49 protein-coding genes (2 of these 49 only partly in view) are annotated in these 55,944 nt (G+C 70.4%); 27 read left to right on the forward strand and 22 right to left on the reverse strand.

The features are described 5' to 3' along the window. The 3 genes from WFI16_RS01280 to WFI16_RS01290 all read right to left on the reverse strand — a co-directional run. A protein-coding gene (locus tag WFI16_RS01280) for a branched-chain amino acid ABC transporter ATP-binding protein/permease (RefSeq protein ID WP_419895976.1) crosses the window boundary here: on the reverse strand, positions 1 to 965 show its beginning. The gene continues 1,543 nt to the left of window position 1, outside the view; 965 of the gene's 2,508 nt are visible here — the first part of the coding sequence; the start codon lies at positions 963 to 965; the stop codon falls past the left edge of the window. Positions 966 to 977: 12 nt separating this feature from the next. Further along, on the reverse strand, positions 978 to 1,853 hold the full coding sequence (locus tag WFI16_RS01285; protein ID WP_419895977.1) for a branched-chain amino acid ABC transporter permease: 876 nt from the start codon (positions 1,851 to 1,853) through the stop codon (positions 978 to 980). 61 nt (positions 1,854 to 1,914) lie between these two features. Next, entirely contained in the window at positions 1,915 to 3,153 is a 1,239-nt protein-coding gene (locus WFI16_RS01290) for an ABC transporter substrate-binding protein (RefSeq protein ID WP_419895978.1), read from the reverse strand. A 135-nt stretch (positions 3,154 to 3,288) separates the two neighbouring features. On the opposite strand from WFI16_RS01290, the gene WFI16_RS01295 reads away from it, so the two are divergent. Both WFI16_RS01295 and WFI16_RS01300 read left to right on the forward strand, forming a co-directional pair. After that, complete coding sequence (locus WFI16_RS01295) at positions 3,289 to 3,978, forward strand: GntR family transcriptional regulator (protein WP_419895979.1); 690 nt, start codon at positions 3,289 to 3,291, stop codon at positions 3,976 to 3,978. Positions 3,979 to 4,014: 36 nt separating this feature from the next. Beyond that, positions 4,015 to 4,782, forward strand: a complete 768-nt coding sequence (locus WFI16_RS01300) for an SDR family oxidoreductase (RefSeq protein WP_419895980.1) — start codon at positions 4,015 to 4,017, stop codon at positions 4,780 to 4,782. Between the two features lie 4 nt (positions 4,783 to 4,786). Here WFI16_RS01300 and WFI16_RS01305 read toward each other — a convergent pair whose 3' ends face one another. The 5 genes from WFI16_RS01305 to WFI16_RS01325 form a co-directional block, all read right to left on the reverse strand. Further along, the gene (locus WFI16_RS01305) at positions 4,787 to 5,701 is read right to left on the reverse strand and encodes a hypothetical protein (protein ID WP_419895981.1); all 915 of its coding nucleotides are present in this window, start codon (positions 5,699 to 5,701) and stop codon (positions 4,787 to 4,789) included. Between the two features lie 72 nt (positions 5,702 to 5,773). Further along, complete coding sequence (locus tag WFI16_RS01310; RefSeq protein ID WP_419895982.1) at positions 5,774 to 7,159, reverse strand: NAD(P)/FAD-dependent oxidoreductase; 1,386 nt, start codon at positions 7,157 to 7,159, stop codon at positions 5,774 to 5,776. Then, on the reverse strand, positions 7,156 to 7,473 hold the full coding sequence (locus WFI16_RS01315; protein ID WP_419895983.1) for a (2Fe-2S)-binding protein: 318 nt from the start codon (positions 7,471 to 7,473) through the stop codon (positions 7,156 to 7,158). Before WFI16_RS01315 ends, WFI16_RS01310 begins: the two co-directional genes overlap by 4 nt. Further along, positions 7,454 to 8,575: an NAD(P)/FAD-dependent oxidoreductase gene (locus WFI16_RS01320; RefSeq protein ID WP_419895984.1), complete on the reverse strand. Its 1,122-nt coding sequence runs from the start codon at positions 8,573 to 8,575 to the stop codon at positions 7,454 to 7,456. The genes WFI16_RS01315 and WFI16_RS01320 overlap by 20 nt, the downstream gene beginning before the upstream one ends. After that, complete coding sequence (locus WFI16_RS01325) at positions 8,572 to 8,694, reverse strand: hypothetical protein (RefSeq protein ID WP_419895985.1); 123 nt, start codon at positions 8,692 to 8,694, stop codon at positions 8,572 to 8,574. Before WFI16_RS01325 ends, WFI16_RS01320 begins: the two co-directional genes overlap by 4 nt. A 160-nt stretch (positions 8,695 to 8,854) precedes the next feature. Here WFI16_RS01325 and WFI16_RS01330 point away from each other — a divergent pair, with 160 nt between their 5' ends. The 9 genes from WFI16_RS01330 to WFI16_RS01370 all read left to right on the forward strand — a co-directional run bounded on the left by WFI16_RS01330 (position 8,855) and on the right by WFI16_RS01370 (position 24,357). After that, on the forward strand, positions 8,855 to 10,222 hold the full coding sequence (locus tag WFI16_RS01330; protein ID WP_419895986.1) for a hypothetical protein: 1,368 nt from the start codon (positions 8,855 to 8,857) through the stop codon (positions 10,220 to 10,222). A 299-nt stretch (positions 10,223 to 10,521) separates the two neighbouring features. Beyond that, positions 10,522 to 18,024 carry a hypothetical protein gene (locus WFI16_RS01335; RefSeq protein ID WP_419895987.1) on the forward strand — a complete coding sequence of 2,501 codons (7,503 nt, stop codon included), beginning with the start codon at positions 10,522 to 10,524 and terminating at the stop codon, positions 18,022 to 18,024. A gap of 127 nt (positions 18,025 to 18,151) precedes the next feature. After that, complete coding sequence (gene thrC / locus WFI16_RS01340; RefSeq protein WP_419895988.1) at positions 18,152 to 19,378, forward strand: threonine synthase; 1,227 nt, start codon at positions 18,152 to 18,154, stop codon at positions 19,376 to 19,378. Positions 19,379 to 19,384: 6 nt separating this feature from the next. Further along, a complete protein-coding gene (locus tag WFI16_RS01345; RefSeq protein WP_419895989.1) occupies positions 19,385 to 20,629 on the forward strand; it encodes a D-amino acid dehydrogenase in 1,245 nt (414 codons plus the stop codon). 127 nt (positions 20,630 to 20,756) lie between these two features. Further along, positions 20,757 to 21,653, forward strand: coding sequence for a transporter substrate-binding domain-containing protein (locus WFI16_RS01350; protein ID WP_419895990.1), 897 nt, complete (start codon positions 20,757 to 20,759; stop codon positions 21,651 to 21,653). Positions 21,654 to 21,720: 67 nt separating this feature from the next. Next, positions 21,721 to 22,389: an amino acid ABC transporter permease gene (locus WFI16_RS01355; RefSeq protein WP_419895991.1), complete on the forward strand. Its 669-nt coding sequence runs from the start codon at positions 21,721 to 21,723 to the stop codon at positions 22,387 to 22,389. A gap of 13 nt (positions 22,390 to 22,402) precedes the next feature. Beyond that, entirely contained in the window at positions 22,403 to 23,080 is a 678-nt protein-coding gene (locus WFI16_RS01360) for an amino acid ABC transporter permease (RefSeq protein ID WP_419895992.1), read from the forward strand. Positions 23,081 to 23,094: 14 nt separating this feature from the next. Then, complete coding sequence (locus WFI16_RS01365) at positions 23,095 to 23,874, forward strand: amino acid ABC transporter ATP-binding protein (RefSeq protein ID WP_419895993.1); 780 nt, start codon at positions 23,095 to 23,097, stop codon at positions 23,872 to 23,874. Between the two features lie 96 nt (positions 23,875 to 23,970). Further along, positions 23,971 to 24,357: a hypothetical protein gene (locus tag WFI16_RS01370; RefSeq protein ID WP_419895994.1), complete on the forward strand. Its 387-nt coding sequence runs from the start codon at positions 23,971 to 23,973 to the stop codon at positions 24,355 to 24,357. On the opposite strand, the gene WFI16_RS01375 is transcribed toward WFI16_RS01370, so the two are convergent. Together WFI16_RS01375 and WFI16_RS01380 are read right to left on the reverse strand one after the other, a co-directional pair. Beyond that, a complete protein-coding gene (locus WFI16_RS01375; protein WP_419895995.1) occupies positions 24,354 to 24,701 on the reverse strand; it encodes a hypothetical protein in 348 nt (115 codons plus the stop codon). The two genes, WFI16_RS01370 and WFI16_RS01375, sit on opposite strands and share 4 nt — an antisense overlap. A gap of 94 nt (positions 24,702 to 24,795) precedes the next feature. After that, the gene (locus tag WFI16_RS01380) at positions 24,796 to 26,397 is read right to left on the reverse strand and encodes an ABC transporter substrate-binding protein (RefSeq protein WP_419895996.1); all 1,602 of its coding nucleotides are present in this window, start codon (positions 26,395 to 26,397) and stop codon (positions 24,796 to 24,798) included. Between the two features lie 171 nt (positions 26,398 to 26,568). Here WFI16_RS01380 and WFI16_RS01385 point away from each other — a divergent pair, with 171 nt between their 5' ends. Next, entirely contained in the window at positions 26,569 to 27,159 is a 591-nt protein-coding gene (locus WFI16_RS01385) for a deoxycytidylate deaminase (RefSeq protein ID WP_419895997.1), read from the forward strand. A 96-nt stretch (positions 27,160 to 27,255) separates the two neighbouring features. Continuing rightward, on the forward strand, positions 27,256 to 28,848 hold the full coding sequence (locus WFI16_RS01390; protein ID WP_442970650.1) for a peptide chain release factor 3: 1,593 nt from the start codon (positions 27,256 to 27,258) through the stop codon (positions 28,846 to 28,848). 269 nt (positions 28,849 to 29,117) lie between these two features. Here the strand turns inward: WFI16_RS01390 and WFI16_RS01395 are convergent, their stop codons facing one another. Further along, on the reverse strand, positions 29,118 to 30,722 hold the full coding sequence (locus WFI16_RS01395) for an ABC transporter substrate-binding protein (RefSeq protein ID WP_419895999.1): 1,605 nt from the start codon (positions 30,720 to 30,722) through the stop codon (positions 29,118 to 29,120). A 119-nt stretch (positions 30,723 to 30,841) separates the two neighbouring features. Here WFI16_RS01395 and WFI16_RS01400 point away from each other — a divergent pair, with 119 nt between their 5' ends. Continuing rightward, positions 30,842 to 31,897, forward strand: coding sequence for a ketopantoate reductase family protein (locus WFI16_RS01400; protein WP_419896000.1), 1,056 nt, complete (start codon positions 30,842 to 30,844; stop codon positions 31,895 to 31,897). Continuing rightward, positions 31,894 to 32,649, forward strand: a complete 756-nt coding sequence (locus WFI16_RS01405) for an SDR family NAD(P)-dependent oxidoreductase (RefSeq protein WP_419896001.1) — start codon at positions 31,894 to 31,896, stop codon at positions 32,647 to 32,649. The genes WFI16_RS01400 and WFI16_RS01405 overlap by 4 nt, the downstream gene beginning before the upstream one ends. Before the next feature lie 49 nt (positions 32,650 to 32,698). On the opposite strand, the gene WFI16_RS01410 is transcribed toward WFI16_RS01405, so the two are convergent. Together WFI16_RS01410 and WFI16_RS01415 are read right to left on the reverse strand one after the other, a co-directional pair. Then, positions 32,699 to 33,097: a nuclear transport factor 2 family protein gene (locus WFI16_RS01410; RefSeq protein ID WP_419896002.1), complete on the reverse strand. Its 399-nt coding sequence runs from the start codon at positions 33,095 to 33,097 to the stop codon at positions 32,699 to 32,701. A 2-nt stretch (positions 33,098 to 33,099) separates the two neighbouring features. Then, positions 33,100 to 33,975, reverse strand: coding sequence for an MBL fold metallo-hydrolase (locus tag WFI16_RS01415; RefSeq protein WP_419896003.1), 876 nt, complete (start codon positions 33,973 to 33,975; stop codon positions 33,100 to 33,102). Between the two features lie 227 nt (positions 33,976 to 34,202). Here WFI16_RS01415 and WFI16_RS01420 point away from each other — a divergent pair, with 227 nt between their 5' ends. Beyond that, positions 34,203 to 35,129, forward strand: coding sequence for a LysR family transcriptional regulator (locus WFI16_RS01420; RefSeq protein ID WP_419896004.1), 927 nt, complete (start codon positions 34,203 to 34,205; stop codon positions 35,127 to 35,129). A gap of 24 nt (positions 35,130 to 35,153) precedes the next feature. On the opposite strand, the gene aidB is transcribed toward WFI16_RS01420, so the two are convergent. Further along, positions 35,154 to 35,969 carry an AidB family quorum-quenching N-acyl homoserine lactonase gene (gene aidB, locus WFI16_RS01425; protein WP_419896005.1) on the reverse strand — a complete coding sequence of 272 codons (816 nt, stop codon included), beginning with the start codon at positions 35,967 to 35,969 and terminating at the stop codon, positions 35,154 to 35,156. 123 nt (positions 35,970 to 36,092) lie between these two features. On the opposite strand from aidB, the gene WFI16_RS01430 reads away from it, so the two are divergent. After that, entirely contained in the window at positions 36,093 to 36,797 is a 705-nt protein-coding gene (locus tag WFI16_RS01430; RefSeq protein WP_419896006.1) for an SDR family oxidoreductase, read from the forward strand. Positions 36,798 to 36,800: 3 nt separating this feature from the next. Here WFI16_RS01430 and WFI16_RS01435 read toward each other — a convergent pair whose 3' ends face one another. Continuing rightward, on the reverse strand, positions 36,801 to 37,814 hold the full coding sequence (locus WFI16_RS01435; protein ID WP_419896007.1) for a DUF2891 domain-containing protein: 1,014 nt from the start codon (positions 37,812 to 37,814) through the stop codon (positions 36,801 to 36,803). A 170-nt stretch (positions 37,815 to 37,984) separates the two neighbouring features. Further along, on the reverse strand, positions 37,985 to 39,151 hold the full coding sequence (locus tag WFI16_RS01440) for a M20/M25/M40 family metallo-hydrolase (RefSeq protein ID WP_419896008.1): 1,167 nt from the start codon (positions 39,149 to 39,151) through the stop codon (positions 37,985 to 37,987). A gap of 179 nt (positions 39,152 to 39,330) precedes the next feature. Between WFI16_RS01440 and WFI16_RS01445 the strand changes: the two genes are divergently transcribed. The 3 genes from WFI16_RS01445 to WFI16_RS01455 are packed head-to-tail and all read left to right on the forward strand — an operon-like array spanning position 39,331 to position 42,292. Continuing rightward, positions 39,331 to 40,092 carry a hypothetical protein gene (locus WFI16_RS01445; RefSeq protein ID WP_419896009.1) on the forward strand — a complete coding sequence of 254 codons (762 nt, stop codon included), beginning with the start codon at positions 39,331 to 39,333 and terminating at the stop codon, positions 40,090 to 40,092. A gap of 5 nt (positions 40,093 to 40,097) precedes the next feature. Continuing rightward, positions 40,098 to 40,832 (forward strand): aspartate/glutamate racemase family protein, encoded by a 735-nt coding sequence (locus WFI16_RS01450; protein ID WP_419896010.1) that lies wholly within the window; start codon positions 40,098 to 40,100, stop codon positions 40,830 to 40,832. Then, positions 40,829 to 42,292, forward strand: coding sequence for a M81 family metallopeptidase (locus WFI16_RS01455; RefSeq protein WP_419896011.1), 1,464 nt, complete (start codon positions 40,829 to 40,831; stop codon positions 42,290 to 42,292). Before WFI16_RS01450 ends, WFI16_RS01455 begins: the two co-directional genes overlap by 4 nt. 37 nt (positions 42,293 to 42,329) lie before the next feature. Here WFI16_RS01455 and WFI16_RS01460 read toward each other — a convergent pair whose 3' ends face one another. The 4 genes from WFI16_RS01460 to WFI16_RS01475 form a co-directional block, all read right to left on the reverse strand. Beyond that, positions 42,330 to 43,325: a Bug family tripartite tricarboxylate transporter substrate binding protein gene (locus WFI16_RS01460; RefSeq protein ID WP_419896012.1), complete on the reverse strand. Its 996-nt coding sequence runs from the start codon at positions 43,323 to 43,325 to the stop codon at positions 42,330 to 42,332. Between the two features lie 154 nt (positions 43,326 to 43,479). Next, positions 43,480 to 44,487, reverse strand: a complete 1,008-nt coding sequence (locus tag WFI16_RS01465; RefSeq protein ID WP_419896013.1) for a Bug family tripartite tricarboxylate transporter substrate binding protein — start codon at positions 44,485 to 44,487, stop codon at positions 43,480 to 43,482. A gap of 160 nt (positions 44,488 to 44,647) precedes the next feature. Then, positions 44,648 to 46,237, reverse strand: coding sequence for an ABC transporter substrate-binding protein (locus tag WFI16_RS01470; protein WP_419896014.1), 1,590 nt, complete (start codon positions 46,235 to 46,237; stop codon positions 44,648 to 44,650). Next, complete coding sequence (locus WFI16_RS01475) at positions 46,234 to 47,439, reverse strand: amidohydrolase (RefSeq protein WP_419896015.1); 1,206 nt, start codon at positions 47,437 to 47,439, stop codon at positions 46,234 to 46,236. Before WFI16_RS01475 ends, WFI16_RS01470 begins: the two co-directional genes overlap by 4 nt. A gap of 153 nt (positions 47,440 to 47,592) precedes the next feature. Between WFI16_RS01475 and WFI16_RS01480 the strand changes: the two genes are divergently transcribed. Further along, the gene (locus WFI16_RS01480; RefSeq protein ID WP_419896016.1) at positions 47,593 to 48,096 is read left to right on the forward strand and encodes a GNAT family N-acetyltransferase; all 504 of its coding nucleotides are present in this window, start codon (positions 47,593 to 47,595) and stop codon (positions 48,094 to 48,096) included. A gap of 108 nt (positions 48,097 to 48,204) precedes the next feature. Then, positions 48,205 to 49,824 (forward strand): thiamine pyrophosphate-binding protein, encoded by a 1,620-nt coding sequence (locus tag WFI16_RS01485; protein ID WP_419896017.1) that lies wholly within the window; start codon positions 48,205 to 48,207, stop codon positions 49,822 to 49,824. Here WFI16_RS01485 and WFI16_RS01490 read toward each other — a convergent pair. Then, positions 49,821 to 50,984 (reverse strand): multidrug effflux MFS transporter, encoded by a 1,164-nt coding sequence (locus WFI16_RS01490; RefSeq protein WP_419896018.1) that lies wholly within the window; start codon positions 50,982 to 50,984, stop codon positions 49,821 to 49,823. The two genes, WFI16_RS01485 and WFI16_RS01490, sit on opposite strands and share 4 nt — an antisense overlap. Before the next feature lie 339 nt (positions 50,985 to 51,323). Between WFI16_RS01490 and WFI16_RS01495 the strand changes: the two genes are divergently transcribed. After that, entirely contained in the window at positions 51,324 to 52,358 is a 1,035-nt protein-coding gene (locus WFI16_RS01495) for an amino acid ABC transporter substrate-binding protein (protein ID WP_419896019.1), read from the forward strand. Between the two features lie 198 nt (positions 52,359 to 52,556). Here the strand turns inward: WFI16_RS01495 and WFI16_RS01500 are convergent, their stop codons facing one another. Continuing rightward, a complete protein-coding gene (locus WFI16_RS01500) occupies positions 52,557 to 53,342 on the reverse strand; it encodes a DUF2189 domain-containing protein (RefSeq protein WP_419896020.1) in 786 nt (261 codons plus the stop codon). Between the two features lie 189 nt (positions 53,343 to 53,531). Between WFI16_RS01500 and ccoN the strand changes: the two genes are divergently transcribed. The 4 genes in view from ccoN to ccoP are tightly spaced (at most 13 nt apart) and all read left to right on the forward strand, a layout consistent with a single transcriptional unit that may run on beyond the window. Further along, complete coding sequence (gene ccoN, locus WFI16_RS01505; protein ID WP_442970623.1) at positions 53,532 to 55,004, forward strand: cytochrome-c oxidase, cbb3-type subunit I; 1,473 nt, start codon at positions 53,532 to 53,534, stop codon at positions 55,002 to 55,004. 12 nt (positions 55,005 to 55,016) lie between these two features. Continuing rightward, positions 55,017 to 55,748, forward strand: a complete 732-nt coding sequence (ccoO, locus tag WFI16_RS01510; RefSeq protein ID WP_419896021.1) for a cytochrome-c oxidase, cbb3-type subunit II — start codon at positions 55,017 to 55,019, stop codon at positions 55,746 to 55,748. Positions 55,749 to 55,761: 13 nt separating this feature from the next. Continuing rightward, positions 55,762 to 55,938 (forward strand): cbb3-type cytochrome oxidase subunit 3, encoded by a 177-nt coding sequence (locus WFI16_RS01515; RefSeq protein ID WP_419896022.1) that lies wholly within the window; start codon positions 55,762 to 55,764, stop codon positions 55,936 to 55,938. A gap of 1 nt (position 55,939) precedes the next feature. Next, on the forward strand, positions 55,940 to 55,944 hold the beginning of the coding sequence (gene ccoP / locus WFI16_RS01520) for a cytochrome-c oxidase, cbb3-type subunit III (RefSeq protein ID WP_419896023.1). Its footprint extends 865 nt past the window's final position; 5 of the gene's 870 nt are visible here — the first part of the coding sequence; the start codon lies at positions 55,940 to 55,942; the stop codon falls past the right edge of the window.

The raw sequence follows: 55,944 nt of genomic DNA on the forward strand, positions 1-55,944 counted from the left end.
GTGCGGCGGGCCGACATGGCCGCGTCTTCCACGGTCTTCTTCAGGAAGGGCGCGACCAGCCGCTTGCCGACGCCGACCAGACCGTCCGGCGAGAAGACGATGAAGCCGACGAAGAGCAGGCCGAAGACCAGCAGCCAGTTCGCCGTGTAGATGGACAGGAATTCGCGGAACAGGATGTAGAAGAGCGCGCCGAGGGCCGGGCCCAGGAAGCTGCGCATGCCGCCGATCACGACCATGGCCAGCAGCTCGCCGGAGAAGGCGATGGCGATCGGCTCGGCCGAGGCGAAGCGGTGGTTATAGGCCGAGAGCATGCCGGCCAGCGCGGTGACCCCGGCCGAGAGCACGAAGGCCAGGATCTTGTAGTGGTTGGTGTCGTAGCCGACGAAACGGGCGCGCTGCTCGTTCTCGCGGATGGCGACCAGCACGGTGCCGGCCGGCGCGTGGTGGAAGCGCCAGAGGCCCAGCACCACCAGCATGGCGATGACCGCGACCACGGCATAGTAGCTGCCGGCGTCCTCGAGGAAGGCATAGCGGGTGATGCCGCCGAAGCCGTCCTCGCCGCCGGTCAGCGCGGTCCAGCGGAAGGCCGTGGTGAACAGCATCGCGGTGAGCGCCAGCGTCAGCAGCGAGAAATAGACGCCGGAGCGGCGCAGGATCAGCAGGCCGGCCAGCGTGGCCAGCGCCAGCACCAGCCCCATGCCGAGGATCACCGGCAGGATCATGTCGCCGGGGAAGAAATGGCGCTGCAGGATGCCGGCGGCATAGGCGCCGATGCCGAACCAGGCACCATGGCCGAAGGAGACCAGGCCGGTATGCCCGACCAGGATGTTCAGCCCCATCACGGCGATGGCGAAGACGACGACATCGGTCGCCGACTTCATGGTCAGGCCGAGGACGGGCAGCAGCAGCGGCAGGGCGATCAGGGCCGCGGCGGCGATCGCCAGCGGGCGGAGGTCACGGAGCATGGATGGGGCGCCTCACTCGAACTTCGCGATGCGTTCGCCGAAGAGCCCGCGCGGGCGCAGCAGCAGGACCAGCAGCATGAGGAGATAGACCGAGGCCTCGGTTGCCGGCGGCCAGGCATAGGCCGCGATGCCGCGCACCACGCCGACGATCAGCGCGGCGACGACCACGCCCCAGAAGGAGCCGAGCCCGCCGATGACGACGACGACGAAGGCGAAGGTCAGGATCTCGGCGCCCATCGCCGGATGCACGCCGATCACCGGCGCCAGCATGACGCCGGCCAGCGCGGCGAGGCCCACTGCGATCATCACCACCGCGGACATGTAGGGCTTCAGCGAGATGCCGAGCGCGCCGACCATGTCCGGGTTCTGCACGCCGGCGCGCACCACGCGGCCGAAATGCGTCCGCTGCAGCAGCAGCCAGAGCCCGGCGACACAGAGCGCCGCGACCAGCAGGATCAGCAGGCGATAGCGCGAGTAGATGAACTCGCCGATGAAGACCTGGCCGCGCAGCTCGGGCGGGATCGAGAAGGGCAGCGGCGGCGCGCCGAAGATCATGCGCAGGCTCTGCTCGGCGACCATGGCCAGGCCGAAGGTCAGCAGCAGCGACAGGATCGGGTCGGCGCGGTAGAAGCGGCGCAGCAGGAAGCGCTCGATCACCAGGCCGAGCAGGCCGACCAGCACGGGCGCGGCCACGAAGGCGCCGCCGAAGCCGATATGCGGGGCCAGCGCGACGGTCAGATAGGCGCCGATGGCATAGAAGGCGCCATGCGCCAGGTTGACGATGCCGCCCAGGCTGAAGATCAGCGACAGGCCGAGGGCGATCAGCAGGTAATAGGCGCCGATCAGCAGGCCGTTCAGCACCTGCTCGAGAAGGAAGACGATTTCCAAGGCGGGGCTCCTGCGCCGGGAAGGGCGCCGGCAGCGCGGATCTGCGCGCCGGCGCGGGCTGTCAGGTCGGGAAGGTGCAGCTGGCCTCTTCCGGGGTGGAGGCGATGGCCTCCAGGCTCTCCTCCGGCCCGGGCAGCGGCGCCGAGGAGGTGAAGAGGTCGTAGCGATCCTTCTGCTCGGCCGGCGGCAGGGCGGTGATCGCGTACATCTCGGTCATGATCTGGTGGTCACGGGCGCGGAAATAGGCCTCGCGCGACTTCTGCACGTCGAACTTGGCGCCGCTCTCCAGGTATTCGACGATGCGCGGGCCGTCGGTGCCCTTGGTCTCGGCCATGGCGCGGGCCAGGATCTTGACGGCGTTGTAGTCGCCCCAGGCCTGGTTCTCCGGCGGCCGGCCGAAGCGGCCGCGGAAATCGGCGGTGAACTTCTTCGCCGAGGGGTTGTCCAGGCGGTGGTGCCACATGGTCGGCCAGGTGCCGAGGAAGTTGCCCTGCCCGGCGCCCCAGGCCAGCGCCGTGTCGAAGCCGAAGCCGGCGACCGGGAAGCGCAGGCCGAATTCCGAATACTGCTTCAGGAAGTTGGTGATCTGCGCGCCGGCCAGGTTGGCGACGATCACGTCCGGCCGCGCCTGGCGCAGCTTCAGCAGGAACGGGGAGAAATCCGTCAGCTCGGTCGGGATCAGGTCCTCGTTGGTGACATTGCCGCCATTCTCGCCGATGAACTTCTTGGCGACGCGCAGCAGGTCATGGCCGAAGGCATAATCGGCGGTCAGGGCATAGATCTTCTTGCCCTTGATCAGACCCTGCTGGACCAGGGCGCGGCCCACCGCCTTCACATACATCGAGTTCTGGCCCTCGATGTGGAACATGAACTTGCGGCAGTCGGTGCTGCGCAGCGCGTCCGAATTGGCGCCGGTGTTGATGAACAGCGCGCGCTCGCGCTGCACCACCTGGCCTATCGCCAGCGCCGAGGCGGAATTGATCTCGCCGACGATGCAGGAGACCTTGTCGCGCTGGATGTAGCGCTCGGCCTTGGCGCTCGCCGTCTGCGGGTTGACGCTGTCCTCGAACAGCATCTCCAGCTTGCGGCCGTTGATGCCGCCGGCCGCGTTGATCTCGTCCGAGGCCAGCTGCGCGGCCTGCACGGCGAACTCGCCCAGCGGGCCAAGAAAGCCGGTGCGCGGCGTCAGGTGGCCGATGCGGATCACATCGGACTGCGCGTAGGAAATGGCAGGGGCGGCCAGCAGCGCGGCAGCGCTGAGCATCGCCCCCCGCCGCGTGATGCGGGGAAGCTCGGTCATCCTCGGGGTCCTCTCCTCGTACGGGCAGCGGGTTTCTTCGGGTCCGCTTGCCGATCGCCGCGATCACCATGAAAAATGTGATCTGTGATCACGGTCAGGCTTGCCTATCCGCGCCGGATTGTCCAGAGGGAATGCGTGACCCTCGCCATCGCCACCCTGCCGCTGCTGGAACGCCGCACCCTGGCGGAATCGGCCTATGCCCATCTGCGCGACCTGCTGGCCTCCGGCCGCGTCGCGCCGGGGGAGAAGCTTTCTCTCAGAGACCTGTCGGAGGCTCTCGGAGTTTCCGTCATGCCGGTGCGGGAGGCGGTCAGCCGGCTGACCGCCGATGGCGCGCTGGAGGTGGCGCCGAACCGCGCCGTGCGGGTTCCGGTGATGAACTGCCGCCAGTTCCGCGAGCTGGCCGATGTGCGCGCCGGGATCGAGGGCTGGGCCGCCAGCCTGGCCGCCACCACGCGCAGCGCGGCGCAGCTGGAAGACATCGCCGCCGCCGAGGCCGCGCTGCGCGCCGCGCCGGGGGCGTCCGATCTCGGCCATGCGGTGCAGCTGAACCGCGACTTCCATTTCGCCATCTATGGCGCGGCGGGGCTGCCGATTCTGGTCGACGTGATCGGCGGGCTCTGGCTGAAGGCCGGGCCGGTGATCAACCTGGACCTGCGGCATTCGCGCGACCGGCTGACGACGGGGCATGCGCTGCGCTGCCATGCCGCGGCGCTGGCCGCCATCCGGCTCGGCGATGCCGAGGCCGCGCGCGCCGCCATCGCCGAGGACATCACCCGCGCCGCCGACTTCATCATCGACAAGGGCGGGCTGCCGGCGGGCTAGGGTTCTTTCGTTTGCTGCATGGGGAGGAAAAGAAAAATGGACATGGGTCTGCAGGGCGCGCGGGTGCTGGTCACCGCCGGCGCCAATGGCATCGGCCGCGCGGTGGTGGAGGGCTTCCTGGCCGAGGGCGCGCGGGTCTTCACCTGCGACGTCGACGCGGCCGGGCTGGCGACGCTGCCGCCCGGGGTCGGGCATTGCCGCGCCGATGTCGCCGACCGCACCCAGGTGGCGGCGCTGTTCGAGGCGGCGCTGGAGGAGCTCGGCGGGCTCGACGTGCTGGTGAACAATGCCGGCATCGCCGGCCCCACCGGGCGGCTGGAGGAGATCAACCCGGAGGACTGGGACCGCTGCCTCGAGGTCTGCCTGTCCAGCCAGTTCAACTGCACGCGGCTGGCCATCCCGCATCTGCGGCGCTCGGCCAATGCCAGCATCGTCAACCTGTCCTCGGCCGCCGGCAAACATGGCTTCGGGCTGCGCAGCCCCTATGCGGCGGCGAAATGGGGGGTGATCGGGCTGACCAAGTCGCTGGCCATCGAGCTCGGCGATGACGGCATCCGGGTCAATGCCATCCTGCCCGGCCTGGTCGCCGGCGACCGCCAGCGCCGCGTGCTGGAGGCCAAGGCGCAGCAGCGCGGCATCGGCTTCGCCGAGATGGAGCGCCAGGCCTTCTCCTTCACCTCGATCAAGGAATACGTCACGCCGCAGCAGCTGGCCGACCAGATTCTCTTCCTGTGCTCGCCGCGCGGGCGGACCATCTCGGGCCAGGCGATCAGCGTGGATGGCGATACGCGGATGCTGTCCTGACGGGTCACAGCCCGTCGCAGGGGGTGGCGCGGCTCGTGCGTTCCAGCGGTGCCGTCTCCGGCCCCTCGGGCAGGTTGCGCGCGTAGAGGCTGGCGATGGTGCCGCAGGCGGCGGTGGCGGCGTCGTCCATCTGGTCGATGACCTCGCCATCGCCCCAGCCGAAGGCGGGCCGCCCGGCGCAGAAGGCGCGGTCGGAGGCGATCCGGCAGCGGCGGAAGGCATTGCCGGCGCGGGCGAAGCGCGCGCCGAGCAGCGGCGAGGTCTGCATCCGTGCCGCCACCGCGCAAGGCATGCCGGCGCGGTAGGTGAAGCTCAGCCGGGTGGCGGCGCCGTCGGCGGCCTCGGCCGTCGCGGTCCAGAGCGAGACGCCGTCGGTCGCCAGGGTGAAGCCGGCCCCGGGCAGGCGGGCGCGGATGTCGTCGGCGGTGACGCAGGCGAAGGCGGGAAGATTGCCGAAGCTGAGCTCGGATTCGCGCCAGGCCATCGGCTTGTCGCGGCCGCTGCAATGCGCGATGTCGTCGCGGCGATAGGCCACCGCCGGCGCGCCGATCACGGATGGCGGGTTGATGGTGAAGCCCGGGATGGTCCGGCCCTGCATCCCGCCCGGCATCGCCACATACCAGGCGCTGGCCGGCGTCAGCGCCAGCTGCCACTGCGAGCGCGCGTCATAGGGGTTGCGGCAGTCCTGCCCCGGCGCCACGCGCTGCACCGGGGTGCCGGACAGGTCCAGCGCCAGCCGCTGGCCGACCGCCTGCGGGTCGTCCAGCCCGTCGCGCAGCAGCCCGGCCAGCTGGGTCAGGAACCAGGCCTTGCGCGCCGCCGGCGCCAGGCTGGCGGGGTCCTCCGTGGCGGGGTCTTCCGCCCGGGCGCCGAGCGAGACCAGGCAGAAACCGGCGAGCAGCAGGCGGCGGAGCGGCATGGGCCAGGGAATCCTCGCGGCGGGACAGAGGCCTTCCTGGTGGCATGAAGCGCGGCCGGCGTCGCCGGGCGGCTAGGTCACGTCCTGCGGAAGATCCGCCAGCTCGCCGATGGTGATCGGCTTGTAGGGCGCGCGCGGGCGCAGCGCCCCGGCCTCGGCGATGGGAATGCCGCGGGTCTCGGCGATCAGCGCGGCCACGGTGGTGCCGCAGAAGCGGCCCTGGCAGGGGCCCATGCCGGCGCGCAGATAGGCCTTGGCCTGGTTCGGGCCGGTCGCCCCCATCCGGGCGGCCTGGCGCACCGCGCCGGCGGTGACCTCCTCGCAGCGGCAGACCAGGGTGGCGTCGTCGGGCGGCGCCAGTACCGCGTTGGAGGGGCGATAGAGCCGGTCGAGGAAGGGCCGCAGGGCGAGCGCCGCCCTCAGCTCGGCCCGTGGCTGGGCCGCGCGGGCGTCGCGCGCCGCGGTGTCGATCCGCCCCAGGCGATGCGCCGCGTCCAGCGCGGCCAGCGCGCCCGAGGCCATCGCCGCCTGCCAGCCGCCGATGCCGCCGCCATCGCCGGCGACCGCCACGAAGCCGTCGCTGCTGGCGCCCCAGGCGTCCAGCACCGGGCGCCAGCAGCGCTGCGCCGCGTCCCATTCATGCTCGAGCCCCATGGCGCGGGAGATGTGCGTGCCGGGGATGACGCCCTCGTGCAGCAGCAGCGTGTCGGCATCGACGGCGCCGCCATCCTGCCAGTGGACGCGCTGCACGCGGCCCTCGCCCTCGGCGCGCAGCTGCTGCACGTCGCGGAGGATGCGCATGCCGGAGGCGCGGGCTTCCAGCATCAGCGCCGCCCCCTTGGCCAGCGCGGCGCGCCCGGCCCAGAGCCCGCCGCGCGACAGGGCGGCGCGCAGCGAGCCCGGCCGCGTGGTCTCCAGCAGCGCCACGGGCGGCGCCCCGGCGCGCGCCAGCTGCACCGCCAGCAGCCAGAGCAGCGGGCCCTGGCCGGCCAGCACGGTGCGGCCGCGCGGCACGGCGCCGGCCTGCTTCAGCAGGATCTGCGCCGCGCCCGCGCCCATGACGCCGGGCAGGGTCCAGCCGGGGATCGGCACCGGCCGTTCCTGCGCGCCGGTGGCCAGCAGCAGGCGGCGGGCGGTGATCTCGCCCGGACCGGCGGGCGCCTTGACCGAGAGCAGGCCGGTCCCGGTATCGGCGTGCCAGAGCGTGGTCTCCGGCCGGTAGTCGACATTCGGCATGGCGCGGAAGCGGCGCACCAGGGCCGCGCCCGCCTCGGCATACTCGCCGCGCAGCGCCGGGTCGCCGGCGGCGCGCTCGACATTCCGGAAAATCTGGCCGCCGGGGGCGGGCTGCTCGTCGAGGACGATGACGGCGAGGCCGAGGCCGGCGGCCTGCAGCGCCGCGCTCATCCCCGCCGGGCCGGCGCCGATGATCGCCAGGTCGAAGGGCAGGGCGCTCATGCCAGGTCGTCCGCTTGGGCCAGGCGGGCGCCGTCCTGCCGGGCGATGCGCATGCCGGGGCGGATGGCGACCATGCAGGCCTGGCGGTTGGCCACGCCGTCGATCACCGCCAGGCAGTCGAAGCAGACGCCCATCATGCAGAAGGGCAGCCTTGGCGCGCCGCTCACCGGGGTGGTGCGGCTGGCGGGCAGGCCGGCCAGCAGCAGGGCGGCGGCGGCAGTGGCGCCCTCGGGGACGGCGATGGCGCGGCCCTCGACCAGGACTTCCACGGTGGGGGCGCCGGCAGGGCGCGCGTCAGGCCGCGTGGCGAACATCGAAGCGTCCCGCAGAGAAGAGGTCGAGGGCAGGGTCCAGCGCGCCGGCGGCGATCATCGGCGCCAGGCGGTTGGCATGGGTGCCGGCCAGCGTCACGCCGGAATGGCAATTGGCGGTGAAGGCGCCGGGGAAGCGCGCCGACTGGTCGTAGATCGGCAGGCCGTCGGGCGCCATCACCCGCAGCGCCGACCAGGCGCGCACCAGGTTCAGATCGGCGATCCAGGGGAAGCACTGCACCGCGCGCTGCGCCATGCGGCGCATCACCTCGGGCTGCTGGCTGACATCGAAGCCGGCATCCTCCTTGCTGTCGCCGATCAGCAGGCTGCCCTCCTCGGTCTGGCGCAGGCTGACGGTGGGCATCGGCAGGAGATGGCGGGCACGCTCGGTGACCAGGATCTGGCCGCGCTCCGGCCGCACCGGCGCCGAGAGCCCGAAGCGCGGGGCCAGTTCGGCATTGCCGAGGCCGGCGGTCAGCACGATGCGTGGCGCCTCGGCGACATAGTCGCCGGCCTCGACGCGGAAGTCGTTCGGCGCGGCGCGGCTGCCGGTCAGACGGCTGTTCGGGCGGTAGGTGCCGCCGAGATCGGTGAAGCCGCGATGCAGCGCCCGCAATAGATAGAGTGGGCTGGCATGGCCGTCATAGGGCGTCCAGCTCAGCCCGACCACCTTCGGGCCCAGGCCGGGCAGCATGTCGCGCGCCTCCGCGCCGCGGACCATGCGGTAGTCCAGGCCGAAATTCCCGGCCTCCCGCTGCAGCTGCGCCATATGGGACGAGCGCGCCTCGAACTCCGCCTCCGACAGGCAGAGGCTGACGCCGCCGGGCTGCTGCAGCCCGGTGCCGATCCCCGTCCGCGCCAGCAGATCGGCGGCCAGCGACGGCCATTCCTCGGCCGAGCCGCGGGTCCAGCGCTGGTAATGCGGCGCGCCCAGCCCCTTGGACTGCACCCAGACCAGGCCGAAATTGCCGCGGCTGGCGCGGAAGGCGATGTCGCCCTCGTCCAGCAGCAGGCAGTTCAGGCCGAGCCGCTGCAGGCCGTAGCCGATGGCGGCGCCCACCAGGCCACCGCCGATCAGGAGGGCGTCGAAGCGTTCGGGGGTCATGCGCGGCTCTCTCCGGTCAGCGGCCGGTCGATCGGGTGGAAGCGGCCCAGCGCCACCAGCCCCCGCGCGGTCGCCGCGGCCCGCACCACGGAGACAGGGGAAGCCAGCGGATCGGTCATCGGTCGATAGAGGCGAAGCGGCGCCGGGGCAACGGCGTCCCGCTCCCGGCCCGGCGGCGGCCCCGACCGGCGCCTCGCCCGGAGAACCGCGCCGGAAGGGCTTTTGCTGGGCGAGAAACCTGATATTCAGGCGACAGGCCAGGGGATGGACCAAAAGACCGTGAGCGTGGAAACCGGCGTGGGCGGCGACGACATCGCCAGGCTGTCGCAGCGCGGCTTTCCCACCATCCTGCCGCCCGACACCGCCATCGCCGCCCATATCTGCCGCCAGCTCGGCCAGCATGCCCGGCTGCGCCCGGCCGAGCAGGAGGCGCTGTCGCTGCAGCAGCGGCAATTGCTGCTGACCCATGCGCGGCGGCACTCGGCCTTCTGGCGGGAACGGCTGCCGGAGATCGACCTGCCGCGGCAGCCGGCGCAATGGCAGGCGGTGCCGGTGCTGCGCCGCCCCGCGCTGCAGGCGGCGGGCGAGGCCATCCGCGCCTATGACCCGGCCCGGATGCCGCTCGACATCGGCAAGGCGCATACATCCGGCTCCACCGGCCTGCCGGTCACGGTCGAGCGGCTGAACCCGGTCTACCGGCCGATCTACCGGGCGGTGTCGGCGCTGGAGAAGCGCTGGCACGGCATCGATCCGCGCTCCACCCGCGCGGTGATCCGCGACCTGCCGGAGGGTGAGCACCGGCAGACCGGCCTCGGCCTGGAGACCGGGAGGGTGCTGGTGCGCAGCCCGATGAAGCATGCGCCGGAGGCGCTGCTGGCCTGGCTGCGCGAGGTGGCGCCGGACTCCCTGATCACCCTGCCCAGCGTGGCCGCGCGCCTGGCCCGGCTGGCGATCGCCGAGGGCGGCGGGCCGCGCATCGGCAAGGTGCTGACGGTGGGCGAGGCGGTGCCGCCCGAGACCCGCCAGCTCTGTGCCGAGGCCTTCGGCGCCCGGCTGATCGACCGCTATTCCTGCGAGGAATTCGGCTGGGTGGCGCTGCAATGCCCGAAGCACGACCACCTGCACCTGCTCTCCTCGCTGGTGCATCTGGAGATCGTCGACGGCCAGGGGCGGCCCTGCGCCGTCGGGCAGCCGGGCGAGGTGCTGCTGACCGGGCTGCAGTCCTATGCCGCGCCGCTGATCCGCTATGCCATCGGCGATGTGGCCGAATGGGGGGCGCCCTGCGACTGCGGCATCACCCTGCCGGTGATCCGCCGCATCCTGGGCCGGCGGCGCAACTTCCTGCGCCTGCCGGATGGCAGCGAGCGGCTGGCGCGGCTGGCGGGCCCCCATTGGCACGCCTTCCCAATGGTGCAGGAATTCCGCCTGGTGCAGTACGGCGACGGCGTCATCGAGGCCTTCCTGCGCTGCGCCACGCCGCTGCAGGCGGTGGAGCGGGCGGGCATCACCGACCTGCTGCAGACGGTGCTGGGCCACCCCTTCGACATTCACATCATCGAGACCGACCAAATCGACTGGGGCGGGCGGCCGAAGCGCGAGGATTTCGTGCGGGTCGACAGGCCATGGCCGGGGCGAAGCGCCGCCTAGAGGCGTTGAGCGCCCGTATCCGAAGTGCAGTGCAGAAGGATCTTTCCGCGCTGCAATAAAATATCGGAAAAGCTTCTTTGTTTTGAAAAAATTACGCAAAACGCCGGGGCGATGAAAATAGCCCGGGCGCTGCCGACTCCCGGCGCTGCGTCCTCCCTGAGTTAAGGCCGCCATTTATTAACGGCTTATGGATCGCTGGATGAAGTTGAAGGGCTTTGGAAGCGATTCTCACGATTGCGGCACCGTTACGCCCTGTGTAGTTTCGCCGACGGCCAGCACGGCGCGAGGGGATTTGGGAAATGGGTGCTATCGGTGGCGCAACGCCCGGTAACGATGAGATCCTTGGCGGGGAGGGCAATGACGTAATCAGCGGCTCCCTCGGCAACGATGTCATCAGTGGCGCGGAGGGCTACGACACGGTTGTCTATGACAGCACGAACGTCTCCGGCCTCGCCGCCCTCGTCACCGAGCTCAGCCTGACGATCAACGACGCCCACATCGTGACGCAGGGCGTGACCGTCGAGAAGCTGGGGGCGGGGAACACCCCGCTCGGCACCGACCAGCTCGTCGACATCGAGGCGATTTCGGCCTCGGGCGTCCAGCACGACCTCAAGGTGGAGATGGGGAGCGTGCCGGCCGGCGTGACGCTCTCCACCACGATCGAGCTCGGCGCAACCAGCGGCTATACCGAGGTCGTGTACTCGGTTACCGATGCCGGGATCCCGGTGGATTACAAGAGCCTCGCCGTCTACGGCGTGACCAATGTCGCCGGCACCAGCGTCAATGACACCATCATCGGCGACGCCGGGGCCAATACCCTGCAGGGCAATGCCGGTGACGACGTGCTGTCCGGCGGCGCTGGCGACGACCGGCTGGAGGGCGGCGACGGCAACGACGTGCTGGACGGCGGCAATGGCAACGACACCCTGGACGGTGGCCTCGGCGACGACACCCTCTACGGTGGCCTCGGCGACGACACGTTGCGGGGCGGCGTCGGCAACGACGTGATGTCGGGTGGCCTCGGCAACGACACCTTCCGCGGCCAGATGGGCGGCAACGACACCATCGTCGGCGGCACCATGGCCGGCTTCCTCGATGTCGCTTCCGGCTACGACACCATCGACTACGGCACCGATGGCTCCGGCGACTATACGACCGACGATTTCATTTCCCTCGGCTTCAACAACCAGTCGGGCGTCGCTGTCCTGCAGATCGCGAAGGGCGAGAACCAGGGCGTCGATACCGCGATCGGGATCGAGAAGGTCATTGCCACCGATAACGGCAATGACGTCATCGACGGTCGCACGCTGGATCTGCTGACCGACCTGAGCAGCGTCCCGGTCGGCGCCAGCATGGAGGTCGACCTCGGCTCCGGCACGGTCGCGATCAGCTTCACGAACTTCAACTATGCCGAGCAGTACACCAGCGGCGTGCTGAGGCTGGACGTCGAGAATTTCGAGGCCGTCGAAGGCACGGCCAGGGGCGACACCATCATCGGCGGCAGCAGCGCGGCCGACCTGACGCTGAACGGCAATGGCGGCGACGACGTCCTGCAGGGCGGCCTGGGCAACGACCTCATCGATGGCGGCGCCGGCGATGACGAGCTGCGGGGCGGCCAGGGCAACGACACCTTCACGGGCGGCAGCGGCACCGACACGCTGACCTATAGCGGCGTTACCGGCCCGATCTCGGCCGGCCTGGGCGTCGTCTCCGGCGGCACCACCCTGCAGGTCGAGAAGCAGGACGGCAGCATCGACAACGCCACCGGCGTCGAGACGATCATCGGCACCAACGACGCCCATGACGTCATCAACGGTGCCACGCTCGACGTGCTGAGCGGCGCCGAGGCCAGCCTGAACGTCGACCTGGGCGCCAATTCGGTGGAAGTCCGGTTCGGCAACACCAACTACCCCACCCTGTCCTACACCGTCAGCAGCTTCGAGAATGTCGAGGGCTCGGCGCTGGACGACGTGATCAGCGGCGGCACCGCTTCGGCCAGCCTGACGCTGAACGGCAATGACGGCGATGACACCATCACCGGTGGTGCCAACGACGACAGCATCGACGGCGGCGCCGGCAACGACACGCTGTTCGGTGGTGCCGGCAACGACGTGATCAGCGGCGGTGCCGGCAACGATACGCTGAGCTACGCGAATCTTGGTGCGGGCGCCTCTGTCCTTGTCACGCTGGAGGCCGATACCGGCACGGTGCGCAAGTACGATCAGAACGTGCTCCAGAGCACCGACACCATCGCCGATATCGAGACGGTCATCGGGACCGACGGCAACGATCTCGTCAGTGTGATCGCCGGTTCGCACAAGATCGACGCCGGCGCCGGGAACGACATCCTGGACTACATCAGCGGCGCTACCGGCACCGAAGGTGTCTCCGTCGGCCTGACCGACGTCACCTCCGGCGTCGTTACGCTGACCGTCGAGAAGCCGGGCAGTGAATCCGACACGGTGACCGGCTTCGAGACGATCAACGGCAGCACGGGAACCGGCGACGTCATCGACGGCTCCACGCTCGACACGCTGAGCGGCGCCAATGCCAGCCTGAATGTCGATCTCGGCTCCGGCACGGTCGAGGTCCTCTTCGGCACCTCCGGCTATGGCGGCCTCTCGACCAGCAGCGTGACCTATTCCGTCACCCGCTTCGAGAAGGTCGAGGGCTCGTCGCTGGGCGATACCATCACCGGCGGCACCGCCTCGGCCAGCCTGACGCTGAACGGCAATGACGGCGACGACACCATCACCGGCGGCCAGGCCAGCGACATCATCGATGGCGGTGCCGGCAACGACATGCTGCTCGCCAGCCTCGGTGACGACACGATCAGCGGCGGCAGCGGCAACGACACGCTGAGCTACGCGAATCTTGGCGCGAACAGCTTCATCAGTGCCTCGCTGGGTGGCACCGCCGACACGGTGATGAAGTTCGTGGGTCTGCCCCCGAACGTCAGCACCGATACCATTGCCGATGTCGAGACGATCATCGGCACCGACGGCAACGACCTCTTCAAGGTGACCGCCGGCTCCTACACGCTCGAGGCCGGGGCGGGCGACGACATCCTGAGCTACACCAGCGCCGCCACCGGCAGCGGGGGCGTCTCGCTCGGCCTGGACAACGTCACCTCGGGCGTTGTCACGATGACCGTCGAGAAGTCGGGCAATGATGCCGACAAGGTGAACGGCTTCGAGACGATCCAGGGCAGCATGGGGACCGGCGACGTCATCGACGGCGCCACGCTGGACACGCTGACCGGCGCCGATGCCAGCCTGAACGTCGATCTCGGCACCGGCACGATGCAGGTCCTCTTCGGCACCTCCGGCTATGGCGGCCTCTCGACCAGCAGCGTGAGCTACACGGTCCACGGCTTCGAGGAGGTCAAGGGCTCGAACCTGGCCGACACCATCACCGGCGGGATCAGCACGGACGACCTGACGCTGCTGGGCAATGGCGGCGACGACATCCTGACCGGCGGCGAGGGCAGCGACCTCATCGACGGCGGCAGCGGCAACGACACGATCTATGCCAGCCTCGGCGATGACACGATCAGCGGCGGCAGCGGCAACGACACGCTGAGCTACGCCAGCCTCAACAATGTCGATGACGACTTCCACCTCCACATCGACCTGATCAGCGGCACCGTGCGCAAGCATGGCGACGATGTGAGCGACTACGACAGCATCGATGGTATCGAGAAGATCATCGCGACCGACGGTGACGACCGGATCATCATGGGGAACGGCGCCATCGAGATCGATGGTGGCGAAGGCGTCGACCGCGTCGACTACAGCTCGGCCACCGAGGCGCAGAGCGGGCTGACGATCTCGCTTGACAGCAATATCCCGAGCGACGGCATCGCCGCCGGCCACAAGCTGACCAACATCGAGAACGTCATCGCCGGCGCGGGCGACGACTGGGTGATCGGCGACGTCAGCAACGCTGGCTGGGACGACGGCGTCGACAACAAGCTGGAGGGTCGTGACGGCGACGACATCCTCGATGGCGGCTACGGCGACGACGTGCTGGTCGGCGGCGCCGGCAACGACGTGCTGCTGGGCGGCGCTGGCCGTGACACCGCGGACTTCGGGGATCTCGACGTCGGGGTCGAGGTGCGCCTCGACAAGGGCTATGCCGAGACCCGGGTGACCGGTGACGCCACGGCCGAGCGCGACGAGCTAGTCTCGATCGAGAACGTCAACGGCACCGAGTACGACGACCTCATCATCGGCGACGCGCAGGACAACGAGCTGTACGGCGACGACGGCGACGACAAGATCGAGGGCGGCGCCGGCGCCGACTTCATCGACGGCGGCGAGGGCATCGATACCGCTTCTTACGCCAATGCCACCAGCGGTGTGACCGCGTCGCTGGCGGAAGTCTTCACCGTCTTCTCCCCGCGTCCGTCGATCAACACCGGCGACGCGGCCGGCGACATCTACGTCAGCATCGAGAACCTCGAAGGCTCGAAGTTCGCCGACGCGCTCTACGGCAACTCGGAGAGCAACCACCTCTACGGCCTGGCCGGGAAGGACGCGCTCTACGGCAATGCCGGCGACGACGTGCTGGAAGGCGGCCTGGATGCCGATGCGCTGAACGGCGGCGACGGCCTCGACATCGCCAGCTACGAGAACGCTGCCTCGGCCGTGGAAGCCTCGCTGGTGGCGCGCAAGAACGCGCCGACCACGATCACCACGAACAACGAGGCCTCGGGCGACACCTATGTGTCGATCGAGGGCCTGCGTGGCTCCGTCTACAACGACATCCTGACCGGCAACGACGGCGACAACGTCCTGCAGGGCCTGGCCGGCGACGACCGCATCAATGGCGGCGCGGGCAACGACTACATCGATGGCGGCGAGGGCAACGACACCCTCAACGGTGGCGATGGCAACGACCTGATCATCGGTGGCGCCGGCAATGACACCATTGACGGTGGCACCGGCGACGACGTGATCATCGGTGGTGCCGGCAATGACGCCATCGACGGCGGTGCCGGCGAGGATACGGTCATCTACCTCGACAGCAATGTCGCGATGAACGTCAACCTGCAGACCGGCGTCGCCACCGGTGTCGGCACGCGCGACACGCTGGTTCGTATCGAGAATGTCGTCGGCTCCTATGGCGACGACACCCTGATCGGCGACAGCGGCAACAACAAGCTGTTCGGTGCCGATGGCGACGACCTGATGATCGGCGGCGCCGGCATCGACTTCTTCGACGGTGGCGAGGGGTCCGATACGGTCTCCTATGCCTCCGATACCGCCGGCTTCCAGCTGGACCTGCAGAACCAGAACCTGGCGACCGGCGCGGCGCAGGGCGAGATGCTGACCAGCGTCGAGAACCTGATCGGCGGCTCGGGCAACGACACGCTGCTGGGCGACGGGGCCGACAACAAGCTGCAGGGCGGCGCGGGCGACGACATCCTCGACGGCCGGCTCGGCGTGAACATCCTGGAAGGCGGCGCCGGCAACGACCTGCTCTATGCCGGGCTCGGCCAGAACACGCTGAACGGTGGCGCGGGCAACGACACGGTCGATTACTCGCAGGCCAGTGCCGGTCGCACCATCGACCTGCAGAACGGCATCTCGAACGGCGACACGCTGGTGGCGATCGAGAATGTCAACGGCACCAACTTCGACGACACGATCATCGGTGACCGCTTCAACAACGTCCTTCGCGGTGGCGACGGCAACGATGTCCTGCACGGCAACAAGGGTGACGACACCCTGGATGGCGGCGCGGGCGACAACATCCTGAACGGCGGCACCGGCAACGATCTGGTCAGCTACGCGAACAGCGCGGCCACGCGGGTGACCTTCGTGACCACGGACTCGACCCTCCAGCGCTACGACTCGGCTCCCAACCTCATGGGCACCGACACGCTGATCTCGATCGAGCGGCTGGTCGGGACGAACAACCTGGCAGACGAGATCAACGCGAGCTACGAGACGACGCGCGCCCTCAAAGTCAATCTCACGACGGGCACGCTGGCGCTGACCGGCGCGGCGACTATGTCGGTGACCGGCTTCGAGAACGTCCATGGTGGTGCCCTGGCGGACGAGATCATCGGCAGCGCCGCCAACAACACCCTGCTCGGCGGTGGTGGCAACGATCAGATCAGCGGCCTGGACGGTAACGACTTCCTGCAGGGCCAGGACGGCAACGACGTCCTGCTTGGCGGCGCCGGCAACGACGTCCTGGACGGCGGCCTCGGCAACGACAGCCTGGACGGCGGCGACGGCAATGACATCCTGGCCGGCGGGGCCGGCGACGACGTGCTGTTCGGCGGCGGCGGCGACAACCTGCTCGATGGCGGCGAAGGTATCGACACCGTCGACTACAGCGCCTTCAAGTCGGGTCGCACCGTTGACCTGGCGCTTGGCTTCTCCAGCGGTGGCGGCGTCAACGACACGCTGACCAACATCGAGAACATCAATGCCGGCCGGCGCGACGACATCCTGATCGGCAACAGCGGCGCCAACCGCATCACCGCCGGCTCGGGCAACGACATCATCACCGGTGGCCTCGGCGCCGATGCGCTCTACGGCGAGAAGGGTGACGATATCTTCATCCTCAACTCGGCGGCGGAGTTCGCGGTCGGCGAGATCATCAGCGGCGGCAGCGACTACGACACCATCCGCTTCGCCACCACGACCGCGGAGACCCTGACGCTCACCAGCCTGGTCACCTCGGTCGAGGAGCTGCAGATCTCCGATGCCAACGGCCTGACCACCGGCACGCTGGCGATCAATGTCGATGCCCGCGGCCTGAGCGCCGGCTGGGGCATCAAGCTGGTCGGCAATGACGGTGCCAACGAGCTCTGGGGCAACAATGACGGCGTGAACACGCTGCTCGGCGGCGGCGGCAACGACATCCTGCATGGCGGCGACCTGGCCGACACGCTGAGCGGTGGCGCCGGCAACGACACCCTCTACGGCGGCGCGGGGAACGACATCCTGGCCGGCGGCGAGGGCGCCGACATCCTCGACGGCGGTGACGGTATCGACACGGCCGACTACAGCGGCAGCCAGCTGGCCGTCTCGGTCAACCTGCAGGATCTGGTGCAGGGTATCGGTGGTGCGGAGGGCGACCAGCTCATCAACATCGAGAACGTCATCGGCTCGACCGGCAACGACTTCATCCGCGGCAACTCGGTGGCCAACGTGCTGGTCGGCGGGCTGGGCGATGACGACCTGCAGGGCTTCGCCGGCGACGACATCCTCGAGGGTGGCGTCGGGGCCGATACCCTGACGGGTGGCGACGGCATCGACACCGCGACCTACCGCAACGCCGGTGCCGGCGTGACGGTGGATCTCAGCGTGGCGGTGCGCGAGACCTCCCTGCTGGTCAACACCGGTGAGGCGCGGGGCGACATCTTCTTCCAGGTGGAGAACCTGGAGGGTTCGTCCTACGCCGACATCCTGACCGGCGACTCGGGCTCCAACGTGCTGACGGGCGGGGCCGGCAACGACCAGCTGTTCGGCGGCGGCGGCAACGACCGTCTGGTCGGTGGCACGGGCAGCGACCAGCTGACCGGTGGCACCGGGGCCGATACCTTCGTCTTCACCAAGGGCTCGGGCGCCGACAGCATCCTGGACTTCTCGGCCGCCCAGAACGACAAGGTCGAGTGGACCGGCTTCGGCGCCAGCCTCGACAGCTACGCCGAGGTCTCCGCCCTGTTCCAGCAGAGCGGCGCCAATGTGGTGGTCAATGCCGGCAACGGCGACGTCCTGACCTTCGCGAACATCACCGTCGCGAACCTGACCGCCGATCACTTCCTCTTCGGCCCGGTCTGATACCCCGCACGGCCCTGCGGGGCCGTGACAGCGGGCCGGCGGATCCCCTGGATCCGCCGGCTTTTTTTATGCGCGCTCCCGGCGCATGCTCGACGCCCGCGTCCGGCTCCGGGAGGCCCTGCCCGCCATGCTGCTCCGCTGCGTCCTCTGCGCCACCGCGCATCCGCCTGAGCTTCGCTATGCCTGCGCCGCCTGTGGCGGGTTGCTGGAGGTGGTGGGCGAAAGCGGCCTGGCGCCGCCGCCCGGCGCGCTCGGCATGTGGCGCCAGGCCGACCGGCTCAGCATCGCCGACCCGGCCGCCATCGTCTCGATGGGCGAGGGGGAGACGCCGCTGCTGCGGGCCCGCCGGGTCGAGGCGCAGCTGCCCGGCTTCCAGGGGGAAATCTGGCTGAAGGACGAGACGCGCAATCCCTCCGGCTCCTTCAAGGACCGGCTGGTCAGCGCCGCCCTCTCCAAGGCGATCGAGCTCGGCGCGCGCGGGGTGGTCTGCGCCTCCTCGGGCAATGCCGGGGCCTCGGTCGCCGCCTATGCGGCGCGGGCCGGGATGCCAGCGCTGATCGTGGTGCCGGCGGCGACGCCGGACGGCAAGGTGACGCAGATCGCGGCGCATGGCGCGGTGCTGCTGAAGGTGCCGGGGCATTACAGCCGCGCCTACGACCTGGCCTTGGCGCTGGCGGAGCGCGAGGGCTTCGCCAACCTGACCACCACCTTCCTCAACCCCTATGGCGTCGATGCGCTGAAGCTGGTCGGCGCCGAGATCACCGCGCAGCTCGGCGGCCGCACCCCCAGCCATGTGCTGGTGCCGACCGGCAGCGGCCCGCTGGTCAAGGGCGTCGCCCAGGGCTTCGCCGCGGCGGAACGCCCGCCGCAGCTGGTCGCCGTGCAGGCCGAGGGCTGCGCCCCCATCGTCCGGGCCTTCGAGGCGGGGGCGGCGGCGGTCACCGCCTGGGGCATGCCGACGACCATCGCCTCCGGCATCAGCGACCCGCTGATCGGCTATGAGGGCGATGGCAGCTACACGCTGAAGCTGGTGCGCGACAGCGGCGGGCTGGCGGTCGCGGTGACCGACGGGCAGCTGCGCGACGCCATGGAGACCCTGGCGCAGCAGGAGGGGCTCTATGCCGAGCCGACCGGCGCCAGCCCCGTCGCGGCGCTGAAGAAGCTCTGGGCGGAGGGGCGGCTCGACGCCCGGGCGGTCGCCGTCTGCATGATCACCGGGCATGGCTTCAAGGATATGCGGGTCTGGCAGGCAATGCCGGCGCGCAGCCATCTGGTCGACGATCCGGACGACCTTGCGGCGGTGGCCCGGCTCTGTTCCTCTGCGATCGGGGAACAGGGCCGGGCGAGGGGCTGACGACGAATGCGGATCACCATCCTGGGCGGCGGCGTGATCGGCGTCGCCAGCGCCTATTGGCTGCAGCAGCAGGGCCATCAGGTGACGGTGCTGGAGCGGCGCGAGGGTGCCGGGCTGGAGACCAGCTGGGGCAATGGCGCGATCATCCATGTCAGCTCGGTGCAGCCCTGGGCGGCGCCGGGCGTGCCGATGAAGGTGCTGAAATGGCTGGGGCAGGAGGATGCGCCGATGCTGCTGCGCCCCTCTGCCCTGCCGCGGATGTGGCGCTGGGGCCTGGGCTTCCTGCTGGCCTCCGGCGCCGGGCGGCACAAGGCGGGGGCGCTGTCCAACCTGGAGCTGGCGCTGCTCTCGGCCCGCAGCATGGCCGAGATCCGCGACGCCACCGGCGTGCAGTACGACTATGCCGGGCAATGCGTGATGAAGACCTTCGCCGATGCGGCGACGCTGGAGGCGGCGGCGCTGGCGCATGAGCAGCTCGCCCCCTTCGGCCTGGTGACCGAGCGGCTGGACCGGGCGGCCTGCATCGCGCGCGAGCCGGTGCTGGGCAGCGTCGGTCCCGAGGCGCTGGCCGGCGGCCTCTATTTCCCGCAGGACGAGGTCGGCGACTGCAACAAGTTCAGCCAGGGCCTGGCCGCCTGGTGCGCGGCGCGCGGCGCCGATTTCCGCTTCGGCGTCACCGTGCGCGACCTGGTGCTGCGCGGCGGCCGGGTGGTCGGCGTCGAGACCGACCAGGGTACGGTCGAGGCGGATGCGGTGGTGGTGGCGCTCGGCAGCCACACCCCGGCGATGCTGAGGAAGCACGGGATCGACGTGCCGATCTATCCGGTGAAGGGCCTGTCGGTCACCGCGCCGCGCAGCGTCTGGCCGGAGGGGCCGCGCCACGCCATCCTGGATGATGCGCATAAATTCGCCCTCACCCCGCTGGGCGACCGCTACCGCATCGTCGGCTCGGCCGAGGTGGCGGATTACGACACCACGCCCTCGCCGGCGCGGATCGGCGCGCTGATGCGCAATGTCGGCAGGATGTTCCCGCAGCTGGCCCAGGCGCATGAGGCGCCGGGCGCGGTGCAATGGGCCGGGCTCAGGCCGATGGTGCCGGACGGGCGGCCGCGCATCGGCGCCACGCGCATCCCGGGCCTCTACCTGAACAGCGGGCATGGCCATACCGGCTGGACCATGGCGGCGGGCTCCGGCCGGCGCCTGGCCGAGGTTTTCGCGACGCGCGCCAATGCGCCGGCGGCGGTCGCCTGAGCCACCCTGGCCGGCTTCTTGCTGGCTCGATCAACGGGGTCTGGCGGCGCGCCGAGAACCATGCCTAGCTAAGGTGCATTCCAGGCATGCCCATCAGACATGCCGAGGCAAGCAGGGGGACTGACGGATGGACCAGAACGAGGACAAGGCCAGCCTGGAGCGGCGCGGCCTGTTCGGCATCGGCGCGGCCGGTGCCGCGCTGGGCGGGGCGGCCGCCCTTTTCGCGCCGCGCGGCGCCATGGCGCAGACGGTGACCCGCAGCAAGCTGCAGACCATCAAGGAGCGCGGCAAGCTGATCGTCGGCACCGGCAGCACCAACCCGCCCTGGCACTTCGAGGGCGCCGACGGCAAGCTGCAGGGCATGGATATCGACCTGGCCCGGCTGCTGGCCAAGTCGCTGTTCGACGACCCCAACAAGGTCGAGTTCGTGCTGCAGGGCTCGGATGCCCGCATCCCCTCGCTGATCACCGACAAGGTCGACATCGTCGTCCAGTGGATGACGGTGACGCCGGGCCGCGCGCAGCAGGTGGAATTCACCATCCCCTACTACCGCGAGGGCGTCAGCCTGATGCTGCTGGCGCGCGGCGGCAAGTATGCCAAGTTCGACGAGCTGAAGGCGGCCGGCGCCTCGGTCACCGTCGGCGGCATGCAGAACGTCTTCCTCGAGGAATGGGTGCGCAAGGCGCTGCCGCAGGCCAAGGTCGATGCCTTCGAGAGCCCGGATGCGGTGCTGCAGGCGCTGAACGCGCGGCGCATCGACGCCTATATGGCCGACCAGTCGGCGATGCGCTGGCTGATGCAGCAGGCGCCCGGCCGCTTCGTCGATGCCGGCTATGGCTGGATGCCCAATTCCTATGCATCCGCCGTCAAGCCTGGCGACCCGGTCTGGCTGAACTGGGTCAACACCGTCTACAAGGAGGCGATGATGGGCGTCGATTTCGACTATTTCGCCGCCTCCTACAAGAAGTGGTTCGGCATCGAGCTGCCGACGCCGAAGGTCGGCTTCCCGAGCGAATTCGCCTGATCCGAGCGTCGCGCGGCGGGGAGGTGTCTTCCCGCCGCGGTTCCGCCATCCCGAGCCCCGAGGCGGCATGATCGATTACCATTTCGACTGGAGCGTCATCGCCCGGAACATGGACCGGTTCCTGGCGGCGCTGGGGCTGGGGCTGGGCCTGGCCGTGGTCTCGCTGCTGATCGGCTGCGTGCTGGGGCTGGCCGTCGCCTATGCCCGGATCTCGCCGCGGAAATGGCTGTCCGGGCCGGCCTGGTTCTATGTCGAGCTGATCCGCTGCACGCCGCTGCTGCTGCTGATCTTCTTCATCTATTTCGGCCTGCCGGAATTCGGCATCTACTTCATGGACAAGACCCAGAGTTTCGTCCTCACCCTGTCCCTGTACGCCGCCGCCTATATGAGCGAGGTGTTCCGCTCCGGGCTGGCCTCGATCCCGAAGCAGTATGTCGAGGCGGCCAAGGCGATCGGCCTGCGGCCCTGGCAGCGGCAGCGCTATGTCGTGCTGCCGGTGATGTTCCGCATCACCCTGCCGGCGATCAGCAACAACCTGATCTCGCTGTTCAAGGACACCTCGCTGGCCGCCGCCATCGCGGTGCCCGAGCTGACCTTCCTGGCCCGCCAGGTCAATGCCAACACCTTCCGCGTCATGGAGGTCTGGCTGACCGCCAGCGCGCTCTACCTGACCACCGCCTATCTGCTCGCCACGCTGCTGCGGCTGCTCGAGCGCCGCTACGCCAGCATCCGCTGAAGGAGGGCAGGGCATGGACTTCTCGATGACGCCGGGCACCTTCCTGTTCGAGGCCTGGCAGGCCCGCTTCTCGCTGCTGAACGGGGTGTCGGTGACCATCGCCAGCTCGGCGGTGACCATCCTGCTGGCGACGCTGCTGGGCATCCTGGTCGGCATCACCCTGGCCTATGGCTGGTGGCCGCTGCGGCTGCTGGCGCGGCTCTATGTCGACTTCATGCGCGGCATCCCGGTGCTGGTGCTGATCCTCTTCACCTATTACGGGCTGGCGCTGTTCGGGATTAACGTCCCGGCCTTCTGGGCGGGGGTCATCGCGCTCTCGGCCTTCGCCACGGCGCATGTGGCCGAGAACCTGCGCGGGGCGGTGCAGTCGGTCCCCGCCGGGCAGATGGAGGCGGCCAAGGCCATCGGGCTGCGCTTCGGCCAGCGGCTGCGCTACGTCATCATCCCGCAGGCCTTCCGCCGCATGCTGCCGCCCTGGGTCAACACGGCGCTGGAGGTGGTCAAGGGCACCACCCTGCTCTCGGTGATCGGGGTGGTGGAGCTGCTGCTGGCCAGCCAGCAGGTGATGGCGCGCAACTACCTGATCATCGATTTCTACCTGCTCGCCGGGGCGCTCTACCTGGTGATCAACTTCGCCATCGCGCAGCTCGGCGGCCTGCTGGAGCGGCGCTTTTCCTATCTGCGCTACTGAGGAGCCGGCACGGCATGGTCGAACAGGTGCTGCTGCGCGCGGAGGGCGTGCGCAAGAGCTTCGGTGCCACGGAGGTGCTGAAGGGCATCGACCTCTCGGTGCGCCAGGGCCAGGTGGTGTCGCTGATCGGCGCCTCGGGCTCCGGCAAGACCACCTTCCTGCGCTGCGTCAACATGCTGGAGGAGCATGATTCCGGCGACATCCTGCTCGATGGCGAGCCGATCGGCTACCGCGTCGAAGGGGGAAAGCGCCGGCGGATGAGCGAGACGGCGGTCTCCGCGCAGCGCGCCCGCATCGGCATGGTGTTCCAGCAGTTCAACCTCTTCCCGCACCTGACGGCGGAAGAGAACGTCATGCTGGGCCTGACCAAGGTCCTGGGCAAGTCGAAGAACGAGGCGCGCGACATCGCCGGCCACTGGCTGGGGCGCGTCGGATTGGCGGAGCGGCGGGGGCACTACCCCTACCAGCTCTCGGGCGGGCAGCAGCAGCGGGTGGCGATGGCGCGGGCGGTGGCGATGGAGCCGCGTCTTCTCCTGTTCGACGAGGTGACCTCCGCCCTGGACCCGGAGCTGGTCGCCGAGGTGCTGCAGGTGATGAAGGCGCTGGCCGAGAGCGGCATGACCATGCTGGTGGTCAGCCACGAGATGCTCTTCGTCCGCGACGTTTCCCATCATGTGGTCTTCATGGACCAGGGGAAGGTGGCGCAGGCCGGGTCACCGGAAGAGGTGTTTGGCAATCCGGAGAGCGAGCGGTTGCGGAGCTTTTTGGGGCGGTTCCACGGGTTGTTCGGGTGACAAGTCATACCAGCACAGTTCGGCCTCAGGGGCCTGTCGTGGGCTAATGCGGCACTTGGGCTGGCCCCGCCACGGGTTTGTGGCACACTCGGACAGATGACCGAGGCTCCGCCGCCGCGCTCTTTGCCCTCCGCCTCCTGGACCGGCCTGCCCGAGGAAACGCCTGCCCAGGCCTTTGCCCGGCAGTTCCGCCCGCCCGAGAGCAGGGCGACGCAGCACAAGGTCATCATGACCGTCCTGCTCTTCCTTGCCGGCTTCGCCCTCTTCTTCGGATGGAGCTTCATCCTCGGCCTGTCCTCGCCGACGACGCCTTCGGCCGCGACCGGGCAGACCGAGCGCTGGACCTTCGGCCGCGGCGGGCCGGTCTTCTACGTCACCCCTGTCGAAGCCTGGATCGGGCTGGCGCTGATCTCCACCAGCCTGCTGGGGCCGGCCGGCTTCCTCGGCTGGACGGCGTGGCGCGGGCGCCGGCGCTGGAGCTAACCGGCCCGCATCAGCCCCTCGGCGATCCCCGCCAGACGCAGCCCTAGCGTAATCCCGGCGATCGGCAGCCCATGCCGCGGCTGTCGCGTCAGGAACGGCGCCAGCAGCCCCAGCAGCGCGATCCCCAGCCCCGCCAGCAGCGTCGCGAGATAGACGTCGCGGCTGGCGTAATGCCAGGGATAGGGACCTTCGCCGCCAAAGGTCAGGCAATCGGCCGGCATCGGCGTCATGTGGCATGCATCGGCCGAGGGCAGCGTCGACACCACCAGCAGGTCGAGCAGGACCAGCACGGTGAGGGCGGCCTGGACCAGCCCTTCCGCCACCGAGGGCCAGCGGATGCGCATTCTTCTTTCCTCAGCTCAAACGAAAAGGGGCGCCGGAAGAAGCCCTCCCGGCGCCCCATCCGCCGCGCCCACCGGGCGCGGCATCCGACAAGAATTACCCCGCCTTCTTGACGCTCATCGCCAGCGTCAGCTCGTCGGCCCGCGCCTCGTAGGTGATCGGCCCGCGCAGCGCCCAGATGTTCTTCTGCATGTGCAGCGGCACCAGGCCGAGATCCTCCATGGCGATCTTCATGGCTTCCTGGAACAGCTGGTCGCGCTTGGCGTCGTCGGCCGTGCGCAGCCCCTCGATGGTCAGCTCGTCCACCTTCGCGTTGGAGAAGCCGTTGAAGTTGGTGGTGCCGAAGCCCTTCTCCGGGATGCGGGTGGTCAGCACGCCCTTCAGCGCGGTCGACGGCTCGCCGCTGGTCGCCCAGCCGATCAGCATCGCCGACATGTCGTTCTTCGCCTGGCGCTGCGCCAGCACCGAGAAGGGCACCGCGTCCACCGTGGTGGTGACGCCGATGCGCTGCCACATCTGGCCGATCGCCTGGATGATCTGCGCGTCGTTGACGTAGCGGTTGTTCGGCCCCAGCAGCGAGATCTTGAAGCCGTTGGGATAGCCGGCCTCGGCCAGCAGCTTCTTGGCGCCGTCGACGTCGAGCGCCTGCACCGGGATGTTGGGGTTATAGCCCAGCGCGCCCGGCGGCATCATCTGCCCGGCCGGCGTGCCGACGCCCTGCATGACGCGATCGACGATGCCCTGGCGGTTGATGCCCATGCTCAGCGCCCGGCGGACCCGCAGGTCGCGCAGCGGGTTCTTGTTCATCGGCTTGCCGTCATTGTCGAAGATGTAGGGGGAGACGTCGTGCTCCACATCCAGCTTCAGGTAGATGCAGCGCAGGCTCGGGATCTCGGAGAAGGAGATGCCCTGGGTGGAGCGCAGCCGCGGCGTGTCGGAGGGCGGCACCACGTCGATCATCTGCACGTCGCCCGACAGCAGCGCCGCGACGCGGACGCCGTTGTTGGTGATGAAGCGGTAGGTGACCTGCGCCCAGTCCGGCTTCTCGCCCCAGTAGCTGTCGTTGCGCGTCATGACGATGCGGTCGTCGGGGCTGTAGCTCTGCAGGCGGAACGGCCCGGTGCCGATCATCGCCTTGCCGTTGTTGAAGTCGCCGGTCGCCACGTTGTCGCCCACCGACTTGCAGATGATGAAGATGTTGTTCATGTCATAGGGCAGCAGCGGGTAGATCTCGGCGGTCTTCATCCGCAGCGTGTAGGGGTCGACGATCTCGGTCTCGACCACCGCACGGGAATACATGCTGAAGCTGCCCGGGCTGTTCACCACGTTGGGCACGCGCTTCAGGGTGAAGACCACGTCCTCGGCGGTGAATTCCTGGCCGTTGGAGAACTTGACGCCCTTGCGGAGCTTGAACTCCCAGGTGGTGTCGTCGACCAGCGTCCAGGATTCCGCCAGGCCGGGCCGCAGCTTGGCGGCGGCGTCGCGCTCCACCAGCTTGTCGAAGAAATGCTGCGCCACCGCGTTGTTGGGCGACAGCGTGTGGTAGTGCGGGTCCAGCGAGGTCGGCGGCGCCGCCACCGCCAGGGTCAGGTTCTGGCCCGCGGCCTGGGCGCGCGCGGCCCGGCTGGTGCCGGCCAGCAGGGCGGCGGCGGGCAGGGCGAACAGCGCGCGGCGCCGCAGGTGCAGTTGATCAGCCAAGGTCGTCTCTCCAGTCTCGGAATGTGAAAGCTGCGATCCCTCGCGGCGCCTGTTCCCGGCGTCCTGCGTCGGGCGGGATTGCGCCACGGCGCGGGGCGGCGGTCAATCTCTTGCTTTGACCAGGCAGTGCCCTCAGGTGTGGACGACACGGATCGCGGCGCGAGGCAGGCCATGACCAACCCGAACAGCTTCGCCGGCAATCCGGAGAAGCAGGCCCGCTGGGACGAGCGCTATCTGGGCCTGGCCCATCATATCGCGCAGTGGTCGAAGGATCCGCGCGCCAAGGTCGGCGCCGTGCTGGTGCAGCAGCGCCATGCCCGGATCGTCGCCACCGGCTTCAACGGCTTCCCCGCCAATGTCGAGGATTCGGCCGAGCGGCTGCAGGACAAGGCGCAGAAGCTGCGGATGATCCTGCATGCCGAGCAGAACGCCCTGCTGCATGCCGGGCGGGAGGCGCGGCACTGCGACGCCTATGTGGTCGGCAAGCCGGTCTGCAATGTCTGCGCGACGCTGCTGATCCAGTCCGGGGTGCGGCGGGTGGTCGCCGCGGCGCCGCGCAGCGGCACCGGCAGCTACTGGGACCAGGTCGGGCTGCTGGCGATCGAGATGCTGCGCGAGGCGGGGGTCGAGTTCACCGCCGTCACCGGCGAGCAGCTCGACCGGCTGGGGCTGAACCGCGACGAGGCGCGCGCCGCCGAGGACCCGTTCTCCACCCACCAGCACAGCTTCGACTTCGGGGGGGCGGGGGGCGGCCCCGGATGACCCCCCCCGGATAACCTCCCGGGCGGCTGAGTCGATTTCCGCGGCCCGGCGCGCTATACCCCCCGACCCCCGCAAGACGACGATCCCGGAGCAGCCCTGTTGACGACCCCCGACACCCAGACGGCGACCGAGGCGCAGCGTCGGCGGACTTTCGCGATCATCGCCCACCCGGACGCCGGCAAGACCACCCTGACCGAGCAGCTGCTGCTGCTGGGCGGCGCCATCCAGATCGCGGGGGCCGTGCGGGCCAAGGGCGAGCGGCGGCGGACCCGCTCCGACTGGATGAAGATCGAGCAGGACCGCGGCATCTCGGTCGCGACCAGCGTCATGACCTTCGAATATGCCGGGCAGATCTTCAACCTGCTGGACACGCCGGGCCACGAGGACTTCTCCGAGGACACCTACCGGACCCTCTCGGCGGTCGATGCCGCGGTGATGGTGATCGATGCCGCCAAGGGCATCGAGGCGCAGACCCGCAAGCTGTTCGAGGTCTGCCGCCTGCGCGACATCCCGATCGTCACCTTCATCAACAAGATGGACCGCGAGGCGCGGGAGCCGCTGGAGCTGCTCGACGAGATCGAGAAGACCCTGGCCCTCGACGTCACCCCGGCCACCTGGCCGATCGGCTCGGGCAAGCAGTTCTCCGGCGTCTATGACCGGCAGGACGCGACGCTGCGCCTGCTGACCGAGGGCGGCGAGCGCGACGAGAAGCTGGACGGGCCGGAAGACCCGCGCATCGACGGGCTGCTGCCTTTCGGCCAGGGCGACCTGCTGCGCGAGGGCATCGAAGTCGCCTCGATGTACAACGACTTCGCCCTCGAGAGCTTCCGCGAGGGCCACCTGACGCCGGTCTATTTCGGCAGCGCGCTGCGCGGCTTCGGCGTCAAGCACCTGCTGGACGGGCTGGCCCGCTTCGCGCCGCCGCCCTCCGCCCGCCGCGCCGATACCCGCGTGGTCGAGCCGGAGGAGGAGAAGCTGTCCGGCTTCGTCTTCAAGATCCAGGCGAATACCGACCTGCAGCACCGCGACCGCGTGGCCTTCCTGCGCATCTGCTCGGGCAAGCTGCGCAAGGGCGCGCGGCTGAAGCAGGTGCGCACCGGCAAGTCGATCCCGGTCAATGCGCCGCTGTTCTTCTTCGCCAAGGAACGCCAAGTGGCCGAGGAAGCCTGGCCCGGCGACGTGGTCGGCATCGCCAACCACGGCGTGCTGCGCATCGGCGACACCCTGACCGATGGCGAGGAGCTGAACTTCCGCGGCGTCCCCTCCTTCGCGCCCGAGATCCTGCGCCGCATCCGCCTCGACGATCCGATGCTGGCCAAGAAGCTGCGCAAGGCGCTCGACCAGCTGGCCGACGAGGGCGTGGTCCAGGTGTTCCGCCCGCTGGACGGCAGCCAGCCGGTGGTCGGCGTGGTCGGCCAGCTGCAGCTCGACGTGCTGAGCAGCCGGCTGCAGGCGGAATACGGCGTCCAGGTCGGCTTCGAGGCGACCAGCTGGTCCACCATGCGCTGGATCGCGACCGAGGACCGCGTGGCCCTCGACCGCTTCCTGCGCACCGCCCCCAGCCAGATGGCCGAAGACCACGACAACGAGCCGGTGGCCTTCTTCAACTCCGAATGGGGGCGGAAGCGCTCCGAAGAAGAATGGCCGCAGCTGAAGTTCCTGGCGTTGCGGGAACAGCACGGGGTCTGAAGAGAAGGGCTTGGGTAGGCGAGGGGAATGAATTCCCCTCGACCCCTTCTTCTTTCTATTCTGTTGGCCGTTTTCGGGCCAGCGCTGCAACGCAGGCGGCACCAGGGCGTCCCGGCGGGACGCCATTTTCATATAAAAGCAGCGCGCCTTTGCAGGTCGCGCCGTGGCTGGGCCGTTTCACGTCCTGTCATCACGTGGACACGGCAGTCTGACAGAAAAAAGAAGGGGTCCAGGGGAATTCATTCCCCTGGCCTACCTCTGACTTACTTTTACTTAGCCCGAATATGGAACGCCAAGGTCTCCTCGTCGGTGCGCGGCGTGAAGGTCAGGTTCGCCCGCCCGGCCCAGACGGTGGGCAGGATGACGATCGGGATCTGGCCGGCATCGGCGACCGCCTTGGCCTGGATCTCCTGGAACAGGGCGCGGCGCTTGTCGTCGTTCAGCGTGCCCATGGCTTCGGCGATCAGCTTGTCGAGTTCCGGGTTGGCGTAGCCGGAGACGTTGAAGGCGCCGTAGCGGCCGCCGGGGCCCTCCTTGCTGTGCACGAAGGAGGAGAGGGCGTAGCCGGCCTCGCCGGTCAGGGTGCCCCAGCCGGCCATGGTGATCGGGTAGTCGCCGCGGGTGCGGGCGGCGAAGAAGATGGTGCGCGGCTGGGCATTGACCTGCACGTCGAGGCCGATGCGGGCGAAGAGCTGGCCGAGCGCGGTGCAGGTCGCCCCGTCCCCGGGCAGCCGGTCGGAGGAGCAGAACAGCGGGAAGCGGAAGCCGTTCGGATAGCCGGCCTCGGCGAGCAGGGCCTTGGCGCGGTTGACGTCGGTCGGCAGGCGGGGCGGGTTCGGGTTGGCGCCGAACATGCCGGAGGGCATCAGCTGGTAGGCCGGGGTGGCGGTGCCCTCGAAGACCGACTGGGCGATGGCCTGGCGGTCGATCGCCAGCGACAGCGCCTGGCGGACGCGGAGGTCGCGGAACGGGTTGCGCGGCAGGGTCTGGCCGGCCTTGTCGGTGATGCCGCGCAGGGCGGGCAGCGCCATGTCCTCGCGCAGGTCGGGGTAGAGCAGGAAGGTATAGATGCTCTCGCCCTGATAGAGGGAAAGGTTCCGCTCCCGCTTCAGCCGGGCGATGTCGGAGACGGGGATGTAGTTGGCGAAGTCGACGCGGTTGGACAGCAGCCCGGCGACGCGGGCGGCGTCGTTGCTGATCTCGACCAGGGTGACCTTCGACCAGGGCGCCTCGCCGCCCCAGTAGCCGGGGGCGCGCTCCATCACCAGGTCGCCGCGCGGCGTCCAGGAGACGAACTTGAAGGGGCCGGTGCCGATGGCGGCGGCGCCGCTGTTGAATTCCGGCGCCTTGGCGGTCGGCGCGATGCCGGCCGAGACGATGAACAGCCGTGTCATGTCCTGCGGCAGGGCGGCGTTGGGCACGTTGGTGCGGATGCGCACCGTATGATCGTCGATGATGTCCACGCCGACGATGCTGCGGGTGTAGATGACCAGCCCGCCATCCGGGCCGGCGGCGTCCTTCACCCGCTCGACCGAGAACTTGACGTCGGCGGCGGTGAAGGGCCGGCCGTCATGGAACTTCACGCCCTCGCGCAGCCGGAATTCCCAGGTCAGGTCGTCGACGGCGCGCCAGGCGGTGGCGAGCGCCGGCGTCACCTGCAGCTTCTCGTCGACCGCGACCAGGCTGTCGAAGATGTTGCGCAGCGCCGCGGCGTGGTTGCCGAGCGCCATGAAATGCGGGTCGATGCCCTCCGGCCCGGCGCGCACGCCGATGCGCAGCTCCTGGGCCTGGGCCTGCCCTTGGGCGGCGGACATGGGGGCGGCAGCGGCCAGCGCCAGGAGGGCGGCGGCCGAGAGCAGTAGTCTGCGAAGCATTGACGGAAACTCCCCGATCTTTCAGCGTCCCTCGCGTCAGAGGGTGCGGGGCGTGCAGGATTCCGGCAAGAGTCGATGCATCAAAACAGCACCGCTGCAGGCTAGAGAGATGATGACGCATGGCGATCAAGGCTGACAGCGCGGCGGCGGAGGGGATGGCGGGGCCCATCCTGGTCTGGGGGGCGGGGGCGATCGGCGGCACGGTGGGGGCGGCGCTGGTGCGCGCCGGCCATGCGGTGGTCTTCGTCGACATCGAGGCCGAGCATGTCGCCGCGATCCGCGACCCGAAGCGCGGCCTGGCGATCGAGGGGCCGGTCGAGCACTACACCGTGCACGCCCCGGCGCACCTGCCCGGCGAGCTGACCGGGACGTTCCGCCGCATCCTGCTCTGCGTGAAGGCGCAGCACACCGAGGCCGCGGCGCGCGCCCTGCTGCCGCACCTGGCCGAGGACGGCCATGTCGCCTCGCTGCAGAACGGGCTGTGCGAGGCGATCATCGCCGGCGTCGTCGGGCCCGAGCGCACCATCGGCGCCTTCGTCAATTTCAGCGCCGACTGGCTGGCGCCGGGGCATATCCTCTATGGCGGCCGCGGCGCCGTGGTGGTGGGCGAGCTGGACGGCAGCGTGACGCCGCGGCTGGAGGCGCTGCACCGGCTGCTGTCGCTGTTCGAGCCGCGCGCCGAGCTGACCCGCGACATCGGCGCCTATCTCTGGGGCAAGCTGGGCTATGGCGCCATGCTCTTCGCCCAGGCGCTGGGCGAGAAGGGCATCGCCGATGCGCTGGCGCGGCCCGAGCTGCTGCCGCTGTGGCGCGCCCTGGGTACCGAGGTGATGCAGGTGGCAGCCGCCGAGGGCGTCTCGCCCAAGGGCTTCAACGGCTTCGACCCGGCGGCCTTCCAGCCGGGCGCGGCGCCGGAGGCGGCGGCGGCCAGCGTCGCCGCCATGGTCGCCTTCAACCGGCCCAACGCCAAGACGCATTCCGGCATCTGGCGCGACCTCTGGGTGCGGCAGCGCAGCACCGAGGTCGATGCGCAGCTGGCGCCGGTGGCGGCGCTCGCGGCGAAGCACGGCATCCCGGCCCCGGCGCTGACCGCGCTGATCGCCGCCATCCATGACTGCGAGGCTGGCCGCCGCAAGATGGACGACCGCAACCTGACGGAGCTGCTCGGCGCATGAACATCCGCTTCGATGGGGTGGTGGTGGCCGTCACCGGCGCCGGCCACGGCTTCGGCCAGCTGATCGCCCGCGACTTCGCGGCGATGGGCGCGCGGGTCTTCGGCTGCGACCTGTCGGCCGAGGAACTGGCCGGGACCGCCCAGGGCAGCTCGATCCAGACCGAGGCCTTCGACCTGACCGCCCCCGGCGCCGCGCGCGGCTGGATCGCCCGCGTCGAGGCCGCCGCCGGCGGACCGATCGGTGTGCTGGTGGCCAATGCCGGCGGCGTGCGCGGCCAGGTGATGCGGCCGGTGGAAGACGTGCCGGAGGAGGACTGGCACGGCATCTTCGACATCAACCTGCATGCCTGCTTCAACCTCTGCGCCGCCGCGGTGCCGGGGATGAAGCGGGCGGGCCGGGGCAAGATCGTCACCATCTCCTCGGGGGCCGGGCTGCAGCGCAGCCTGACCGGCATCCAGGCCTATTGCTCGGCCAAGCACGGGCTGGTCGGGCTGACCCGGCAGCTGGCCAGCGAGCTCGGCCAGTACGGCATCAACGTCAATTCGGTGGCGCCGGGCTTCATCCCCTCCAACCCGGCCTCGGTCGCGCAGTTCGCCAGCTATGGCGAAGAGGGGCAGAAGCGGCTGCTGGACAGCATCGCGCTGCGCCGGGTGGGCGAGGCGCAGGACATCGCCGATGCGGTGACCTTCCTGGCCAGCGACAAGGCGAAGTGGATCTCGGGGCAGATCCTCAGCGTCGACGGCGGCAAGTAGGCCGGCAACCGGGGGAGACCGCGGTCTCCCCCGCGCTGTCGATCACGCTTCAGCCGGCAGGCGCCAGGGCCTCGCGCACCATGGCGGTGTCGACATACTGCGTCATCCGCAGGATCTTGCCGTCCCGAAGCACGTAGAGATGCGCAAACGCCGCGCGCATCGACTGGCCGGTTGCCTTGTAGGTGCCGCTATAGGTCCCGAAGGCGGCGACACGGTCGCCGTCCTCCATGAAGCTGTGCACATCGGCGCGGTAGCCGGTCCACTCGCTGCCCAGCCGCTGGAAGACACCGGCGATGATGGCGGCGGCCCCGACATAGGTGCCGGCATAGGGAAAGCCTTCGGCTTCCGTCCATTCGGCCTCGGGGGCCAGGGCGGCCAGCAGGTTGCGGCCGTTCTCCTCCGACGAGCCTTCGTAGGTGGCGCGGATGATCTCGAGACTGGCGCCCACCGTCAGCCCCACTTCATCTCGCCGGTGGCCACCTTGGCGCCGATATCCACCGCCACTTCCATGCCGAGGCCGGGGAAGCGGGCCTTCATCGCCGCGTTCAGCGCCGCCGCGCCGCTGGCCCTGGCCAGCTCTTCCTCGAAGGCCCGCAGGTAATCCAGCGTGTGCCGGATGCCGGACGGATCGGTCGCCGCCCCCGGCGCCATATGGCCGGGCACCACGATGGCGGGCTGGCGTGCCGCCATCTTCTCCAGCGTGGCGATCCAGGCGGCGCGCGCCTCCCTGGTCTGGGTGTCGGCGGTCCAGACATGCACGCCCGAGAAGACCAGCACGCCGCCGAACACCGCCCGCAGCGACGGCACCCAGAGGTAGCGGCGGTTGGCCAGCCCCTCGGCATCGACGATCTCGACCGCCTCGCCATCGACGGTCAGCGTCCTGCCCGCGAAGGCCTCCGGCATCACCACATCGGCCAGCGTCTGCGGGCCATTCTCCTTGAGCTGCGGGCCCCAGGTGGCGAGCTTCTTCTCGACATTGCCGCGGATGGCCTCGACGGTTTCCGGCGCCGCGATCACCCGCGCCTGCGGGAAGGCCTCGGCGACGGGGCGCAGGCCGAAATAGTAATCGGGGTCGCTCTGGCTGACATAGATCGTGGTCAGCCGTTTGCCGGTCGCCTTGATGGCCTCCGCCAGGGCGCGCCCGTCCGGCAGGGTGAAGCCGCCATCGATCAGCAGGGCTTCGGTCGCGCCGGTCAGCAGCACCGGCGCCCGGAAGAAGCCGTTCGGACCGGCCGGAAAGGCCTTCCAGCCGGGGGCCGCCGCAGCGGCGCCGCGCAGCCCGGACGGCGCCAAGACGGCCGCAGGGGCGAGAAGGGTGGTCTGCATGATCGCTCTCCGGGTGAACATGGCGGGGCTCTTCGGTGAAAGGTCGGGACGGGGCGAAGCGGGGGCCAGGCAGGCGGGTAGCCGGGTGGTCCTCGCGGGACGGGGGCTTCTGCCTGCTGCCGGGCCCGAGGAATCGCATGCCGCAACCGTCAGGAAAACAGCGACGCCTGGAACAGAGTGTCTGCTAAAGTTTGACAATTCCTGAGCAGCGAAGGCCCAATGACCGCATGAACCTGAACCGGCTGGCCTATTTCGCGGCGGTGGCCGATACCGGCTCCTTCACCCGGGCGGCGGAGAGGCTGCGGATCAGCAAGGCCGTCGTCAGCCAGCAGGTCGCCGAGCTGGAGCGCGAGGTCGGTGCCACCCTGCTGCTGCGGACCACGCGGCGGGTGCAGCCGACCGAGGCGGGGCGCCTGTTCCATGCCCGCTGCACCGCGATCCTGCGGGAGGCGGAAGAGGCCTTCGGCGAGCTGGCCCAGGGGGCGGCGCAACCCAGCGGAACCCTGCGCATCACCGCGCCCAATGACTATGGCATCGTGACGCTGGTGCCCGTCGTCACCGCCTTCTCGGCGCGCTACCCGCAATGCCGGGTCGAGCTGGTGCTGCACGACCAGACGCTCGACCTGCTGACCGGCGAGATCGACCTGGCGATCCGCGTGGGCTGGCTCGAGGATTCCAGCCTGCAGGCGCGCCGGATCGGCAGCTTCCGGCAGATGCTGGTCGGCGGCCCGGCCCTGGCGGCGCGCATCGCCGCCGCGCGCCAGCCCGAGGATCTGGCCGGCCTGCCCTTCGTCGCCAACATGGCCCTGAAGGAGCCGCTGCTGTGGCAGTTCGCCCGCGGCGACGGGGAGCGGCGGACGGTGCGCCTGCAGGCCACCATCGCCATCGACACGACACCGGCCGTGCTGGCCGCCGTGCAGATCGGTGGCGGCCTTTCGGTCCTGCCGGATTTCCTGGTGCGGGACCTGCTGGCGGCCGGGCAGCTGCTGCATGTCCTGCCGGCCTGGCAACTGCCCGCCGGCGGCATCCATGCGGTCTATCCCGCCGCGCGCTTCCGGCCGGCCAAGGTCACCGCCTTCCTGGCGATGCTGATCGAGGCGGAACGGCGCAGGCCGCCTGTCCCCGGTGGCGAAAGTCCCGGCGCGGCGGGGTGAGGGCGGATCACCGCCCCGCCGGGATCATGCCCCCGTGAAGGCGAAGCCCGCGCCGGCGGCGGTGACGCGGTGGAAGCCCTCGACATGGCTGCCGGCGATCACCAGCCCCTCGGCGGCGGCGCGCGCCAGGGTGGCGCGGCGCGTGGCGGCGGCCTGGGCGGGGTCGAGGTCGAAGACCAGGCCGATCTCCGGCTCGGCCGGCTGCAGCGCCTGCAGGTGCAGCAGGTCGGCCCAGACCAGCAGCCTCCCTTCGATCCGGTAGCCGGTGTGGCCGGGGGTGTGGCCGGGCAGCGGCACCGCCTCGATCCCCGGCAGCACCGGGCCGGCGGGGAGGGCGCGGACCCGGTCGCCGAAGACGCGCAGCAGCTTCTCGGCCATCTTGAAGCCGCCATGGCGGGCCTCGGGCAGGCGGGCGCGGGCCTGCGGGTCGGTGAAGAAGGCCAGGTCGGCCTGCGGCGCCCAGATCTCGGCCGCCGGGAAGAAGGGCGTGTCGCCCTCGTAGAGGCCGTTCAGGTGGTCGTCATGCAGATGGGTGAGCAGCACGCGCTCGACCGCCGCCGGCGCGATGCCCAGCGCCGCCAGCTGGGCGCGGGCGTGACCAAAACCGTCTCCCCAGGCGGTGCCGACGCCGACATCGATCAGGGTGACGCCCATCGGGCCGCGCAGCAGGAAACAGTTCACGTCGGTGGCGATCTGCGGGCGGCCCCAGGTCGCGATGGCGCGGGCGCGGTCGGGCGCGCCGCCAATATGGGTCAGCGTCTCGGCCGGCGCGGTGAAGTGGCCGTCGCGCAGCAGGACGGTCTCGATCGAGCCGGAACGGAAGGATGGGGCGGTCGGCATGGGGTGCCTCCTCGAGGGTCGCTGGCTTAGACCATGCCCGGGGCGGCGCGGCCAGCGCCCCGGGGTTGCCGCCGCAGGGTCCGCGGCGAAGAATGCCGGACCGGTGGCAAGGGAGGGCCCAGCATGGCCGAGACGAAGGTGGCGGTGGTGACGGCGGGCGGCAGCGGCATGGGCGCCGCCTGCGCGCGCAGGCTGGCGGCGGACGGGTTCCGGGTGGCGGTGCTGTCGTCCTCGGGCAAGGGCGAGGCGCTGGCGAAGGAACTCGGCGGCCTCGGCGTCACCGGGTCGAACCAGTCGAATGACGACCTGGCGCGGCTGGTCGAGACGGTGGTGCAGCACTGGGGGCGGATCGACGTGCTGGTGAACAGCGCCGGCCACGGCCCGCGCGCGCCGATCCTGGAGATCACCGACGAGGCCTGGCACCAGGGCATGGACACCTATCTGCTGAACGTCATCCGCCCGACCCGGCTGGTGGTGCCGGTGATGCAGCAGGGCGGGGGCGGCGCCATCGTCAATATCTCGACCGCCTGGGCCTTCGAGCCGAGCGCCATGTTCCCGACCTCGGCGGTGTTCCGGGCGGGGCTGGCCTCCTTCACCAAGATCTTCGCGGATACCTATGCGGCGGAGAAGATCCGCATGAACAACGTGCTGCCCGGCTGGATCGACAGCCTGCCCGCCGTCGAGGCGCGCCGCGCCAGCGTGCCGATGCAGCGCTACGGCACCGCGGCGGAGATCGCCGCCACCGTTGCCTTCCTGGCCTCGGACGGGGCGGGCTACATCACCGGGCAGAACCTGCGGGTCGATGGCGGGCTGACGCGGGCGGTCTGAGGCTCAGCCCTCGGCGACGGTGAGGGCGAGCAGGGCATAGGTCGCCAGCCAGTGCTCGCCCATATAGTCGCCCTCGAGATGCGGCAGGGCGGCGGCCTCGTGTTCGTCGGCCGCCTGGCGCAGCAATTCGGCGGTGGCTTGGTTGTCGGGCAAGCCGGCGGCCAGGGCGCGGAAGCACCAGGCGCGGCTGAGATTCAGCCCGTCCAGATGCGCGATCTTGCCGTCGCTGCGGTCGGTGACGCGGGCCGGGGTGAAGAGGGTCTCGGGCTTCCTATCCGCGAGATGCGGCAGGAAGCGGGGGAACCAGGTCGCGAAGTCTTCCGGCGGCAGAAGACGCCGCATGCATTCCGCCTCGATCAGGGCAGACGACAAGAAGTCGTCGCCGCTGGGCTCGCCCCAGGCGGGGCAGTCGGTGTCGTCGCCATACCAGCGGCGTGCGGTGTCGCGCAGCAGGGCGAGCAGCGCGGCGCCGCCGGCAGTCTCGGCATAGTCGGCGGCCATGCGCAGGCCGAAGGCGGTGTTGAAATGCGTCCCCACCCGCACCGGATAGGGGGCGATGGGCAGGAAGTCGCGATAGCGCTGGGCGAAGATTTCTGTGAGTGGCTGCAAGCTCTGCGACCAGCGCGGGTCGGGCAGGCGATGCAGCTCGGCGGCCAGCTTCAGCAGCCAGGCCCAGCCATAGGGGCGCTTGAAGCCGCGCGCGGTCGGGGCTTCGAGATAGGCGCATTCGGCCGCGACCTTGTCGGCGGTGAAGGCGCGGTCGAAGAGGGCGCGGATCGCCGGGGCCCTGTCGCCCTCGGGGAAGAGGCGCAGCAGGCGGGCCAGCAGCCAATAGCTGTGCACGCAGGAATGCCAGTCATAGCTGCCGTAGAAGACCGGATGCAGCTGCGCGGGCGTGCGCGCATCCGCCGGGCCGGCCAGGGTGTGGTCGGGCTTGTTGGGGTATTCGCGCTCGACATGGCCAAGAGCGATGGCGGCCAGGCGGGCGGCCTCGGCGGCGGTCAGGGTCTCGGGCATGGCGGGGTGGGGTTCCGGGGTAGGACAACTTTGAACGCCCCGCCCATCCCCGTCCGCGGAGGGCGCCAACGGCGCCCGAGCACTGGCAGAAGAGAATGAGGGGGTCTGGGGGAGAATTCATTCTCCCCCAGCCTTCAACCAAGGCTTTTCTGAAAAGCCTGAAGCCGAGCTCAAACGCTCGCCAGCAGCCCCGCGAACATCCGCGCCCGCGGCACCAAGCTCTCGATCAGCAGGTGTTCCTGCAGGGTGTGGATGCCGGCGCCCTGGACGCCCAACCCGTCGAGCGTCGGGATCCCCATCGCCCCCGTGAAGTTCCCGTCCGACCCGCCGCCGGCGCTGGCATGCGGCAGGCCGAGTCCGAGCTTCGCCGCGAGCGCCTTGGCGGTCCCGTAGAGGCGCATCGTCCCGGCATCGGGTTCCCAGACCGGGCGGGTGACGCCGCGCTTCACCTCCAGGCCGACGTCGGATTGCGTCCCCAGGCCCAGCATCTGCTCGACGGCGCGGTCCAGGTCGTCCTGGCGTTTCGCCATGGACAGGGCCTCGGCGTCGCAATGGGTGGCGACGCAGTTGACCCATTGGCCGCCATGGATGACGCCGACGGAGAAGGTGCAGGCCTCCGTCGTCATCGCCTCGATCGCCAGGATCTGCTTGCACATCTCGCGCACGGCGCTGCGGCCGTCGGCCAGCGCCGAGCCGGCATGGCTCGGGCGCCCGGTGGTGCGCAGGTTGAAGCGGGCGATGGCGTAGCGGCCGGTGACGACGCCGCCATCGGGGCGGGCGGGCTCGGGCACCAGGACGACCTCGTGGCGGGCGGCCTCGGCCTCGATCAGGTCGCGGGTGGAGGGGCTGCCGACCTCTTCGTCCGAGGTCAGCAGGAAGGTCACCGGGCGGCGGGTGGCGATGCCGGCCTGGACCATGGCGGCCATCGCCTGCAGCGCGATGAAGGTGCCGCCCTTCATGTCGCAGATGCCGGGGCCGAAGGCGCGGTCGCCCTCGACGCGATACGGCAGCGCGCCGAGCGTGCCCACCGGGTGGACGGTGTCGAGATGGGCGAGGACCAGGATGCCGCCTTCCATTTCGCCATCCGGGTGCGGGAAGCGGGCGCGGATGCAGTCGCCGAAGCCCATGCGGCCGGGGATGCGCTCGATGCGGGCGCCGAGGATGGCGAGATCCCGGCTGGCCAGCGACATCATGCGGTTGACGGCGGTGGCGTCGAAGGTCGGGCTTTCGCATTCCACCCAGGGGCGCAGCCCGGCCAGCAGGGCCTCGGGCGCGAAGGGCAGGGCGAGCGCGCGCAGGGCTTCGGGCTGCTGATCGGGCAGGGTCTCGGCGTCCATCGGGCGGTCCTTCTTGGATGGCGTCTTGGAAGCGGGGGGGCGGCTTCGGGGAGGGCGGCAGCCTGCGACCAGCGGCCGGGCAGGGCAAGGGGGGCCAGGGGGTGGAATCGGCGGGTGGAATCGGCGGGTGGAATTCGGGGTGGTGCGTTTCGGCCGGCCATGGGTCATCATCGGCGTTGATGACAGACCACACGCCCCCCCGCCGCATCGCCCCGCAGACGGGCGCGCATCTCTGGACCGGTTCGGCCCTGAGCCCGGCCGACTGGATGCTGCCGCTGGGCGCCGAGGAGGCGGCCGAGATCGAGGCCGCGCTGGCCACCCCGGGTGGGGCGCTGCCGCGGCTGGGCCCGCTGCTGGCGCGGCTGGCCGAGCGGCTGTCGAACGGGCTGGGCTTCTCGCTGCTGCGCGGGCTGCCGCTGCCGGCGGATGCGGCGGTGCTGCTCGGGCTGCTGGGCAGCCGGATCGGCCAGGCGGTGCATGCGCCACCGCCCTCGGGCCCGTTCCACAGCGAGGCCTGCGACGCGCTGCTGCTGCTCTGCCGCGAGCCGGCCGATGTCACGCTGTATTCCGCGGCGGCGCTGCACAACGAGCTGCTGAAGGCCGACCGCGCCGCGCTGGAGGTGTTCTACCGCGCCCTGCCGCAGGCCGATGGCAGCGCCGAGCTGCCGGTCTTCGCGGTGACGGGGGGCGTCTTCGCGGCGCGGCTGGACCGCAGCGCGATCGATCCGGCGGCGGTCGGCGGGGCGCTGGCGGCCCTGGACGAGATTGTGGCGCGGCCGGGGATCGGGCTGAAGGTGCCGCTGCGCGCCGGCGACCTGCTGGCGGTCAATCCCTTCACCGTCTGGGCCAGCTGCGCGCCCGGCCTGGCGGCGCTGCCGCTGCGGGTCGAGCCGTCGCGCGTGGCGGAAGGGCCTTTCGCCGCGCTGGCCGCGGCGGGCTGAGGTCGATGCGCATCCTGGTCGCCAATGCCAATACCACCGTCGCCATCACCGCGCTTTGCGCCGAGGCCGCCCGCGCCGCCGCCAGCCCGGGCGTCGAGATCGTCCCGGCCACCGCGCGCTTCGGCCCGGCGGTGATCTCCAGCCGGGCGGAGAACGTGATCGCCGGCCATGCGCTGCTGGAGCTGCTGGCGGAGCATGCCGGGCAGGTCGGTGCCGTGGTGCTGGCGGTCAGCCATGACACGGCGCTGGAGGCGGCCCGCCAGGTGATGCCCTGCCCGGTGGTCGGCATGACCGAGGCCGCCTGCTTCGCCGCCTGCATGCTGGCGACGCGCTTCGGGCTGGTGACGCTGGGCGGGGTCGAGACCTATCGCGAGCTGATCGGCCGGCACGGGCTGGCGTCCCGCCTGTCGGGGCTGGAGGGCATCGCCACCACCCCGCAGGAGGCCCTGCGCGACCCCGACGGCACCGCGGCGCTGCTGGAGGCCGCCATCGCGCGCCTGGTGGCGCAAGGCGCCGAGGCGGTGGTGCTGGGCGGCGCCGCGCTGGCGGGGATGGCCGGGCGGCTGGCCTCTTCGGTGCCGCTGCTCGACGGCATGGCCTGCGGCGTGCGGCTGGCCGAGGCGCTGGCCGGGCTCGGCATCGCGCGGCCGCGGGCGGGCAGCCTGGCGCCGGTCGCGGGCCGGGCGACGACGGGGCTGTCGCCGGCGCTGGCCACGCTGCTCGGGGGCGCCCCGGCATGAGCGCGCAGCGGATCGCCGTGGCGCGGCTGTGGTTCGAGGGCAATTCCTTCACCCCCGGCGTGACGGGCCTCGCCGCCTTCCAGAGCCGCGAATGGAATGCCGGGCCGCAAGCCCTGGCGCGCTATCGCGGCACCGCGACCGAGCTCGGCGCGCTGGCGGCCTTTTTCGACGAGCGGCCGGGCTGGCAGGCGACCATCCTGCGCTGCGCCAGCGCCCAGCCCGGCGGGCCGATGGGCGACGCGGTCTTCGCCGCCTGGCTGGACGAGGTGCTGGAAGGGCTGCGGCCGGGCGGCTGGGACGGCGTCTACCTGTCGCTGCACGGCGCCTGCATCACCGAGAGCGACCCGGAAGCCGACCTGACCCTGCTGCGCGCCATCCGCGGCGTGCTGGGGCGCGAGGTGCCGCTGGTCGCCAGCTTCGACCCGCATGGCAATCTCTCGCCCGAGGTGGCCGCGCTGCTGGATGGCGGCAGCATCTACCGCACCTATCCGCATGTCGACATGGACGCCGCCGCGCGGCGGGCGCTGGCGCAGCTGGAGCGGATGCTGGAGGGCGCGCCGCGCGGGCATGGGGCGATGGCGAAGCGGCCGATGGTGCTGCACAGCTTCCACATGCGCGATGCCGGCGGCCCGATGGCCGAGGTCTGGGAGGAGGCGGCCTCGCGCGAGGGCGGCGCGGTGCTGGATGCCTCGCTGCTGGGCGGCTTCGCCTGGGGCGACAGCCCGCATGCCGGCCCGGGCGCGATGGTTTTTTCCACGTCGCCGGCTTTGGCCGCAGCCACCGCCGATCACTTGGCCGACCAGATCGCCGCGCGCCGTGCGCGTTTCGATGTTTCGCTACCCACTCCAGAAGCCGCGCTGGCCAGCGCTTTGACCGCGCCGGAAGGGCTGGTGGCGCTGCTGGACCCGGCGGACAATCCGCTCTCGGGCGGCATCTGCGACACGCCGGGGCTGCTGCGGGTGGTGCTGGCCGCCGGGCTGACGGTGCCCACCGTCTTCGCCTTCCTGCATGACGCGGCGCTGGTGGCGCGCGCCGCCGCCGCCGGGATGGGGGCGAGGCTGGAGGTGGCGCTGGGCGGCCAGGTGACCAGCGCCTTCGGCCCGCCGGTGGCGGCGGTGGCGGTGGTCGAAAAGCTGACGGAGGGCCGCTTCACCAACAGCGGCCCGATGGAGCGCGGCGCCCCGGTCGATCTCGGCCCGACCGCGCTGCTGCGCCTCGGCGCGGTCCAGGTGGTGGTGACCAGCCGCAAGGAGGCGGCGATCGATCCCGGCTTCTTCGCGCTGCACGGCATCGACCTGGCGGCGACCCGGCTGCTGGTGAACAAGGCGAAGAACCATTTCCGGGCGGCCTTCGCCGGCCAGTGCAGCGCCATCCTGGAATGCGACACGGCAGGGCCGGCGGCGCTCGACCTGGCGGCGCTGCCCTTCCGCCACGTGCCGCCGGGCCACTTCGCCCGGTAGCGGGCGGAGAGGGCAGGGCCTCTCCGCCGAACGGCGCTCAGTCCAGCCTGGCGCCCGAGACGCGGATCACTTCCTGCCACTTGGCATCCTCGGCCTTGATGAAGGCCTGGAACTCGGTGGGGCCGAGCGGGCGCGGCTCGCTGCCGACGTCGCGCAGGCGGGCGATCACCGCCGGCTCCTTCAGGATGTCGAGGATCATCGCCGACAGCCGGTCCAGGACGGGCTTCGGCGTGCGCGACGGCGCCTGGAAGCCGAACCAGGCCTCGGCCTCGAAGCCGGCGACGCCGCTCTCGGCCACCGTCGGCACGTCGGGCAGGGCGAACCAGCGCGCCTTGCTGGTCACCGCGATGGCGCGCAGCCGGCCTTCCTGGATATGCGGCAGGTAGGGCGGGATGTTGTCGACGGCCAGCTCGATGCGGCCGGCGATCAGGTCGGGGATGACGGTGGCGCTGCCGCGATAGGGGACATGCATGAACTTGGCGCCGGTGCGCGACTTCAGCAGCTCGGCGCACATATGGCCCGAGGTGCCGTTGCCCGGCGTGCCGTAGTTCATGTCGGTCTTCTTGCTGGCCTCGAGCAGCTGCGGCAGGGAGCGGATCTCGCTGCTGGCCGGCACGACGACGACATTGGCGAGGGAATTCGCCATCGCCACGCTGGTCAGGTCCTTCGCCGGATCATAGGGCAGCTTGGAATAGAGGAACTGGTTGATGCTGGCGGTGCCGATGGTGCAGGTCAGCAGGGTGTGGCCGTCGGGCTCGGCCTTGGCGACCATGTCGCTGCCCAGGATGCCGCCGGCGCCCGGGCGGTTGTCGACCACCACCGGCTGGCCGAGCAGCACGGAGAGGCGCTCGCAGACCACGCGGGCGGTGACATCGGTGGCGCCGCCGCCGGGGAAGGGCACGACCATGCGGACCGGGCGGTTCGGCCAGGCGGGCTGCGCCCGCGCGGTACCAGGCGCCAGCAGCGCGGGGGTGGCGAGGGCGGGGGCCAGGAGGCCAGCGCCGGCCAGCAGCCGGCGGCGGGGAAGCGACATTGCGCCATCCTTCGAGAACGTTTCCACCCTCAGGTAGACGCTCGGCCCGGCCGCGGCAAGGCGCGGCCGGATGACGCTTCGGCAAAAATGGAAGCCTGTTCCAGGCCGCCGGGGCCGGTCCTGTCCTGGGGAAGGCCGTCCCGGCGGCGGACGGTCAGTCCACCTTGGCCCCCGAGCGGCGCACCACCTCGGCCCATTTCGTCACCTCGGCGGTGACGAAGCTCTCGAAGGCGGCGGGGCTGGTGCCGCCGCCCGGGATCAGGTCGGGCTTCATGCCGCCGAGATCGGCGAGCTTCGCCCAGGTCTCCGGCTCGGCGACGATGGCATTGATCTCGGCGCCCAGCTTCTCGACGATCGGGCGCGGCGTGCGGGCCGGGCCCTGCAGGCCGAACCAGCCGGTGGCCTCGACGCCGGGGAAGCCGGCCTCGGCGGTGGTCGGCACCTGCGGCAGGGCGGCGCTGCGGGTCGCCGTGGTCACCGCCAGCGGGCGCAGCCGGCCCTCGCGGATATGGCCGATCGCCGAGGGCAGGTTGTCGACGCCGACCTCGACGCGGCCGGCCATGATCTCGGCCAGCATCGGCCCGGCGCCGCGGAAGGGCACATGGGTCAGCTGCACCCCGGCCTCGAGCTTCAGCAGCTCGCCGGTCATGTGCAGCGAGGTGCCGGCGCCCGAGGAACCGATGTTCAGCTCGCCCGGGCGCTTCTTGGCCAGGGCGACCAGCTCGGCCAGGGTCCGCACCGGCAGCTCGGGATGCACGAAGATCACGTTGGGCACGCGGATCAGCAGGCCGATATTGGCCAGGTCCTCGGGCTTGTAGGGGATCTGCCCGGCATAGAGCGCGTAGTTGATGGCGCCCGAGGAGACCGTCTGCATCAGGAAGGTGTAGCCGTCCGGCTCGGCCTTGGCGACGACGTCGGAGCCGATATTGCCGCCGGCGCCGGCGCGGTTCTCCACCGGGAAGGGCTGGCCGAGGCGCTGCTGCAGCCGGTTGGCCAGGATGCGGGCGGCGATGTCGGTGGTGCCGGCGGGGACGAAGGGGACGATGACGCGGACCGGGCGCGTGGGCCAGGTCGTGGCGGGCGTCTGGGCCATGGCGAGGCCGGGCGCGAAGGGCAGGCTGGCCGCGGCGCCGAGCAGGGTGCGGCGAGGCATGATGGGCATGGACGGTCCTCCTGACGGGGCGCGCGGCTCTGGACGGCCGCTGCTTCACCCGTTCACGGAGTCGTGCCGCAGGGCGCGGGAGGGGGCAAGTGGTTTCGCGGGTGGAAGGGGCGGGGGGGGGGGGGGGGGGGGGCGCTGCCGCGCCCCGGCCCGGCGAGTCCTACCGCGCCGTCCGCACCTCCTGCGCCAGCGTCTGCTCGTCGAGGCGCGGCGTGTAGGTCAGGCCGCGGCGGGTGGCCCAGACGGATTTCTGCGTGTGGATCGGGATGATGGCGACATCCTGCATGGCGGTGCGCATCGCTTCCTGCAGCAGCTTCTCGCGCGCGCCATCCTCCATGGTGGCGAGGCCGCGCGCCGTGATCTCGTCGACCGAGGGATTGGCGTAGCGCCCGTAATTGGACAGGCCGAGCCCGTTGTTCGGCCCGCGCCCGCCCAGGATGGCGCGCAGCGAGGTGGAGGGCTCGCCGGTGCTGTTCGACCAGCCGAGCAGATAGGCCGAGGCATCGAAGCGGTTGAGGCGGCCGATCAGGGTGGCCAGCGGCTGCGCGTCGACTGAGGTCTTCACGCCGATGCGGGCCCACATCTGCGCCACCACCTGCAGGATCTGCGCGTCGTTGACATAGCGGTCGTTCGGGCCGCGCAGCGTGATGGTCAGCCCGTTCGGATAGCCGGCCTCGGCCAGCAGCTTCTTGGCGCGGTCGACGTCGTAGCGCGGCACGGCGATCGAGGGATCGTAGCCGAAGGCGCCTTCCGGCATGAACTGGCCGGTGGGGACGGAGGCGTTCTCCATCACCCGCTGGGCGATCGCCTGGCGGTTGATGGCGATCGACAGCGCCTCGCGGACGCGGCGGTCCTGCAGCGGATTCTTGTCCAGGGCCTCGCCATTGGGACCCGTCACGTCCGGCGTGGCGCCGTCGCGGAACACGTCGAGTCCCAGGAAGATCAGGCGCAGGCTGGTGCCCTCGGCGATGCTGATGCGGTTGTCGCCGCGCAGCTTGCCCAGATCCTGGGTGGGCACGTTGTCGATCATCGCGACATCGCCCGAGAGCAGCGCCGCGACGCGCGCGCCCGAATTGGTGATGATGCGGTACTCGACCCGCTGCCACTCCGGCTTGGTACCCCAGTAGCTGTCGTTGCGCGTCATGACGACGCGGTCATTCGGCGCGTAGGAGACGAAGCGGAAGGGGCCGCTGCCGATCGCCACCTTGTCGCTGTTGAAGGCGGCCGAGGCCACGCTGGCGCCGAGGCTGCGCGGGATGATGAAGACCGTGGCCAGGTCGGTGGCCAGCAGCGGATAGGGCGTGGCCGTCTTGAAGCGGATGGTCTCGGCATCGACCACCTCCATGCCGGTGATGGCGCGGGTGTAGACGGCAAACGAGCTCGGGCTCTGCACCGTGGGGACGCGGGCGATGGAATAGGCCACGTCCTCGGCGGTGACCGGGGCGCCGTTGTGGAAGGTCGCCCCCGGGCGCAGCTTGAACTCCCAGGTGAGGTCGTCGACCAGGCGCCAGGAGGTGGCCAGCGCCGGCCGCAGCCGCGCATTCTCGTCGCGCTGCACCAGGCCTTCGAACATGTGCGCCGAGAGCATGATGCTCGGCGTCAGCGTGTAGTATTGCGGGTCGATGCTGGCCGGCGGCGCGGAGACCGCCATCGACAGGGTCTGCGCCCCGGCGGTGCCGGCCAGCAGGGTGGCCGCCAGCGTCAGGCCGGCAACCTTGGAAAGGCCGGCAATCTTGGACAGAAGGGTCATGCGTGGTCGTCCTGGGTCAGGCCCAGCTCCTCATGCACCAGGCTCGCCCAATAGGCGGAGCCCAGCGCCAGGGCCTCGTCGTTGAAGTCGTATTGCGGCGTGTGGACGTTGTGGAAGCTGCCGTCCGGGTTGCTGCCATTGCCGATGCGCATGAACACGCCCGGCTTCTTCTGCAGCATGTAGGCGAAATCCTCGCCGCCGGTGCTCATCGGGAAGTCGCCGACCGCGGCCTCGCCGACCAGGGCGGCGGCGGCGGCATTGGCCACCGGCACCTTCTCGGCGGCGTTCACCGTGGGCGGGCAGAGCACGTCATAGGTGAAGCTGGCGGTGCAGCCATGGGCGCTGGCCAGGGTCTCGGCCAGCTCCTGCAGGCGGCGGCGGATCATCGCCTGCGCCTCGGGGCGGAAATAGCGGGCGGTGCCGCGCACCACCGCCTTGGCCGGCATCACGTTGGGCGAGCCGAAGGTGCCGCCCGCGACATGGCCGACGGAGAGCGCGGCGCTCTCGGTGGGCTTCAGGTTGCGCGGCAGGATGGTGTGCACCGCCAGCAGGAAATGCCCCAGCACCACGGTGACATCGGTCGCCAGGTGCGGCGCCGCGCCGCCATGGCCGCCGGTGCCGTGGAACTCGACGCCCCAGAAATCGGCGCCGGCCAGGATCGGGCCGGGGCGCGTGGCGAACTGGCCGACCGCCAGCCCAGGGGTGTTGTGCATGCCGTAGACGCTGTCGACCGGGAAGCGGTCGAACAGCCCGTCCTTGATCATGGCGGCGGCGCCGGTGCCGGCCTCCTCGGCGGGCTGGAAGATGAACTGCACGGTGCCGGCGAAATCCGGCTTGCGCGCCAGGTACTTCGCAGCCCCCAGCAGCATCGCCGTGTGGCCGTCATGGCCGCAGGCATGCATCTTGCCGGGGACGGTCGAGGCGTGCTCGAAGGTGTTCTCCTCCTGGATGAACAGCGCATCCATGTCGGCGCGCAGGCCGATGGCGCGCTGGCCCGGGCGGCTGCCCTTCAGCGTGCCGACCACACCGGTGCCGCCGATGCCCTCGGCGACGTCGAGCCCCCATTCGCGCAGCTTGGCGGCGACGATGCCGGCGGTGCGCACCTCCTCGAAGCGGGTCTCGGGGTGACGGTGGATGTCGCGGCGGATCTCGATGAGCTCCGCCTCGAAGCCCTTGATCTCCTCCAGGATGTCCTGGCGCATGGCGTTTTTTTCCCTCTGGCTTGGCGCGCGGCCGCAGGGGGGCGAAACTGAGGCGCCGGCCGGCACCGGTCAACGGGTCGCGAGCCGGTAAGTCTGGACGATTTTCGAATATAGTGGATAATGGGGCGAGACTGCCCCTGCGAGGCCCGCCGCATGACCGAAGCCGCCCTGATCCGCGACGCCGTGGAAGACGACCTGCCGCGGCTGCTGGCCATCATCAACCAGGCGATCCGCGAGACCACCGCGGTCTGGCACGTGCAGGAGACGACGCTGGAGGCGCGGCGCGGCTGGCTGCGCGACCGCCAGGGCGCCGGGCGGCCGGTGCTGGTCGCCGTGCTGGACGGGGTGGTGCAGGGCTTCGCGAGTTACGGCGAGTTCCGGCCCTTCGCCGGCTTCGCGGCCACCGTCGAGCATTCGGTCTATGTCGACCCGGCGGCGCAGGGGCGAGGGCTGGGGCGGCTGCTGCTGGCGGCGCTGGTCGCGCGCGCGGAGAAGGCCGGCGACGTGCATGTCATGGTCGCCGCCATCGAGGCGGGGAACCTTGCCTCGGTTGCCCTGCACCGCCGGGAGGGGTTCGTCGAGGCCGGGGTGCTGAAGGAAACCGGGAAGAAATTCGGGCGGTGGCTGGACCTGCTGTTCATGACGAAGCACCTCTGACGCCGCGCGGGCCATAAGCCGGGCGGATAACTGCTTTCCGCCCCCCGGCGCTTCGCGGGCCGGGACGGCCGCGCCAGACTGCCCTCCAGGAAACGGAGGGAACGGCGCATGACCGTGGGCGAGATGATCGTGGAGGCCCTGCTGGCGCAGGGCATCGACCGGCTGTTCTGCGTGCCGGGGGAGAGCTATCTCGGCCTGCTGGATGCGCTGCACGACCGGCCGGCCATGGACACGGTGGTCTGCCGGCATGAATCGGGTGCCGGCTTCATGGCGCTGGCCGATGCGCGGCTGACCGGCCGGCCGGGCGTGGCCGCCGTCAGCCGCGGTCCCGGCGCCTGCAACGCCGCCATCGCCCTGCACACCGCGCAGCAGGACGGCGTGCCCTTCCTGCTGATCATCGGCCAGGTCGCGGCGGCCGACCTGCGGCGCGACGCCTTCCAGGAGATCGATTACGGCCGGATGTTCGGCAGCGTGGCGAAGTGGGTGGCCGAGCTGACCGACCCATCGCGCACCGCCGAGACGCTGCGCCGCGCCCTGCAGGTGGCGACCACCGGCACGCCCGGCCCGGTGGTGCTCTCGGTGCCGGAGGATGTGCTGAACGCGCCCTGCGCCAACCCGGTCCCCGGGCCCCAGGCGCCGGTGGCGGCGGCGCCGCCCGCCGATGCGCTGGCCCGGCTGCGCGGCTGGCTGGCCGCCGCCGAGCGCCCGGTGCTGCTGGCCGGCAGCGGCATCGCGGCGCCTGGCGAGCGCGAGGCGCTGCTCGGCTTCATCGAGGCCTGGGAGCTGCCGGCCCTCGTCAGCTTCCGCCGCCAGGACCTGCTGCCGAACCGGCACCGGCTCTATGCCGGCGACATGGGGCTGTCGAACCCGGCCTCGCAGATGGAGGCGCTGGGTCAGGCCGACCTGGTGCTGGCGCTCGGCGCCCGGTTGTCCGACATCAACAGCCAGGGATACAGCTTCCCGGTCGCGGGCCAGCGGCTGGTGCATGTCCATGCCGATCCGGATGCCATCGGGCCGATCTTCCCGGCTTCGCTGGCGCTGGCCTGCCCGGCCGGCGCCTTTCTCGATGCGGTCGGCCTGCCGGACCGCCCGCCGCCGGCGCCGCGCCGGGCCTGGGTCGAGCGGCTGGCGGCGGAGCGGGCCAGGATCGTGGCGCCACGGCTGCCCGCGGTCAGCGACGGCCTGGCCTTCGAGGCGGTAGCGGCGGCGATCGGCGCGGCGCTGCCGAAGGACGGCATCCTGACGCTGGATGCCGGCAGCTTCGCCGCGCCCTGCTACCGCATCATCCCCTTCGCCCCGCCGCAGCGGCTGCTGGCGCCGATCTCGGGCGCCATGGGCTTCGGCGTGCCGGCCGCCGTCGCCGCGGCGCTGCGCGAGCCCGGCCGCACCGTGGTCTGCTGCGTCGGCGATGGCGGCTTCCTGATGACCGGCTCGGAGCTGGCGGTGGCGCTGGAACGCCGCCTGCCGATCAAGCTGTTCCTGGCGGAGAACGGCGTCTATGGCTCGATCCGCATCCACCAGGAGCGGGAATTCCCGGGCCGCACCACCGGGACGGGTTTTTCGAATCCCGACTTCCTGGCGATGGGCGCCGCCTATGGCGCGACGGTGACCCACCTCCGGACCGCCGGGGACCTGACGAAGATCCCGGCGATCCTGGCGGCGCCGGGACCGCAATTCGTCGTGGTGAAGACCAGCTTCGACGCGGTGAAGCCGGCCCCGAAAAGCTAGCGGCGGCGATAGCCCTCGGCGATCACCGCGCCGAGGGCGCCGAGCAGCATCAGCACCGCCATCGGCCGCGCCGTGCCATCGGCGAAATGGCTGAGCAGCACGCCGCTGGTGCCGGCGACGCTGAACTGCAGCGTGCCCATCAGCGCCGAGGCCGAGCCCGCCTGCGCCGCCTGCCGCGACAGCGCGCCCACCGCCGCATTGGGCATGACGAAGGCGCTGAACATCATGCAGAGGAAGATCGGCGGCAGCAGCAGCGCCCAGTGCCAGGGCGCCAGGAAGGCGATCGCCGCCAGCGCCGTGGCCGAGGCCAGGATCACCCTTGTCGCGATCCTCGGCAGCCGGTCGGCGCCCAGCCGCAGCAGCAGCGGCGGGTTGAGCTGCGAGCCCAGGATGAAGCCGGCGGCATTCACCCCGAAGAGGATGCCGAAGCTCGACGGGTCCAGCTTGAACATGCCGACGAAGACCGCCGCCGAGCCGCCGACATAGGCGAACATCAGGAACATGTTGGCGCAGCCCATCGCCACATGGCTGGTGAAGCTGCGGTCGCGCAGGATCTGCAGGTAGCGCAGCAGCTGCGCCTGGGGGCCGAGGCGCAGCCGGCGCTCGGGCGCCAGGGTCTCCGGCAGGAAGCGCCAGACCAGCGTCGCCGAGAGCGCGGCATAGCAGGCGCCGAACCAGAAGATCGGCCGCCAGCCGCCGAAGGCCAGCATCAGCCCGCCCAGGCTGGGCGCCAGGATCGGCGCGGCGCCCATCACCAGCATCAGCTTCGACATCAGCCGCGCCGCCGCATGGCCATCGGCGATGTCGCGCACCACGGCGCGCGGCAGCACCATGCTGGCCGAGCCGCCGAAGGCGGCGATGCAGCGGAACACCGCCAGGCTCTGGATGTCGGAGGACAGCGCGCAGCCGATCGTGCCCAGCAGATAGACCAGCAGGCCGGCGATCAGCGGCCGCCGCCGCCCGAGCCGGTCGCCCAGCGTGCCCTGCACCAGCTGGCCGACAGCCAGGCCGAGGAACCAGGCGGCCAGCGTCAGCTCGGCCGAGCCGTGCGGCGCGGCGAAGTCGTGCTCGATGGCGGGGAAGGCGGGCAGGTACATGTCGGTCGAGAGCGGCCCGATGGCCGTCAGGAAGCCGAGCAGCAGGGGTAGCCAGGCAGGCATGGGAAGGGCGGTCCGGAAGGGCGGCGGGGGCGCCGGGAGCGGCAGGCAATGCAGGGACGGGGCCAGGACGACAAGCGCCACCGGCGGCAGGTCAGCATTGCACCGCAACAAGCCGGGCCCCAGCCCCGGGCCGTGCCCCTCCGCATCATCTTCCTGTGCGGCAGTGGTAGCGATTCTGCCTGCAAAATAGGCATTGATAAACGCTGATGCTTGGAAGGTGGGCGAAGGCGGCGCAAAGTGCTGAATCCTTAATCGACGATGGCTTGCGCGCGGTCGATGCGCTCCCGGACACTTGCGCTCCCCGGCCTGTCGCGCCGGGCCAGAACAGGGAGAGCAAGCATGGTTCGTTTTGCGCTTTCGGCCGCCCTGGGGGCCGCCGGCCTGGCGCTGGCCGCCCTGGGGGGCGCCGCTCCCGCCAGCGCCCAGCCGGCCGCCGACACGGTGGGCGCCATCCGCGCCCGCGGCGCGCTGAACTGCGGCGTCGCCGGCAATGTCGCCGGCTTCAGCCTGCCGGATGCCAACGGGGTCTATCGCGGCATCGATGCCGACAGCTGCCGCTCGGTCGCCGCCGCCATCTTCGGCGACGCCAACAAGGTGCGCTTCATCAACACCACCTCGCAGAACCGCTTCACCGCGCTGCAGTCGGGCGAGGTGGACATGCTGGTGCGCAACACCACCTGGACCCTGTCGCGCGAGGCCTCGCTGGGCTTCGAATTCGCGACCATCAATTTCTATGACGGCCAGGGCTTCATGGTGAAGAAGTCCTCCAACGTCACCTCGGCCAAGCAGCTGGACGGCGCCACCGTCTGCGTCCAGCCCGGTACCACCACCGAGCTGAACCTGTCGGATTACTTCCGCGCCCAGGGCATGAAGTTCACCCCCGTCGTCATCGAGAGCGTGGAGGAAATCCGCACCGCCTTCCTGGCCGGCCGCTGCGACGCCTATACCAACGACGCCTCCTCGCTGGCCTCGTTCCGGGCGACGCAGACCACGCCGGCCGATTTCCTGTTGCTGCCGGAGATCATCTCGAAGGAGCCGCTGGGCGCCGTGGTGCGCAAGGGCGACTGGAAATTCTTCGACATCGTCCGCTGGGCGCATTTCGCGCAGCTGACGGCGGAGGAGCTGGGCATCACCAGCCAGAACGTGGCGAGCTTCGCGACCAACACCAATCCCGACATCCAGCGCTTCATGGGCGTCAGCGGCGACCTGGGCAAGATGCTGGGCCTGGCGCCGGACTGGGCGGTGAAGCTGATCGCCCAGCAGGGCAATTTCGCCGAGGTGTGGGACCGCAACATCACGCCGCTCGGCGTGCAGCGCGGGATCAACAACCTCTGGACCAAGGGTGGGCTGCAGTATGCGCCGCCGATGCGGTAGGAGAAGTTCCTGAAGGTCGGGGGAATGAATTCCCCCGAACCCCTATCTTTTTCCTGACGACCGGCCGTTTCGTGATCAGTGCCTTTGGCGGATGCCCTGGCGTCGGCGCCGTTCGAGTGCTGGTCGTCAAACAGCCGACAGACAGAAAAAAGAAGGGGTCCAGGGGAATTCATTCCCCTGGCCTTCATTCCCCTGGCCTTATCCCTCTGGCCTGTCTCCTGTCTTCCCCTCCACCGGAAACACATCCGCATAGGCATGCCAGGTCGCGTGCCCGACCAGCGGCAGGGCGACGGCCAGCCCCAGGAAGAACGGCACCAGCGCCAGCCCGGTGAACAGCACGATCAGCCCGGCCCAGAGCGCCATCGGCCGCGGGTTGCGCAGCACCGCCTGCCAGGAGGCGATGATCGCCTCGGCGGCCGAGATGTCGCGGTCCAGCAGCATCGGCGCGGCGAAGGCGGCGGTGCAGAAGGCGAGGGTGGCGATCAGCAGCCCGCCGCCGGTGCCGAGCACCAGGAAGGGCACCAGGCCCGGGGCGCGCAGCAGGGCCAGCGGCAGGCCGTCGATCGGCGGCGCGAATCCGGTGCCCAGGCACAGCGCGAAGACCAGGGTCGCCAGGCGCAGCCAGAACAGGTGCAGCAGCAGCAGCGCGCCGCCGAGCAGGCCGAGCTGGGTGCCGCGCTGGGCGAGGCGGCCGAGGATGGCGCGGGCGTCCGTGGGCAGGCCCAGGGCGCGGCGCCGGGAGATCTCGTAGAGCCCGGCGGCGAGCAGCGGGGCGATGAGGAGGAATCCCGCGGTGGCGGGCAGGATGGCCCAGAGCGTCGCGGCGCGCTGCGCCAGCAGGGCGATGGCCCAGCCGCCGGCGGCCAGGGCCAGCCCATGGGCGAGGCCCGCCACGGGGCTGGCCCAGAGGTCGCGCCAGCCGGCGGCGAGCCAGGCCCAGGGCCGGTCATGCGCCACCTGGCGCGGTGCCGTGGCTGAGATCATGGGCTTTCCCTCCGATGCCCCGAAGCTAGCCGCAGGGCGCGGCCGGCGACTTGATGCGCATCAAGGACGCCGCGGTGCGGTTGCGCTTCCTTCCGGGCAATTGCGCGAGACCGGCCCTGGTTGTCTTCACCGGGCCCCGGCCGCGCCCGCCGGGGGGCGGCTCCCCCCCGCGACCGGAGAAAGTAAGCGATGCCCGATGGAGGCCAGGCCTTGCGCCTCGCGGCCGGCGGCGGCTGGCGGCAGGACAGCTATGTGGACGGCCCGATCCGCGCCATGGCGGTGGCGACGATCTTCTGGGGGATCGTCGGATTCCTGGTGGGGGTGGTGGTGGCCTCGCAGCTGGCCTTCCCGCTGCTGAACCTCGACCTGGAATGGACGACCTTCGGCCGGCTGCGGCCGCTGCACACCAGCGCGGTGATCTTCGCCTTCGGCGGCAACGCGCTGCTCTGCACCAGCCTCTATGTCGTGCAGCGCACCTGCCGCGCGCGGCTGTTCGGCGGCGAGGAGATGGGCTGGTTCCTGTTCGCGGGCTACCAGTTCTTCATCGTCATGGCCGCCATCGGCTATCTGCTGGGCGTCACCCAGGGCAAGGAATATGCCGAGCCCGAATGGTATGTCGACCTCTGGCTGGTGGTCGTCTGGGTTTCTTATCTTGTCGCCTTCGGGGGGACGATCCTGCGGCGATCCGAGCCGCACATCTATGTCGCCAACTGGTTCTTTCTCGCCTTCATCATCACGGTTGCCCTGCTGCACATCGGCAACAACGTGGCGCTGCCGCTGACCATCGGCCATGCCAAGTCCTATGGCGTGGCGTCCGGCGTGCAGGATGCGATGATCCAGTGGTGGTACGGCCACAACGCGGTGGGCTTCTTCCTGACCGCCGGCTTCCTCGGCATCATGTACTACTTCATCCCGAAGCAGGCGGACCGGCCGGTCTATTCCTACCGCCTCTCCATCGTCCACTTCTGGTCGCTCATCTTCCTGTATATCTGGGCGGGCCCGCATCACCTGCACTACACGGCGCTGCCGGACTGGGCGCAGACGCTGGGCATGGTCTTCTCGATCATGCTGTGGATGCCGTCCTGGGGCGGCATGATCAACGGGCTGATGACGCTGTCGGGGGCCTGGGACAAGCTGCGCACCGATCCCGGCCTGCGCTTCTCGGTCGCCGCCGTCGGCTTCTACGCCATGGCCACCTTCGAGGGGCCGGTGATGTCGATCAAGGCGGTCAACGCCCTGTCGCACTACACCGACTGGACCATCGGCCATGTGCATTCCGGCGCGCTCGGCTGGAACGGCTTCATCACCTTCGGTGCGCTGTACTGGCTGGTGCCGCGGCTGTGGGGCAAGACCGAGCTGTATTCCAAGAAGCTGGCCGAGTGGCACTTCTGGATCGCGACGCTCGGCATCGTCCTCTACATCACCGCGATGTGGGTCTCCGGCATCATGCAGGGGTTGATGTGGCGCAGCTACGACGCGCTCGGCTTCCTGCAGTACAGCTTCGTCGAGACCGTCGCCGCCATGCATCCCTACTACGTCATCCGCATGCTGGGCGGGGTGCTCTACCTCTCCGGCGCGCTGCTGATGGCCTACAACCTGTGGCGCACCGTGCGGCCCGCCCCCGCCGCGCTGCCCGCCTCCCAGCCCGTCGCGGCCGAGTGAGGACCGAAAAAGATGTTCAAGAAGTTCAGCCACGCGCTGATTGAAAAAAACCTGATCCTGATGGGGGTGCTGTCGCTGATCACCGTCTCCATCGGCGGGCTGGTGCAGATCGTGCCGCTCTTCGCCGTGGAGACCACGATCGAGCGCGTCGACGGCATCCGCCCCTACACGCCGCTGGAGCTGGCCGGCCGCGACATCTATGTGCGCGAGGGCTGCTACACCTGCCACAGCCAGATGATCCGTCCGTTCCGCGACGAGGCGGAGCGCTACGGCCATTACAGCCTGGCGGCGGAGAGCCTTTACGACCATCCCTTCCAGTGGGGCAGCAAGCGCACCGGGCCGGATCTGGCCCGCGTCGGCGGCCGCTATTCCGACGACTGGCAGGCGGCGCATCTGCGCAGCCCGCGCGACCTGGTGCCGGAAAGCGTCATGCCGCCCTATGCCTTCCTCGACCGGCCGCTGGACTATCGCGACATCGCCGCCACCCTGCGCGGCCAGCGCGCCGTCGGCGTGCCCTATACGGATGCGATGATCGCCAATGCGGCGGCTGATCTCGAGGCGCAGGCGCGGCCCGAGATGGATCCGGCCGGCTTCGCGGGCCGCTACGCCAATGCGCGGCAGGCGGCCTTCGACGGCGACGGCCGGACGGTGACCGAGATGGACGCGCTGGTCGCCTATCTGCAGATGCTCGGCACGCTGGTGCGCTTCGGCGACGTCACGCCCGAGCGCGTGCGGCAGCAGTGAGGCGGGACGGACCATGGATCTGCTCTCCGCCTATCCCGTGCTGAAGGCCGCCTGGGTCGTGTGGTTCTTCCTCCTCTTCGGCTTCATCCTGGTCTGGGTGCTGCGGCCGGGCCGCCGCCGCGCCTACCAGGCGATGGCCGAGATTCCCCTGCAGGACGCGCCACCGGCGCCTGCCAAGCGGAGCCTGTGACATGGC

This window comes from Roseomonas sp. USHLN139, assembly GCF_037145735.1.
Lineage (GTDB): Bacteria > Pseudomonadota > Alphaproteobacteria > Acetobacterales > Acetobacteraceae > Pseudoroseomonas.

Excerpts from the sequence above, each read along its gene's own strand:
- WFI16_RS01290 (WP_419895978.1), bottom strand. The coding sequence starts at position 3,153 with ATGACCGAGCTTCCCCGCATCACGCGGCGGGGGGCGATGCTCAGCGCT.
- WFI16_RS01300 (WP_419895980.1), top strand. The coding sequence starts at position 4,015 with ATGGACATGGGTCTGCAGGGCGCGCGGGTGCTGGTCACCGCCGGCGCC.
- WFI16_RS01305 (WP_419895981.1), bottom strand. The coding sequence starts at position 5,701 with ATGCCGCTCCGCCGCCTGCTGCTCGCCGGTTTCTGCCTGGTCTCGCTC.
- WFI16_RS01310 (WP_419895982.1), bottom strand. The coding sequence starts at position 7,159 with ATGAGCGCCCTGCCCTTCGACCTGGCGATCATCGGCGCCGGCCCGGCG.
- WFI16_RS01315 (WP_419895983.1), bottom strand. The coding sequence starts at position 7,473 with ATGTTCGCCACGCGGCCTGACGCGCGCCCTGCCGGCGCCCCCACCGTG.
- WFI16_RS01320 (WP_419895984.1), bottom strand. The coding sequence starts at position 8,575 with ATGACCCCCGAACGCTTCGACGCCCTCCTGATCGGCGGTGGCCTGGTG.
- WFI16_RS01325 (WP_419895985.1), bottom strand. The coding sequence starts at position 8,694 with ATGACCGATCCGCTGGCTTCCCCTGTCTCCGTGGTGCGGGCCGCGGCG.
- WFI16_RS01335 (WP_419895987.1), top strand. The coding sequence starts at position 10,522 with ATGGGTGCTATCGGTGGCGCAACGCCCGGTAACGATGAGATCCTTGGC.
- thrC (WP_419895988.1), top strand. The coding sequence starts at position 18,152 with ATGCTGCTCCGCTGCGTCCTCTGCGCCACCGCGCATCCGCCTGAGCTT.
- WFI16_RS01345 (WP_419895989.1), top strand. The coding sequence starts at position 19,385 with ATGCGGATCACCATCCTGGGCGGCGGCGTGATCGGCGTCGCCAGCGCC.
- WFI16_RS01350 (WP_419895990.1), top strand. The coding sequence starts at position 20,757 with ATGGACCAGAACGAGGACAAGGCCAGCCTGGAGCGGCGCGGCCTGTTC.
- WFI16_RS01355 (WP_419895991.1), top strand. The coding sequence starts at position 21,721 with ATGATCGATTACCATTTCGACTGGAGCGTCATCGCCCGGAACATGGAC.
- WFI16_RS01360 (WP_419895992.1), top strand. The coding sequence starts at position 22,403 with ATGGACTTCTCGATGACGCCGGGCACCTTCCTGTTCGAGGCCTGGCAG.
- WFI16_RS01365 (WP_419895993.1), top strand. The coding sequence starts at position 23,095 with ATGGTCGAACAGGTGCTGCTGCGCGCGGAGGGCGTGCGCAAGAGCTTC.
- WFI16_RS01370 (WP_419895994.1), top strand. The coding sequence starts at position 23,971 with ATGACCGAGGCTCCGCCGCCGCGCTCTTTGCCCTCCGCCTCCTGGACC.
- WFI16_RS01375 (WP_419895995.1), bottom strand. The coding sequence starts at position 24,701 with ATGCGCATCCGCTGGCCCTCGGTGGCGGAAGGGCTGGTCCAGGCCGCC.
- WFI16_RS01385 (WP_419895997.1), top strand. The coding sequence starts at position 26,569 with ATGACCAACCCGAACAGCTTCGCCGGCAATCCGGAGAAGCAGGCCCGC.
- WFI16_RS01395 (WP_419895999.1), bottom strand. The coding sequence starts at position 30,722 with ATGCTTCGCAGACTACTGCTCTCGGCCGCCGCCCTCCTGGCGCTGGCC.
- WFI16_RS01400 (WP_419896000.1), top strand. The coding sequence starts at position 30,842 with ATGGCGATCAAGGCTGACAGCGCGGCGGCGGAGGGGATGGCGGGGCCC.
- WFI16_RS01405 (WP_419896001.1), top strand. The coding sequence starts at position 31,894 with ATGAACATCCGCTTCGATGGGGTGGTGGTGGCCGTCACCGGCGCCGGC.
- WFI16_RS01415 (WP_419896003.1), bottom strand. The coding sequence starts at position 33,975 with ATGCAGACCACCCTTCTCGCCCCTGCGGCCGTCTTGGCGCCGTCCGGG.
- WFI16_RS01420 (WP_419896004.1), top strand. The coding sequence starts at position 34,203 with ATGAACCTGAACCGGCTGGCCTATTTCGCGGCGGTGGCCGATACCGGC.
- aidB (WP_419896005.1), bottom strand. The coding sequence starts at position 35,969 with ATGCCGACCGCCCCATCCTTCCGTTCCGGCTCGATCGAGACCGTCCTG.
- WFI16_RS01430 (WP_419896006.1), top strand. The coding sequence starts at position 36,093 with ATGGCCGAGACGAAGGTGGCGGTGGTGACGGCGGGCGGCAGCGGCATG.
- WFI16_RS01435 (WP_419896007.1), bottom strand. The coding sequence starts at position 37,814 with ATGCCCGAGACCCTGACCGCCGCCGAGGCCGCCCGCCTGGCCGCCATC.
- WFI16_RS01440 (WP_419896008.1), bottom strand. The coding sequence starts at position 39,151 with ATGGACGCCGAGACCCTGCCCGATCAGCAGCCCGAAGCCCTGCGCGCG.
- WFI16_RS01445 (WP_419896009.1), top strand. The coding sequence starts at position 39,331 with ATGACAGACCACACGCCCCCCCGCCGCATCGCCCCGCAGACGGGCGCG.
- WFI16_RS01450 (WP_419896010.1), top strand. The coding sequence starts at position 40,098 with ATGCGCATCCTGGTCGCCAATGCCAATACCACCGTCGCCATCACCGCG.
- WFI16_RS01455 (WP_419896011.1), top strand. The coding sequence starts at position 40,829 with ATGAGCGCGCAGCGGATCGCCGTGGCGCGGCTGTGGTTCGAGGGCAAT.
- WFI16_RS01460 (WP_419896012.1), bottom strand. The coding sequence starts at position 43,325 with ATGTCGCTTCCCCGCCGCCGGCTGCTGGCCGGCGCTGGCCTCCTGGCC.
- WFI16_RS01465 (WP_419896013.1), bottom strand. The coding sequence starts at position 44,487 with ATGCCCATCATGCCTCGCCGCACCCTGCTCGGCGCCGCGGCCAGCCTG.
- WFI16_RS01470 (WP_419896014.1), bottom strand. The coding sequence starts at position 46,237 with ATGACCCTTCTGTCCAAGATTGCCGGCCTTTCCAAGGTTGCCGGCCTG.
- WFI16_RS01475 (WP_419896015.1), bottom strand. The coding sequence starts at position 47,439 with ATGCGCCAGGACATCCTGGAGGAGATCAAGGGCTTCGAGGCGGAGCTC.
- WFI16_RS01480 (WP_419896016.1), top strand. The coding sequence starts at position 47,593 with ATGACCGAAGCCGCCCTGATCCGCGACGCCGTGGAAGACGACCTGCCG.
- WFI16_RS01485 (WP_419896017.1), top strand. The coding sequence starts at position 48,205 with ATGACCGTGGGCGAGATGATCGTGGAGGCCCTGCTGGCGCAGGGCATC.
- WFI16_RS01490 (WP_419896018.1), bottom strand. The coding sequence starts at position 50,984 with ATGCCTGCCTGGCTACCCCTGCTGCTCGGCTTCCTGACGGCCATCGGG.
- WFI16_RS01495 (WP_419896019.1), top strand. The coding sequence starts at position 51,324 with ATGGTTCGTTTTGCGCTTTCGGCCGCCCTGGGGGCCGCCGGCCTGGCG.
- WFI16_RS01500 (WP_419896020.1), bottom strand. The coding sequence starts at position 53,342 with ATGATCTCAGCCACGGCACCGCGCCAGGTGGCGCATGACCGGCCCTGG.
- ccoN (WP_442970623.1), top strand. The coding sequence starts at position 53,532 with ATGCCCGATGGAGGCCAGGCCTTGCGCCTCGCGGCCGGCGGCGGCTGG.
- ccoO (WP_419896021.1), top strand. The coding sequence starts at position 55,017 with ATGTTCAAGAAGTTCAGCCACGCGCTGATTGAAAAAAACCTGATCCTG.
- WFI16_RS01515 (WP_419896022.1), top strand. The coding sequence starts at position 55,762 with ATGGATCTGCTCTCCGCCTATCCCGTGCTGAAGGCCGCCTGGGTCGTG.